Consider the following 57,127-nt stretch of genomic DNA (forward strand, 5'->3'; position numbering starts at 1 on the left):
TTGGTATGATTTTGAATGAAAAACTCGGTTGGAGAGAATATTCAAAAGTTGGTACTATAGTATTTTTATTACTTTTAACTGTTTTTGTAATAGAAATTATAAGTGAACATTTTAGAGGAAGGTTGGAGTAATGGAAATGATGAATTCAAAAGTAGAAGAAAAATTAAAAAAAGAGCCAAAATCTTATACTTATATCATAGCTGTTATTGTTATAGTTTTAGGACTTTTAGTTTGGTCATCAATGTCTATTAAAAAAGGTGATGATGTAAAAGACTCAATGACAATTGCTAAAAATATTATAAATGGTATATTACATCCTGATTTGGAATTCCTTTTTAGATTCGATAGTAAAGGTGTAATTTATTTGCTTTTTGAAACAATGTGTATTGCATTTTTAGGTACAATAATTGGAGCAATTATTTCTATTCCTTTTGCATTTATTTCTGCAAAGAAAATTGTTTCAAAATATGTGGCTGTAATTGGAAGATTTTTTACAATGTGTGTTAGAACTGTTCCGGCTTTTATTTATGGACTTATGTTTATAGGTGTTACAGGCCCTGGAGCGTTGGCTGGTGTATTTACAATGTCAGTTGTTTCAATAGGAATGGTTACTAAATTATATATAGATGTTATAGAAGATTTAGATTTTGGTATTATCGAATCTCTTTCAGCGATTGGTTGTACAAAAATTGAGCAAATAAGATATGGAATTTTACCACAAATTTATTCAAAATTAATTTCTATTGTTATTTATAGATTTGATATGAATTTAAGAGATGCATCTGTTCTTGGACTTGTAGGAGCAGGCGGAATCGGAGCACCACTTATTTTTGCAATGAACAATTATCGTTGGAATGAAGTTGGCTCAATTTTAGTTGGAATAATTATTTTAGTTTTAATTATAGAGGTATTTTCAAACAATGTAAGAAGAAAATTAGCGAGGGGATATTAATGGCTTTTAAAATTTTATCTACCACTGATGTTCATGGTAATTTACTAGCATATAATTTTGTAAACTCTGATATAGCAAATAAAGGACTTTCAAGATTTTCCACTTTTTTAAAAGAAGAAAGAAAAAACGGGAAAGTAATTTATGTTGATAATGGAGATATAAATCAAGGAACACCTTTGGTGACTTATGCTAATGCTAATTTAAAAGAAAATATAGTTGCTAAAGCTCTTAATCATTTACATTGTGATTATATAAATATAGGAAATCACGATTTTAACTATGGTAGTGAGTTTTTATATAATTATGTTAAAGAAACCAATGCAAAATGTATTACCGGTAATGTAAAGTATAAAAATAAAAAACTTGGAAGTACAGATATTATTGACATAGATAATAAAAAAGTTGCACTAATCGGAGTTGTAACTGACTATATTGACCATTGGGAAAATCCTAAAAATTTAGAAAATTTGGAAATATTAAGTGTTTTTGAAACTGTTAAAAATTCAGTTGAAGCTGTTAGAGATAAGGTTGATTATGTAGTAGTTTTTTATCATGGCGGTTTTGAAAGGGATTTGGAAAGTGGAAATCCTACAGAAAACTTGACAGGAGAAAATGTAGGGTATGAGATTTGTGATAAAATTTCTGGAATAGATGTTTTAGTTACAGGGCATCAACATAGAACTTTAACAGGAAAGATAAAAGACACTCTTGTAATACAATGTGCCGATGGCTGTGCAACTTGTATGGAAATTTTATTTGATGAAGATATCTCAGTTAATCTTAAAGATATTTCAGAATATGAAATTGATTTTGAAATGGAAGAAAAATTTAAAGAAGTTTTAAATGAAACGGAAAAATGGTTGGATATTGAAATTGGTAGTTGTAATAAAGAAATGTATATTTCTGATACAAAGACTGCTCAATTGGCAAAACATTCAATTACAAGTTTTATAAACAAAATTCAAAAAGAAACAATGGGAGCGGATATTTCTTCTTGTTGTCTTTTTGAAGTTATGCCCGGTTTTGGTAAAAAGTTAAGATATAGAGATATAATTTTAAATTATCCATTTCCAAATACATTAGTTTTAAAAGAAATGAGTGGGCAAAATATTTTAGATTATTTAACACAGCTTTCAACTTATTGGATAGTTAAGGATAATAAAATTGACATTAATCCAAAGTTTTTGTATCCAAAAAGAGAGATGTATAATTATGATATGCTTGATGGAATAGAATATACAATGAACATTTCAAAAAGTGGTAAAAATTATATAACAGATGTAAAAGTTGATGGAGAAGAGTTGATTTTAGATAAAAAATATAAACTTGTATTAAATAATTATAGAGCGACTGGTGGAGGAAATTTTTCAGTTTTCCCAGAACTTAAAACTCTTAAAGAAGATACGAGAGATATTGCTGAAGTTTTAATTGATTATGTAAAAGAAAATAATTATATTGAAATCGAGGATAAAAACAATATAAAATTAAAAATCGTAGAGTAGAATTAAAGACTATTGCAATTGATGTAATAGTCTTTTTATGTTAAAAATAGGCATAAAAAAGATACATTTAAATAAAAATATATCTTTTAAAAGTAAGCTATTTTATTTCCAAATAAACAGGGCAGTGGTCGCTTCCTAAAATACTTTGATGAATTTGTGCATCAACAAGTCTATCGTCCATATCTTTTGAAGTTAAGAAATAGTCAATTCTCCAACCTGTATTTCTTTCTCTTGATTTTCCAAAATAACTCCACCAACTATATTCATTTTCTTTATCAGGGTAGAAATATCTAAAAGTGTCTGTAAAACCGCTATCTAAAAGAATGGACATCTTTTCTCTTTCTTCATCCGTAAATCCTGCATTTTTTCTATTTGTCTTCGGATTTTTTAAGTCAATTTCTTTATGAGCAACATTTAAGTCGCCACAAACTATTACTGATTTTGTTTTATTTAAATCAAGTAAGTAATTTCTAAAAGCATCTTCCCAAACCATTCTATAGTCAAGTCTTAAAAGTTCTTGTTTTGAGTTTGGTGTATAACAAGTTACTAAGAAGAAATCGTCATATTCTAAAGTTATAAGTCTTCCTTCGTTGTCATGTTCTTCCATTCCCATTCCATATTTTACACTCAAAGGTTTAAATTTTGTAAAAATAGCAGTTCCGCTATATCCCTTTCTTTGTGCATAATTATAAAAAGTTTCATAGCCTTCAAGTTCTAAATCAAGTTGACCTTCACTCATCTTAATTTCTTGTAAACAGAAAAAATCTGCATTAATTTCATTAAAATAATCTAAAAATCCTTTTTTGATACAAGCTCTAAGTCCGTTTACATTCCAAGAAATAAATCTCATTTAATCACCTCATATTATTTTTTAATCATACTAATTAATTATACCATAATTTTTAAGTTACAAACATCTATTTTAAATTTTGCTTTAGTTTGAAACTGTTGAAATAAAATACCTTTTGATGTAAAATATAGTAGAATATATATTTAGGAGGACTTTATGATAGATTATAAAAAAGTTTATGAAGAATGGTTAAATAATGAGTTTTTTGATGAAAATACAAGAAAAGATTTACTTTCAATAAAAGATAATGAAGAAGAAATTAAAGATAGATTTTATAAAGTTTTAGAATTTGGTACAGCAGGGCTTCGTGGAAAACTAGGTGCCGGAACAAATAGAATGAATAAATATATGGTTTCAAAGGCTGCACAAGCTCTTGCAAATACTATTATTGATCATGGACAAGAAGCTATTGAAAGAGGAGTTGCCTTAAGTTATGATGTAAGATATGGCTCTAAAGAATTTGCAGAACTTACTTGTTCAATAATGGCTGGAAATGGAATTAAATCATATATATATAAGGGAATTAGACCTACTCCAATGTGTTCTTATGCGATTAGAAAATTAAATTGTATAGCGGGAGTAATGGTTACTGCTAGTCATAATCCACAAGCATATAATGGATATAAAGCGTATTGGAAAGAGGGATCACAAATTCTTGATGATATAGCAAATCAAATTTCAGCTCATATGGATAAAATTGAAAAGTTTGAAGATGTTAAATTAATTCCTTTTGAAGATGCTATAAAGAGTGGAATTGCTAAATATATTGATGATTCAGTAGATGAAGATTACAAAAAAGAAGTTTTAAATTTAACTATAAATGATGAAAATATAGATAAAGATATTAAAGTGGTTTATACGCCTCTAAATGGTGTTGGAAATTTACCTGTTAGAGAAGTTTTAAAAAGAAGAGGATTTGAAAATATTTTTGTTGTAAAAGAACAAGAATTGCCTGATCCTGAATTTACAACTGTTGGATATCCTAATCCTGAAGTTCCTAAAGCCTTTCTTTATTCTGAAAAATTAGGTAAAGAAGTTGGAGCTGATATTTTAATTGCAACAGATCCTGATTGTGATAGAGTTGCTCTTGAAGTAAAAGATAAAAATGGAGAATATGTATTTTTAAATGGTAACAGAATAGGAGCGTTATTATCATATTACATTTTCTCACAAAGATATGCACTTAATAATTTACCTGAAAATCCTGTTTTAGTAAAATCTATTGTAACAGGAGATTTATCCAGAGCAATAGCTAAAAAATATGGAATAGAAACAGTTGAAACATTAACAGGTTTTAAAAATATTTGTGGTAAGACAAATGAATATGATGTAACTAAAGAAAAAAATTATGTTTTCGGATATGAAGAAAGTATTGGTTTTTGCTATGGTACATTTATAAGAGATAAAGATGCTGTCGGAGCTTCAATGATGGTTGTAGAAATGGCTGCATACTATAAAAAACAAGGAAAGAGTCTATTAGAAGTTTTAAATGATATCTATGAAGAATTTGGATATTATAATGAAAGACAAATTTCTCTTGAACTTGAAGGAATTGAAGGACAACAAAGAATTGGAAGAATGATGGAAGACTTTAGAGAAAATCCTATTGAAGAAATGGGAGATATTTCTTTAAAAGAAATCATTGATTTTAAAGATGGATATTTGGATTTTCCAAAACAAAATTGTCTAAAATATTACTTGAATGATGGCTCTTGGTATGCTTTAAGACCGTCAGGAACAGAACCTAAGATTAAATTATATATTTATACAATAGGAAAAACTGAACAAGAGAGTGTTGATAAATTAGATTTAATTGAAAAAGTATGTAGAGAAAAAATGAATAATGTAAAATAAAGAAAAAGGTATGTTAATTCATACCTTTTTTGCAATAAGAACCCCACCCTTCCACGATGCTTCGCATCGGGTGGGTTCCCGGGAACCTTGTTGTTTCACAATAAAAAAAACTAACAAAAGTTAGTTTTTGAAATGGTGCCGGCAGTGGGACTCGAACCCACACACCCTTGTGGATAACAGATTTTGAGTCTGTCTCGTCTGCCAGTTCCGACACGCCGGCAAATTTAATTACTGAAATAGTATAACATAAAAATAAAAACATTTCAATATTTTTAATAAAAATTTTTGTGTAAAAATATTAAAAATATTTTATCAATATAATTAACAGACTTTACTAATTTAAAAAAATTTTGTATAATAGTAAAAATTAAGTTAATATAATAAAAGTTTTTGCATAATTGTAGGAGGTAATAATATGTCAAAATTAACAGTATTCGATCATCCGGTAATTTCACATAAGTTGGGATATTTAAGAGATAAAAATACCGGTGGGAAAGATTTTAGAGCTTTGGTAAATGAAATTTCTATGCTTATGGCTTATGAAGTTACAAGAGATTTAAAAACTGATGAAGTAGAAATTGAAACACCTTTACAAAAGACAAAGGTTAAGAGATTATCAGGTAAAAAGTTGGGAGTAGTTCCTATCCTAAGAGCGGGACTTGGAATGGTTGAAGGAATGTTAAATATTCTTCCTGCTGCAAAAGTTGGACATATTGGATTATATCGTGATCCGGAAACTTTACAACCTGTTGAATATTATTGTAAACTACCTGTAGATGCAGAAGAAAGAGACTTTTTAGTTCTTGACCCAATGCTTGCTACTGGTGGTTCAGCATCTGATGCAATTAAACTTTTAAAACAAAAGGGTTGTAAAAATATTAAATTGGTTTGTATAATTGCGGCTCCTGAAGGGGTTAAGGCTGTTCAAAAAAATCATCCTGATGTAGATATTTTTGTAGCTGCATTAGATGAAAAATTAAATGAACATAGCTATATTATTCCAGGACTTGGAGATGCAGGAGACAGATTGTTTGGAACAAAATAGTTTATAGAATTTAAATAGTTGGAGTTTTTTCCGATTTTTTATTGTGAAACAACAAGGTTCCCGGGAACCCATCCGATGCGAAGCATCGTGGAAGGGTGGGGTTCTTATTCTAGTTAAAACTTTTAATAGAATTTATTAAAATGTGTATTGGAATAATAGAAATATTTTTGGGGTGTTATATAATGTTTAAAAATAAAAAATTTTTTGTAATGGTATTATTATTTATATTATTTTCTTTTACAGCTTGTTCAGATGAAAAAGATGTTGGTGATATATTTGAAAAAATAAAAGAAGCAAATAATACTATTCAGTCATATATATTGGTTAATGAAATAAATAGTGAAAATAGGGGAACTGTAATGATTCAAACTATGAAGGCTGAATTGATTAATGATAAAAGTACTAAGGAAATCACTAAAGGTAAGGCATCTATCAGATATAGTGGAAATTCAAATTATGAACAAAATAATTATGATGCCGAATTTGTTGGTGATGAAAACAAAACAATGATTATAACAAAAAAAGTAAATGGTGAGGAAAATAGAAAAGAAGAAAATAACGTCAATTATAATATATATCCAAACTATTTTAAATTGTTAGATGGTATTTATTCTATTGAAGAAAAAGATTTAAAATTGGAAGAAATGGATACTGAATACCATTTAAAATTAAAAAATGACAATAAAAGTTTAAAAGTTTTTAATTTGTTAAAATCAGAATATAAATTAGCTCTTCATAATGTTTCAGAAAAAGAAGTTGATATGACATTTGAAGCAGTATTTGATAAAAATACATTTTATTTAAAAAATATAATTTGGAAAATAGAGTATAGTGGATATAAAGGTCAATTTAAAACTAAAAACACTACAACATATTCAGATTGGAACAAGGTGAATTTAGACTAAAAAATAGAATATAGTTTTTTTATGTTACTCTATAATGAGTAGCATTTTTTTTTGAAGGATTATAACACTTTGTGGGTATAAATTCTTTGAATATGTATTAAATCTATTGAAATATATGTTTTTTTATGTTATAATTTTTGGGTATGTAAATAGAAAATAATATAATTTTTATAGAGCGATTAGGAGGAAATTAAATGAATACTAAATTAGTATCAAGAGATGAAAAGAAAATAGTTTTTACATCAGAAATTAGTTCAGAGGCTTTTGAAGCTTCAATTAATAAAGTTTATAACAAAATGAAATCAAGATTTAACATTCCAGGATTCAGAAAGGGTAAAGCTCCAAGAAAAATCATAGAATTAAATTATGGAGAAGGAATTTTCTTTGAAGATGCAGTAAATGATTTGTTACCTGACCTATTCGAAGAATCTGTAAAAGAATTAGAAATTGGTAAAGATATCTGTGGAATGCCAAAAATAGATATTGAAGAGTTTGATAAAAACAAAGCTATAGTTATTAAGTTTGAACAAGAATTAAAACCTGTTCCTGAATTAGGTGATTATAAAAATTTAGTAGCTGATGATGTTAAGTTTGAAGTAACTGATGAAATGGTTGATGAAAGAGTAAATAAAGAACGTGAAAATAATGCAAGAATAGTTTCAATTGAAGATAGACCTGTAAAGGATATGGATACTGTAAATATTGACTTTGAAGGAAGTGTTGAAGGTGTTTCATTTGAAGGAGGTAAATCTGAAAATTATGATTTAGTAGTAGGTTCACATACTTTTATTCCAGGTTTTGAAGAACAATTAATCGGAAAGAATATTGGAGATAATGTTGATGTCAATGTTATTTTCCCTGAAGAATATCATTCAGAAGAATTAAAAGGAAAAGAAGCACTTTTCAAAGTTAAAATAAATTCTATTAAAGAAAAACAACTTCCTGAATTAGATGACGAGTTTGCCCAAGATGTTTCAGAATTTGATACATTGGAAGAATACAGAGCAGACATTAAAAAGAATCTTATTGAATCAGCAGAAAGAAATGCATTAGTTCAAAAACAAAATAATGCAATTGATGCTCTTATTGAAAGTTCAAATGTAGAAGCTCCGGAATCTATGGTAAATGAAGAAGTTGATAAAGCTTTTAGAGATTTTGCCGGTAGAATTAGACAATACAATATGGAATTAGATAACTATTTCAAAATGTTAAATACTACTGAAGAAGCAGTTAGAGAACAATTAAAACCTGAAGCTACTAAGAGAGCTAATGCAGAACTTGTTATTGACGCTTTTGCAAAATTAGAAAATATTGAAGTATCTGAAGAAGAAATTGATAAAGAAATTGATGAATTTGGAAAGAATATGAAAGTAAAAGATTTTGAAGGATTTAAGAAGGAATTAAAATCAGGAGAAGGTCTAGAAGGAATTACTGCAAGTTTAATTAGAAGAAAAGCGGTTGATCATTTGGTAAGTCTTGTTAAATTCCAAGAACCTAAAAAAGAAACTGTTGAAGAATAATTAGTTAAAATATAGCTTGCATTATGTTAAGCTATATTTTTTATTAGGAGGTAATTATGGCACTTATACCAATGGTAGTTGAACAAACTAATAGAGGAGAAAGGTCTTATGATATATATTCAAGACTTTTAAAAGAGAGAATTATATTTTTAAGTGGAGAAGTTAATGATCAAATGGCTGATTTGATTGTTGCACAACTTTTGTTTTTAGAATCAGAAGATCCCAAAAAAGATATTCAAATTTATATAAATAGTCCAGGAGGATCAGTTAGTGCAGGACTTGCAATTTATGATACAATGCAATATATTAAACCTGATGTAAGTACTATTTGTATTGGTCGTGCTGCAAGTATGGGAGCATTTTTATTGACATCAGGTGCAAAGGGAAAGAGATTTGCACTGCCTAATGCTGATATTATGATTCACCAACCATTAGGAGGAGCACAAGGGCAAGCTGAAGATATTAGAATTCAAGCTCAAAAGATTTTACAAGTTAGAGCTACTCTAAATGAAATTTTGGCAAAGAGAACGGGACAATCACTTAAAAAAATTGAAAAAGATACAGATAGAGATTTCTATATGACTGCTCATGAAGCAAAAGAATATGGAATAATTGATGAAGTAATTGAAAATTAAGGAGTAAATTTTGGAAAAAAAGATTACTAGATGTTCTTTTTGTGGAAAAGAGGTTGAAGAAGTAGATCAAATAGTAAGCGGAATTAATGCCAATATATGCAATGAATGTATTGAAATTTGCCATTCTATGCTTGAATACCAAGAAAGAACAAAGAAAAAAGAAAGTTTAGAAAAATTACCAACTCCGGTAGAAATCAAGAAAATTTTAGACGAATATATTATACAACAGGACAATGCAAAAAAAGCATTGAGTGTTGCTGTATATAATCACTATAAGAGAATTAATAGAGATGTTGAGAGTGAAGTAGAAATTCAAAAGTCCAATATCTTACTTGTTGGACCTACAGGAAGCGGTAAGACTCTTTTGGCTCAAACTCTTGCAAAAGTTTTAGATGTTCCATTTGCAATTGCAGATGCGACAACTTTAACAGAAGCTGGATATGTAGGAGAAGATGTTGAGAATATAATTTTGAAATTAGTTCAGGCAGCAGATTATGATATAGAAAGAGCCGAAAAAGGAATAATATATATTGATGAAATTGATAAAATTACTAGGAAAAGTGAAAATCCTTCAATAACCAGAGATGTTAGTGGAGAGGGTGTTCAACAATCACTTTTAAAAATTATAGAAGGAACAGTTGCAAATGTTCCTCCTAAAGGAGGAAGAAAACATCCTGATCAACAATATATTCAAGTTGATACTACAAATATTTTATTTATTGTAGGAGGAGCTTTTCAAGGTATTGATTCAATTTTAAAAGCCAGACTTGAGAAAAAATCAATGGGATTTGGCGCAGATGTTAAAACGGATAAACTTGATGATTTTTCTGAAATAATTAAGAATTTAAGACCTGAAGATTTACTAAAATATGGTTTGATACCTGAATTTGTTGGTAGAATTCCAATGATTGTAACTTTAGAAAGTTTAAATGAAAATTCTTTAATTAGAATTTTAGAAGAACCAAAAAATGCTTTAATTAAACAATATAAAGAACTTTTATCTATGGATAATATTGAACTTGAGTTTGAAAAAGATGCAATTAAAGAAATAGCAAAGATAGCTCTTGAAAGAAAAACAGGAGCAAGAGGTTTACGTGCTGTTATAGAAAGCGCTCTTTTAGATACTATGTTTACATTACCTTCTGAAAAAAATGTTGAAAAATGTATTGTTACAAAAGATGTTGTTTTAGGAAAGGCAAATCCCGTTTTAACTTATAAAGAAAGTAAAAAATAGAGGAAAATATTTATGAGCAATATAAATTTTAATGTTGAAGAAAAATTAAATAGACCTGTAATCGCACTTAGAGGACTTTGGATTTATCCTTATTCTGTTGTTCATTTTGATGCAGGAAGAAAAAAGTCAATAGATGCAATAGAGTCTGCATTAAAAAAGGATTCAATTTTAGTTGCTTTTACTCAAAAAGATATTAGGACAGAAGATCCTAAATCTGAAGATTTGTATGAAATGGGAACTGTCGTTATCGTTAAACAAATTTTAAAGATGAATAATGGAATTACAAGAGTTTTAGCTGAAGGAATTTGTAGATGTAGAGCAAAGAAGATTTATGATGATGGAAAATTTTTAACGGCAGATGTTGAAGAATTTTATTATGATGAGGTCGGAGAAGAAGTAGATTCTGAATTGGCAACTCTAAGAAATATGGTTGAAGTTGCATTTGAAGAATATACTGCAAAGAAAAGACATTTAGATGTTGATACTGAAATAAGTGTTCAAAATTCTTCAAATATGGATAAATTTACAAATAATGTAGCAAGTTATATAATGCGATTATCTGATGATGAACATTATGAAAACTTTAAAATTTTTGATATGAGAGAAAGACTTGAAAAGCTTTATGAAATTTTACAAAATTCCATAGAGTTATCATTTTTGGAAGAAAGTTTATCCAGAAAAGTTTCATCAAGATTAAATAAAAATCAAAGAGAATACTATCTAAGAGAACAACTGAATGTAATAAAAGAAGAACTTGGAGAAGGAGAAGATATAAGCTCCGAATTGGATGAGTATGCCAATACTATAATGAGTTTTGGATTTGATGAAAATATTGAAGAAATGCTATTTAAGGAAATTAGAAAACTTTCAGAAATACCTTCAGGTTCTCCGGAAGGAAATGTAATTAGAAGTTATCTCGATAAAATAGTCGCATTGCCTTGGAAAAAATCTAAAAAAGAAAAATTAGATGTAGCTTATACAAGAAAGATTTTAGATAAAGACCATTTCGGACTTAAGGATGTTAAAGATAGAATTATTGAATCTATTGCTTTAAGAAAAATTTCTAATAATCAAAAAGGCTCAATAATTTGCTTAGTTGGACCTCCGGGAGTTGGTAAAACTTCTATTGCAAAATCTATCGCAAAATCTTTAAATAGAGAATTTGTTTCCATGCGTTTAGGTGGGCTTCATGATGAAAGTGAAATAAGAGGGCATAGAAGAACTTATGTAGGGGCAATGCCGGGTAAAATTTTAACTCTATTAGAACAATGTAAAGTTAACAATCCTGTAATGCTACTTGATGAGATTGATAAGGTTTCAAATGACTTTAGAGGTGACCCTTCAAGTGCCTTGCTTGAAGTTTTAGATCCTGAACAAAACAATAAGTTTACAGATAATTATATAAATATTCCTTTTGATCTTTCAAAAGTTATGTTTATAACTACTGCGAATACAACTTCTACAATTCCATCTCCATTACTTGATAGAATGGAAATTATTCCGGTTTCTAGTTATACTTATGATGAAAAAGAAAAAATTGCCATTAATCATTTGATTCCAAAGGCATTTAAAAACTTTTCAATGACTAAGAAAATGCTTGATATAAAAGCTGATGCAGTAAGGGATATCATTCGATATTATACTAGAGAATCCGGTGTAAGAAATTTGGAAAGAATGATTGAGAAAATAATTAGAAAAGCAGCTGTGATTTTAGTTTCAAAAGAAAGTAAAAAAGTTACAGTTAATTCAAAAAATCTTGTTGATTTCTTAGGGAAGAAAAAATTCCATGATGATATTTTGGAAAAAGAAGATAAGGTTGGACTTGTAAACGGATTAGCTTGGACAGAAGTAGGAGGAGAACTTTTAACAATAGAAACTGATATTGTCAACGGAACAGGAAAAATTCAACTTACTGGACAACTTGGTGATGTTATGAAGGAATCTGCAATGACTGCAATTTCATTTGTTAGAAGTAAAGCTGATAAATTTAATATTAAAGAAGATTTTTATAAGGAAAAAGATATACACATTCACGTTCCTGAAGGAGCAGTACCAAAAGACGGTCCATCTGCTGGTATAACAATGACAATAGCAATTGTCAGTGCTCTTACAAATAGGAAAGTCAATAGACAATTTGCAATGACTGGGGAAGTAACTTTAAGAGGAAGAGTTTTAGCAATAGGAGGACTTAAAGAAAAAATCCTTGCAGCAAATAGATATGGAATAAAAAATATAATTATTCCAAAAGAAAATGAAGTTGATATTGATGAAATTCCTGAAGAAATTAGAGAAACATTAAAAATTTATACAGTTTCCGATGTTTGTGAAGTATTAGATTTAGTTTTAGAAAAAGAGGTGTAATGTGAAAATAATCTCAAGTGAATTAGAACAAATAGCTGCGATTATTTCACAGTATCCTGATTCTAATTTAAAAGAAGTTGCCTTTGCCGGCAGGAGTAATGTTGGGAAATCAAGTTTTATAAATGCTTTCATAAACAGGAAAAATTTAGCTAGAACCAGTTCCAAACCCGGGAAAACAAGAACTGTAAATTTCTATAAAATAAATGATTCATTTAGGTTAGTGGATTTACCCGGGTATGGATATGCACAAGTTTCTAAAAGCGAAAAGGAAAAATGGGGAGTAATTATTGAAACCTACCTTTCAAACAGAGAAAATTTGTGTGAAGTTATTCTTATTGTAGATATTAGACATGCTCCTAGTAAGGAAGATGTTATGATGTATAACTGGCTTTTAGAATATGGATTTAGTGGTTATGTTATAGCAACTAAAGCTGATAAAATTTCTAAAGGACAATGGAATAAACATTTAAAAGCTGTTAGAGAAACTTTAGGAATAAAGGATATGAATTTAGTTATTCCATTTAGTTCAGATTCAAAAGCGAATTTAGAGGCAGTTCATAATAAAATAGAAGAAATATTAAGCTGTGAGTAATCACAGCTTTTTAGTTGTTTATATTTTCGTCAACAGGAATACATAATAATACAATAAAAATTAAAACTGAAATTAAAGCTATAACAAAAGGTGCTTTTTCAATTATAGGTATTGTTCCTACCATTCCTCTATATTTAACCTTAATTCGAACAATATCAAATAGACATACCCCTAAAGTAATAAGATTTAATAAAATGCTTAAATATTTAAAATATTTACATGAGCTTTTTTTGATAAGTGAAAATACAGTTAAACAAAAAAGAATTACAAGTGGAATTAAACTGTATAATCCAATTTTTTCATATCCGTAGTATAATGTATCGGGAATATTTCCAGGGGGAATACTAGCCATATACAATCTTGACCATGGTAATAATATTGATGATAGTATTCCTGCTAATGATAGAATAATTATATATATTTGTAAGTTTTTTGATTTTTTCATTTCATCCCTCCTTATATAACAAATTTATTTAGTTAAATTATAACATTGCAGTTTTATTAATTCAATAATTTCTGTTAATAAATTAGATTAAATAATGTTGACTTTTTTATGTATTTTTCATAAAATAAAAATGGTATTAGAACAATATTTTTTAAAAGGAACTTTTTATATTGAAGAACTTATGAGTTTTGATTCATACTTTAAGAAGTTATATACAATTTCTGAAGTTGAGAATAATTAATTATTTAATTTGAAAGGAAATAATTTATTCATGATAAAAATTGAAAATTTATTTTATAGTTATAATTCTTTTGAAAAAGATAGTGGTTTTTTAGGCTCTTTAAAGGATTTTTTCAAAAGAAGAGAAATAAAAAAATCAGCTATTGAAGATTTTAATTTAGAAGTTGAAACAGGAGAAATAATAGGAATTTTAGGACCAAATGGTTCAGGAAAAACTACATTGATAAAATTGCTTACCGGAATATTAAATCCGGAAAGTGGAAATATTGAGTGTGATGGATATATTCCTTTTAAGAAGGAAAGAGCTTATCTTAAATCAATAGGTGTGGTTATAGGACAAAAGAGTCAATTAATTTGGGATTTACCTGCTGTAGAAACTCTTGAGATGTTAAGATGTATTTACAAGATAGATAAAGTAAGTTATAGAAATAAATTGAATAATATGGTTAAATTATTAAATTTAGAGGATAAGCTAAGAATTCCTGTTAGAAAATTATCGCTTGGAGAGAGAATTAAGTTTGAGATAATCTGTGCTTTAATTCATAGTCCTAAGATTTTATTTTTAGATGAACCTACGATAGGCTTGGATATAACAAGTCAAAGGTCTATTCATGAGTTTTTACTTGATATAAATAAAAAAGACAATGTGACTATATTTTTAACTTCTCACTATATGAAAGACATTGAAACATTGTGTGATAGGGTTATAATTTTGTTAAATGGGAAAAAGGTGGAAGATTCAAATATAAATGAAATTATAAATAAATTCTCTGCTAAAGATGAATACATAATAGAATTTAAAGATTTTATACCTGATGAATTTAATTGTTTTAAACTTTTGGATAAGAAAAAATTACAGGTAAATTTTGATGAAGCAAATTTTATATTAAAAAATGTAGACTTTTTACTTATAAAAAATATATCCTGTGAAAATAAAAGTTTTGAAGATGTAGTTTTTGATATATTCAGCGAAGGCAAAAAGGAGGATTAAAATGAGTAAATATTTACCAACTTTTTTTAATCAGCTGAATATACAATTAAGCTATAAGTTTAACTTTATTTCCAATATATTTGTTAATTTACTAGGTATTGTAATTTCTATATTTACTTGGAATGGTATTTTTGAAAGCACTTCAGTTGAAACCATTGGGGGTTTTACTAAAACTCAAATGATTTATTATATAATTATTTCAAATATTGGGATGATTTTATTTTCAAGTGAAAGTGTAGTTAATATGGGTCATCTTGTTAGGACCGGAAAACTTACTTCTATGTTGGTTAGACCATATTCTATATTAGTGAATTCTTTTTTTGGATTTTTAGGAAAAAAGTTTATATTTATTATTGGTTATGTATTTATGTTCATTTTAGCTTTTTTCGTTAATGCAAATATAGGATATTTTTTTCTAGTATTTTTGTTGTTTATAATAAATTTTTGTATGTTTTTTATGCTAGTTTCTCTTGTGGGAAATCTTGGATTTTATTTGATAAATATGTGGACATTAAGACCTTTAATAAATTCGATTTACTTACTGCTTGGAGGACTGCTTTTTCCTTTGAACTTGTTTGGAAATAAAATTTACAAAATAGTTGATAAAAATCCATTTGCAATAGTAGGATTTAATTTTACAAGAGCTATGCAAGGAAAATTAACAATTGAAGAATTAATTTTTTATATAATTCTTTCTTTTTCTTGGCTTATTCTGTTTTTTGTTCTTTATAAAATTACTTATTATTTTGGACTGAAGAGATATGAGGGAATGGGAGCGTAAATATGAATTTTAGATTGTATAAAAAATTTTTATCACATAGTTTTCAAGAGTTTTTAATTTACAGAACTACTGCAATTGTAACAATAGTTTTCGGTTTGATATTTTTTCTAGCTGAGTTTATTGCGGGGATAATTTATTTTGAGTATACTGAAACAATATATGGTTGGGTAAAAAATGACTATTTACTTTTGATATCAGTAGCTTCTGTAATAAGTTATGGTTATCAGTTTTTATTTACTGTTGCTCATGAAAATCTATATGAATTTATTTTATCTGGAGAATTGGATTATATTTTGATTAGACCTGTAAATTCTTTTTTGTTTTACTCATTTTATAGGGTGGATTTTCCGAGTTTGATTAATCTATTTATAGCTTTGTGTTTTCAAATCTTTATGTTGACAAAATATAGTTTAAACTTAGTTTTAATAATTGAATTTATTATTTCTATTTTTTTATCAATATACTTAGTATTTTTGTTAAATCAGATTGTAATAACTATTTCATTTTGGAAAGAACATTCAAGTGCCATAATGGGAATACCTGAATACCTAATTGATTTTTCAAGCAGACCTAAGTCTATTTATCCAAAATCAATACAGTTTGCATTAATTTATATAGTTCCTATTTTGCTGTCAATTAATCTACCTGTACTTATAGTTAAAGGGGAAGCTTCTGTTTTAAGTATATTATATATATTCTTATTCGATTTATTGGGAACTATTTTTGCGATATTTCTTTGGAAAAAAGGCTTGAAGAAATATGTATCAGCTAATTAGTTGCTATTAAAAAATAAATATTGAAATTAACTAAATCTTAATTAATAAAGTATATTTTATTTCATTAGGGTTTATCTATTATGTTGGATAGAATTATATGGTGAAAAAATAATTTTTAAAAATAAAATTGATAAAAAATATCAATTATATCTAAAAATCTATTGAAATATTTTTTTTGTTGTGCTATTATGAGTATGTTGAAAATAAAAAAATGGAGGGAATAAATTATGGTAACAAATGAAATGATGAAAAATTTTAAAGAACGTTTTGAAAGCGATTTATCAAGCAAAGTAATTTCAAATGCAATTGCAAAAAATGGTATTCAAGATAGTTCAATTAATAATGATGCTTTAAGATTTCATAATTTTAAGTTTTCAGACAGCGTAAAGAAAGCTGAAATTACAAATCAAAAGAAATCAGGACGTTGTTGGATGTTTTCAGGACTTAATGTTTTGAGATTAAAAGTTATGGAAAGACTTAATTTAAAAACTTTTGAATTTTCACAAGTTTATCTTTTCTTTATGGATAAAATGGAAAAATCAAATAATTTCCTAGAACTTATGATTGAACATATAGATGAGCCATTAGGATCAAGACTTATGGATAGTTTATTAGATTTAGGCGCTGATGATGGAAACTTTTTTGAATGTTTTGATGATTTGATTTCAAAACATGGTATTGTTCCTAAGTCAGTTATGCCGGAAACTTTCAGTTCATCTGATTCTGGTGCTTTTGTTGAACAAATCAATGTAAGATTGAAGAGAACTGCAATGAATATGAGAAAAGCACATTCAAATGGAGCTTCAGTTCAAGAATTAAAGAAATTAAAAGAAGAAACTCTTTATGAAGTTTATAATATTTGTACAAAAGTTTTAGGAAAATTACCAGAAACTTTTGATTTTGAATATACAGATAAAGACGATAAATTCCAAAAGATTACAAATTTAACTCCAAAAAAATTCTATGAAGAATATGTTGGAAATTACTTTGAAAATAAAGTTGATTTAATTGAAGATCCAAGAGGTAAGTATCCATTTGGTAAAAGAATAGAATTAAAATATTTTAAATCTGTTAGAGAAGGAAATCCTGTTGCTTCTTTAAATGTTCCTCAAGAAGACATTAAAAAAGCAATAATCGCATCTATAAAAGCTGGAGAAGCTGTGTGGTTTGCTTGTGATGTTATGAAGAACTGTGATAGAAAATTAGGTATAATGGATAAAGATTTATTTAATTATGATGAAACTTTAACAGAACTTGGAGAATTTTCTAAAGCTGACAGAATTGACTATAGATATACAGATTTAACTCATGCTATGACATTTGTAGGAGTTGATTTGGATAAAAATGGAAATCCAATTAAGTGGCAAGTTGAAAACTCTTGGGGAGATGAAGTTGGAGAAAAGGGAATATTCTCAATGAGCGACTCTTGGTTTACAAATGAAAACATTTCAGCAATAGTAGATAAAAAATTCGTTGATGAAAAATGGTTAAAAGGTTTAGAAGAAGAATCTATAAAGATTGAACCTTGGGAACCATATGCAATGATGTTAAAAAGATAGTTTTTAAGGAATTACTACGGTAATTCCTTTTTTTGGATTTTTAAATCTTTATAAGACTATTTTTTATTGTCAAATTATGTTAAAATAGTTTTGAAATATTAATTAAATAGGAGGTATTTATGACTAAAGATAATTTAGATTTAAAGTTTGGAGACTATAAATATATTCGTCCAGATTTTGAAAAACTTAGAACTGATATTAGAACTTTGACTCAAAGACTTGTAAATGCTAAAACGGTTGAAGAAGCTATTGAAACTTACAATGAACTTGATGAATTAAATTCAAATGCTGACAGTATGGTTGCTTTGGCTCATGTAAAAAATTCAATAGATACTAAAGATGAATTTTATGATAAAGAAATGCAATTTATTCAAGAAAATTCTCCGAAAATTGAAGAAGTTTTAGTTGAATATATTAGAGAATTTGTAAACAGTAAATTTAGAAAAGAGCTTGAAGAAAAGTTTGGAGTTTATTTATTCCAAAAATATGAAAATTATTTATTGACTTTTAATCCTTCAATTATGGATGATTTAGTTGAAGAAGCAAAGGTTGTTATGGAATATCAAAAACTTTTATCTTCTTGTTCAAAAGAATGGAATGGGGAACAATTAAATCTTACTCAGCTTGCTAAATACTCTCAAGATTCAGATGCAGATATCAGAAGAAAAGCTACAAATCTTATTTCAGAAGTTTATGAAGAACAAACTGAAAAATTAGATGAAATTTATGATAAGGTTGTTAAGATAAGAGATAGAATGGCTAAAAAGTTAGGATATAAAAACTTTATTGAGCTTGGTTATAAAAAAATGGGTAGAGTTGACTACAATGCAAAAGATGTTGAATCTTATAGAAAACAAATTGTAGAAACTATCGTTCCTATTTGTAATAAGTTAAGAGAAGAGCAAAGGAAGAGAATTGGTTTAGATAAACTTACTTTCTATGATGAACCTATTTTCTTTAAATCAGGGAACCCTGCACCTCATGGAGAAAAAGACTGGATGCTTGAAAGAGCTGAAAAGATGTATAGTGAGTTATCTCCTGAAACAAAAGAATTTTTTAACTTTATGAAAACAAAAGATTTATTTGACTTGGATGCTAAGAGTACAAAAGCTGCAGGTGGATATTGTACTTATTTAAGAAATTGGAGAAGCCCTTTTATATTTGCCAATTTTAATGGAACAACTCATGATGTTGAGGTTTTAACTCATGAAGCGGGTCATGCTTTTCAAGTTTTCTCATCAAGAGATTATATTCCTGAATATACTTGGCCAGGAATGGAATCAGCAGAAATTCATTCAATGAGTATGGAATTTTTCACTTGGCCTTGGATGGATTTATTCTTTGAAGAAGAAGCTGATAAATTTAGATATAAACATATTACTCACGCCTTGTTATTTTTACCTTATGGGGCATTAATTGATGAGTTCCAACATGTTGTATATGAAAATCCTGAACTAACTCCAAAACAAAGACGTGAAAAATATAGAGAATTAGAAAAGAAATATTTGCCATATAGAGATTATGATGGAATAAAGGTTCTTGAAGATGGTGGATTCTGGTTTAGACAAAGACATGTTTATCAAATGCCTTTCTATTATATAGATTATACTTTGGCTCAAGTATGTGCTTTCCAATTCTGGAATAAAGATAGAAAAGATCATAAAACTGCTTTTGCAGATTATTTAAGATTATGTAAAACAGGGGGAACAAAACCTTTCTTACAACTTCTTGAAGTAGCAAAATTAGAAAATCCATTTATAAATGGAACTATTAAAAAAGCTGTTGAACCGATAGAAGAATACTTAAATTCTGTTGACGCAAGTAAATTTTAAGTAAAATGTTAACTAAAAAACGCTCCGTTTGGAGCGTTTTTTAAACTTCTACTTCTTTTATATTTTCAATCATATTTTTATTTTCTTCTAAAATAGGATTAACTTCATTTTCTATAAATTCATCAACTTGAGAAGGACATCTTCCTATATATTTCATCGGATTAAGAACTTCATTAAGTTCATCTTTGCTTATGTCAAAGAAATCATCTTTTTCAATTAATTCTAATAGATTATTTTCTAGGCCTTTTTCTTTTACGTTTTTTCCTGCGATTTGAGAAAGTTCTCTGATTCTTTCGTGAAGTTCCTGTCTGTCTCCACCTTTTTTTACTTGGTTCATCATTATATTTTCACTAGCCATAAAAGGTAATTCAGCCATTAAATGTTTTTCAATTACTTTTTCATAAACTACCATACCATCAACTACATTTGCATAAAGCTCTAATATACCATCTACTGCCAAAAATCCTTGGGAAATTGAAAGTCTTTTATTCGCACTGTCATCTAAAGTTCTTTCAAACCATTGTGTTGCAAAAGTTATTGAAGGATTCATAACATTTGAAATAACAAAATTTGATAAGGCTCCAATTCTTTCTGATTTCATAGGATTTCTCTTATAAGGCATGGCAGAGGAACCTATTTGACTTTTTCCGAAAGGCTCTTCAATTTCTTTAAGATGTTGTAAAAGCCTTAAATCGTTTGAAAATTTATGAGCGGATTGTGCTATATTTGATAGTAAAAATAAAACCTTACTGTCAATTTTTCTTGTATAAGTTTGTCCAGTGATTGCAAAAACTCCTTTGAAGTTCATTTCTTTAGCTATGAAATCGTCAAGTTGTTTTACTTTTTCTTCATCATTATCAAAAAGCTCCATAAATGATGCTTGGCTTCCTGTTGTTCCTTTTGCTCCACGAAGTTTTAAGTTTTCCAATATGAAATTTAATTCTTCAAGGTCTATAAGTAAATCTTGCATATAGAGTGTTAATCTTTTTCCAACAGTTGTGGGTTGAGCGGCTTGAAAATGCGTATATGCCAAAGTTGGAATATTTTTATATTTTAGAGCATTTTTCTTTAATAAATTCAAAACATTTATAATTTTTTTCTTTATGATTAAAAGGGCTTCTTTCATAACTATAAGTTCAGTATTATCACCAACATAGCAACTTGTAGCTCCCAAATGAATAATCCCTTTTGCATTAGGACACTGAACTCCATAGGCATAAACATGACTCATTACATCGTGTTTTACAATTTTTTCTCTTTCTAAAGCAACATCAAAGTTAATATCATCCTTAAAATTTTCTAGTTCTTTAATTTGCTCATCAGTTATATTTAAACCTAAATTTTTTTCTCCTTTTGCAAGAGTTATCCATAGTTTTCTCCAGGTTTTAAATTTAAAATCGTCAGAAAATATATAGCTCATTTCTTTACTTGAATATCTCTTTGTAAGTGGATTTGAATAAATGTCTTTCATAAAAAACTCCTCAATAATATTTTTTAATATTGTAAATCAATTTTATTCAAAATTATTTTTAACAGATAAGTTAAAAAAATAATGGATAAAGATATACAACTATATTATATCATATCATAATTTTATTTTTATAACTATATTATTAAAAATAAAATTAAAAAATATATTCTTTTTTGATAATTATATCATATATTTTATTTATTTTAGATATATTAAGAGTTAATAAAAAAATAGTTGAAATAACCGATATTTGAGTTTACAATATATTTATAAATATGTTATAATAAATGAAGCTTTATGCTATTAATTAATAGGGGATACAAATTATTAATATATCAAAAAATTGTAAATTAATAATAATTTTGAATTAGGAGGTAATTTTAATGATAGATAATGAAGAAAAAATAAAAATTGCGAAAAAGAAAAGAAAGAAAAGAAAAAGAAGAAAAGAAAATTTTGTCATAATAACTGCTGTTTTCTTGGCACTTTTTGTCTTTTTAGGTGGTAAGTATGCCTTAAATATTATTTACCAAAACAAGAATCAAACACAAAACAAAACAAATCAAACTGGACAAAATGAGTCGTCTGAAAATAATGCAAATGAAAAACAAACTGAAACTGAAAAAGAGACTGAACAAAATAACACTAACGGAATAGATTTTTCAGAATCAGGAAGCCATATAAAATCTGCGGATTCCTATGCTTATGATACTGCTGAAATTAGGGATTATATCATGAGTAAAAAAGAATATTCAGGAAAAAAAATGGTATTCTTGACTTTTGATGACGGAGTTACTCCGGGTATTACAGATAAAGTTTTAGATGTGCTTAAAGAAAAACAAGTTCCTGCTACTTTTTTCATAGTTGGTAAAACTTTAAATGATCAAGCAAAGCCATATTTGGAAAGAGAATTAAAAGAAGGACATGGAATAGCTATTCACAGTTTTTCTCATGATTATAATAAATTGTATCCAAAGAGAGTTCCTAACACTGCTGTTATTAAGGAAGAAGCTGAAAAGACAATGTCCAGATTAAAAGAACTTTTAGGAGAAAATTTTAATACTGGAGTTTGGAGATATCCAGGTGGACATATGTCTTGGAAAGGACTTGATAGTCCCGGAAACGGAGATGAAACTCTAAAAAGTTTAGGTCTTGAATGGATTGATTGGAATAGTTTATCAGGAGATGCTGAACCACAAAAAGTTAGACCTACAAATAAAGAAGAAATGTTAAAATATGTAAAGACATCTTTAAGTTATTGGAAACAACAAAATGTAGTAGTTGTTTTAATGCATGATTCTCAAGGAAAGAATTTAACTGTTGAAACTTTACCAAGCATAATTGATTATTTCAAATCTAATGGTTATGAATTTGGTATTTTAAAATAGGTGAATTATGAATTATTTATTAATTGGAATTTTGATTATATTAGTTGTAATAGTAATTGTTTTGGTTTTGAAACTTTTAAAAAAATCAAATGATGAAATTATAACAGATGAAGATATTTTAAAATTAAAACTTAGTTTTTCAGATGAATTTAACAGACTAAGTGAAAAATTAAATGGAAATAACGAAAAAATTTCTAATCAACTGCTTGAATTTAAAAATTCCACTAATGATAATATTATAAAAGCTGGGAAAGAAAATATTGATTCTATTTTTAACTTCAATGATAAGTTGAAATCAGAGTTAAAAAATGACTTCTTAAATCTTACTGTTGTTGTAGAGGGAAGACTTGATAAAATAAATGAGAGTGTAGAAGTTAAGTTAGAAAAAAGTTTTGAAGATACTAAAAAGACATTTAGTAATGTAATGCAAAGTTTAGGAAGACTTGACGAAGCTCAAAAAAAGATGGAGTTTTTATCGAATAATGTTCAAAATTTAAATAATGTTTTGACTGATAAAAAAACTCGTGGAATTTTTGGAGAAGTACAATTGTATCAAGTTCTATCTTCGGCGTTCGGAGATAATAATGAAATTTACCAAAAGCAATATAAGCTTTCAAACGGAACGATGGTAGACGCAGTTTTATTTGCACCTGAGCCTGTTGGAACTATCTGTATAGACAGTAAATTTCCATTAGAAAATTATAGAAGAATTTTTGAAGATATATCTGATAATAAGCAAGAAAATGAAAAAAATTTTGAACAAAATATAAAGAAGCACATTGATGATATTTCTTCAAAATATATAATAAAAAATGAAACAACAGATCAAGCGATTTTGTTTTTGCCCGCGGAAGCTATATTTGCATATCTTAATGCTTATATGCCTAAAATTATTGAGTATGCCTATTCAAGGCGAGTTTGGATTACATCTCCAACTACGATGATGGCAATACTTACAACAATACAAGCAGTATCTCAAAATTTAAAACAATCTCAATATGCATTAGAAATTCAAAAAGAATTGAACTCACTTTCTGATGAGTTTGAAAGATATGCTAAGAGATGGGAAACTTTAGAAAAAGATATAAACAAAGTAAGTAAAGATGTAAAAGATATTTTTACAACTTCTACAAAAATTACAAGACGATTTGATAATATAAAAAATGTTGAGGTCTTTGAAAAAGAAGATGTAGGAGAAGTTTTAAAAATTTCAGAATAAATTTTAAGAATGGGAGTATGTCAGGACAATCAGTTTTCTGTATACTGCCATTTTTTTGTGTTTTTTTATGAAAATAATTTTAAATTTCAAAAAAGTTATATTTTTTGTTTAGACAAAATTTTAGAGGGTAGAAAATAATGGAGTTAGCTTTTCCTAGATGAATTTTTTTAATTTAATTAATACGATAAATACTCGTTTATTAATTTGGAAGAGAGTGATTTATATTTTAATTAAACTTATCTAGATTAAATAACTCTAAAATTTTTAAATATTTTCATAAATTTTAATTATGAAATATTTTTTGGGGGTAAAAAATGAAGAAAAAAAGAATTGTTTCAGCAGTATGTTTAGCAACTATGATTTCTACAACAAGTGTATACTCAACTACTGCTGCAGAAAAATCAACAGTCCCGATGGATTCTCGGGCTACAAATGTATCAAAGGCATCAGATAACGATGATCAAAAAGCTTTAAAAGCAAAAGAAGAGGCAAAAAAAGAATTAACTGTTTATGCAAATAGTATTATAGATAAAGTTAATTCAGACAGTTCTCTTACAACAGAAGAAAAGAAAGTAGCTGTTGACAAATTGAAAAAAGCCTTAGAAAGAGCTATAAACCAAGTTAATATCTTACATACTCATAAGTATGTTGATTTAATAAAAAGAGAGATGAAACAAAAGATTGATGAGGCTTCAATTGTTAAAAACAAAATCAAAGATGAATCTAAAAAAACTATTGATGAAGAGTTAAAAAAACGAATCAAAATCATAAATGAAGTTGATGAATCAACAAATGAAGAAAAAGGTATAGCGATTGAAAAAGCTAAAAAAGAAGCAGAAAAAGCTAAAATAAATATTGATAATGCTAAGACAAATGCGGAAGTTCAAAAGGCGAAGAATGACGGAGTTGCTGAAATTCATCATTCAAATCCTGAATCAAAAATAAAAGAAAATGCCAGAAAAGCTATTGACGCTGTTGCTAAGTCAAAAATAGAAAATTTTACTGCTGACACAAACGCAACGGAAGATGAAAGACAAAAAGCCATAAGGAATGTTGATGAAGAAGTTAGAATAGCTAAAGTTGCTATTGAAAATGCAAGAACAAAAAAAGAAGTTGAAGATATAAAAAATAAATTTATCGAAAAAATTAAAAATATAAATATTAACCAAAAATCAGTAAAAGAAGATGCTAAAAAAGAATTAACGGATTATGCTGAAAAATCCAAATCTAAAATTAATTCAGATTCAACTCTTATAGATGAAGAAAAGAAAGTTGCAGTTGAAAAAGTTGAAGATATTTTGAAAAAAGCATTGAATCAAATTGATAATATAGCACAGGATAATTTTATTGATACTGTTAAACAAAAAGTAAAAGAAGATATTGATAAAGCTGGTATAATTGAAAACAAAGCTAAAGATGTAGCTAAAAACTCCATCGATAAAGCAATACAAAAACAAATTGAAAAAATAAATTCCGAAAAAGATTCAACTAAAGAGGAAAAAGATGAGTCTATAAACAAATTAAATGCTAGAGTTATGAAAGCAAAAATGACTATTGATAATGCAACAACAGCTAAAGCTGTTGAAAACGCAAAAAATGATGGCATTAAGAATATTGAACTTATAAAGGCGGAAACAAAAATCAAAAAACTTCTTAAAAAAGCTGTTGAAGATAAAGATGAAACAATAAAAATGGATGCTTTTAAAAATGCAAATAAGGAAAAACAGGATGCTTATCTTAAAGCTATAGAAGAAGGACAAAAGATTCTTGACGAACCTATGGCAACTAAAAAAGATGTTGAAGATGCCAATAAATCCATTGAGATTGCAAAGAAATCTTTAGACGGTAAAGCTATGGGGCAAGATAAAGGCAAAGACAAAGACAAGGCTAAGGATAAAGATAATGGCAAAATAAAAGATAAGAGTAAAGATAACGGCAATTCAAAAGATAAGGCTAAAGATAATGGTAGTACTAAAGATAAGGACAAAGCTAAAGAACAAAATAGACCTAATGATTCTAATAAATCAAAAGGTTCAAAAGTTTCTAATACACAAAAGAAATCTAAAAGCAAATTACCGAAAACTTCTTATTCAAACGGAATTGTTGCCTACGGAATTTCAATTTTAGCAAGTGCATTTGGAGCTTTTTCAATTAGAAAAAAGAAGAAAGAAGATTAACGGATTTAATAAAATAGTTAATTACTATATTACAAATATTTTAAATGTAAAGGTAGTGTATCAAGACTAAAAAGATTGATATACTACCAATTTTTTTGTGTTTTTATAATGCTTTTATAAGTCTGAAAAAAAGTAAAAAAAATTTCAAAAAAATTATAAAAAAGTATTGCAATAATAGAAATGATGTAGTATAATATATGGGTGCTTATATGCACACAATAGGCGTTGACGAAATAGGTTGCTCAAATTAATGGCTATTTTCCAGCCTTTGAGGTAATTATTTCTGAGTATGTCGAACTAGATTTCGGCGACAGGTCGCCGTATTTTTTAGAAGTGAAAATGGAACACACGGATGAGTTGATACGGAAGACCTAGTTGCATGATGCCAAAACATGCGAAATAAGGAGGTAAAAAAATTGGCAAACAAACAAAAAATCAGAATTAGATTAAGAGCTTACGATCATGAATTAATCGATAGCTCAGCACAACAAATAGTGGAATCTGCAAAGAGAACTGGTGCAGAAGTGTCAGGACCTATTCCACTACCAACAGAAAAGGAAATCATTACAATCTTAAGAGCTGTTCACAAATACAAAGATAGTAGAGAACAATTCGAACAAAGAACACATAAAAGACTTATTGATATCCTAAATCCTAACCAAAAAACTTTGGAAAGTTTAAAGAAATTAAATCTTCCAAGTGGTGTAGATATCGAAATTAAGTTATAAATCTTAGAATGATTGTAAAATCAATCCGCTGTAAGTAATAGGAGGTGTACTCAATGAAGAGTATTTTAGGTAAGAAAATTGGAATGACTCAAATATTTGCTGAAGATGGTTCAGTTATTCCGGTAACAGTTGTTGAAGCGGGCCCTATGTTCGTTACACAAGTTAAAACTGTTGAAAATGATGGCTATAATGCAATCCAATGTGGATATGTAGACAAAAAAGAAAAGAAGGTTACAAAACCTCTTAAAGGACATTTCGATAAAGTAAGTGTTGGATATAAGAGATTTGTAAGAGAATTCAGATTAAACGAAGGCGAAACTTTTGAAACTGGACAAGAAATTAAAGTTGACTTATTTGCTGAGGGAGATAAAGTTGATGTTATCGGAACTTCAAAAGGTAAAGGTACTCAAGGTGCTATTAAGAGATGGAATTACGGAAGAGGTCCTGAAGGACATGGTTCTAAATCTCACAGAGTAGCCGGGGCTAGAAGTGCTGGTACTTATCCAGGCAGAGTACTTAAAGGTAGAAAAGCAAGTGGAAAAACAGGAAATGAAAAGAGTACTGTTCAAAATCTTGTTGTTGTAAAAGTTGACGTTGAAAAGAACCTAATTCTTGTAAAAGGTGCTATTCCAGGACCTAAAGGTGGTTTAGTAACAGTTAGAGAAGCGGTTAAAAGATAGTTTAAGGAGGATAAATAATGCCTAAGGTTAATGTTTATAACCAACTTGGAGAAGTTGTTGGTGATATAGAATTAAACGAAGCTATTTTTGGTATTGAAGTTAATGAACATGTTGTTTATGAAGTAGTAAAGAACCATTTAGCTAATAGAAGACAAGGCACTCAATCTGCTAAGACTCGTGCAGAAGTACGTGGAGGCGGAAGAAAACCTTGGAGACAAAAAGGTACTGGTCGTGCTAGACAAGGTAGTATAAGAGCTCCTCAATGGAAAGGTGGCGGAGTGGTATTCGCACCAAAACCAAGAAGCTACAGATACTCAGTTCCTAAGAAAGTAAGAAGACTTGCTATGAAATCAGTTCTTACTTCAAAAGTTCTTGAAGGAGAATTAAGAATTTTAGATGCTTTAACAGTTGATGCATTTAGTACTAAGAAAGCAAAAGAAATTTTGAAAAATTTAAGTTTAGAAACAAAAACTATGATAGTTTTACCGGAAGGAAATGACATGATTGTTAAATCATTCGCAAACCTTCCAAAAGTTGAAACTGTTGTTGTAGATTATATGAATGTTTACGATTTAATGAGATTTGATAATCTTGTAATTGTAAAAGATGCCTTATCAAAAATTGAGGAGGTGTATGCATAATGACAGCATATGATATTATTATTAAACCAGTTGTAACTGAACGTTCAATGGAAAATATGGAATCAAAAAGATACACTTTCAAAGTTGATACTAGGGCTAATAAATCAGAAATAAAAAAAGCCGTAGAAACAATTTTTGGTGTAAAAGTTAAACAAGTAAATACAATGAATATTACTGGTAAGAAAAAAAGAATGGGAGCTAATGTTGGCAAAAGACCTGATTGGAAAAAAGCCATTGTTACTCTTACAGAAGATTCAAAAGAAATTGAATTTTTTGAAAGTATTTAATATAGGAGGTAATATTAATGGCTATTAGAAAGTATAAACCAACTTCTGCTGGTGTACGTGGAATGAGCGTTTTAACTTTTGATGAAATAACTAAGACTAAACCTGAAAAGTCATTATTAGTTTCTTTATCAAAATCAGGCGGAAGAAATTCATTAGGTAGAGTTACCGTTAGACATAGAGGTGGCGGTGCTAAAAGAAAATATAGAATAATAGATTTTAAAAGAAATAAAGATGGAGTACCTGGAAAAGTTGCTTCTATCGAATACGATCCAAACAGAACTGCTAATATAGCATTAATCCACTATTTAGATGGAGAAAAGAGATATATCTTAGCTCCAGAAGGATTAAAAGTTGGAGATAAAATTGAATCAGGAGAAAATGCAGATATCGTAATCGGTAATGCATTAAAATTAAAAGACATTCCTGTTGGTACAAATGTTCATAATGTTGAGTTAAAACCTGGAAAAGGTGGACAACTTGTAAGAAGTGCTGGATCTGAAGCTCAATTAATGGGTAAAGAAGGAAAATTTGCACAATTAAGATTACCTTCAGGTGAATTTAGATTAGTTCATTTAGAATGTAGAGCTACTGTTGGACAAGTTGGTAATTTAAGTCATGAACTTATAACTATTGGTAAAGCGGGAAGATCAAGACATATGGGTAAGAGACCTCATGTTAGAGGATCTGCAATGAACCCAGTGGATCACCCTCACGGTGGTGGGGAAGGTAGAACTCCTGTTGGACGTCCAGCACCTTCAACTCCTTGGGGTAAACCAGCTTTAGGACTTAAGACTAGAAAGAAAAATAAAAAGTCTAATAAGTTCATAGTAAGAAGAAGAACTAAAAACTAATTAAGGAGGAAAACAAATGGGTAGATCTCTTAAAAAAGGACCATTTTGTGATGATCATCTTTTAAAGAAAATAGATGCATTAAATAGTGCAGATGAAAAAAAAGTTGTAAAAACTTGGTCAAGAAGAAGTACAATTTTTCCACAATTTGTTGGACATACTATAGCTGTTCATGACGGAAGAAAGCACTTACCAATATATATTACTGACGATATGGTAGGACATAAACTTGGAGAGTTCGTTTTAACTAGAACTTACAAGGGTCATGTTGGCAAAAACGAAAAAAATAGTAAAGTAAGATAATAGATAAGGAGGAGATAACATGCAAGCTAAAGCAATTGCAAAATATCAAAGAATTTCACCTCTTAAAGTAAACTTTATTTGTAGAGAAATAAGAGGAAAGCATGTAGATGAAGCTTTATCTATTCTAAGATTCACTCCTAAAGCGGGTGCTAGATTATTAGAAAAGGTATTAAAATCAGCTGTTGCTAATGCAGAAAATAATCATAATTTAGATAGAAAAGACCTTTATGTATTAGAAGCTTATGCAAATGATGCTCCAGTTATGAAAAGATGGAGACCAAAGGCTAAAGGTTCAGCTTACCCAATTTTGAAAAGATCAAGTCATATTGGTGTAACGGTAGCAGAAAGATAGTATAAGGAGGATAAAAAATGGGTCAAAAAGTTAATCCTCATGGGTTAAGAGTTGGAATAATAAAAGATTGGGACTCAAGATGGTTTGCCGATAAAAAAGAATTTGGTAATTTATTAGTAGAAGACCACAATATTCGTAAACTTGTTAAAAAAGAGGTAGCTCTTTCAGGAGTACCGAAAGTTGAAATAGAAAGATCAGCAAATAGAGTAAAGGTAACAGTTTTTACTGCTAAACCTGGAATGGTAATTGGAAAATCAGGTGCTGGTGTTGAAGAATTAAGAGTTAAGATTGAAAAATTAACTGGTAAAAAAGTAATTGTTAATGTTGAAGAAGTTAAGAGACCTGATTTAAGCGCTCAATTAGTTGCTGAAAACATTGCTGGACAATTAGAAAGACGTGTATCTTTTAGACGTGCTATGAAACAAGCTATGCAAAGATCATTAAAATCAGGAGCAAAAGGAATTAAAACTGCTGTTTCTGGAAGACTTGGTGGAGCTGATATGGCTAGAACTGAAGGATATTCTGAAGGAACAATTCCTCTACAAACTTTAAGAGCAGACATTGAATATGGATTTGCTGAAGCTGATACAACTTATGGAAAATTAGGCGTAAAAGTTTGGTTATACAAAGGAGAAGTTCTTCCTGGAATGAAAGCTGCAGTTATTGAAGAAAAACCTGCAAAAAAAGATAGAAGAAACAAGAAAGACAATAAGAAAAGATTTAATAAAACTGGTGCTAAGAAAGAAGCTTAGTTGCCGGAAGGAGGAAAGAGTCTATGTTAATGCCTAAGAGAGTAAAATATCGTAGAGTTCATAGAGGCAGAATGACTGGTAAAGCTCTAAGGGGAAATACAATTTCTTATGGAGAATTTGCAATTCAAGCATTAGAACCTTGCTGGATGACTGCAAACCAAATTGAATCTGCAAGACGTGCGATGACAAGATATATAAAAAGAGGCGGTAAGATCTGGATTAAAGTATTCCCTGATAAGCCTGTTACTAAAAAGCCTGCTGAAGTAAGAATGGGTTCTGGTAAAGGAGCTCCTGAATACTGGGTAGCAGTTGTTAAGCCAGGTAGAGTATTATTTGAAATGAGTGGAGTTCCAGTTGAAGTAGCTAGAGAAGCTATGAGACTTGCTGCACATAAACTACCTGTAAAGACTAAATTTATAACTCGTGAGATGAAGGAAGGTGAAGCTAATGAAAATTAAAGAAATTCGCCAAATGAATGATAGTGATTTACAAGCAAAATTAAAAGATTTAAAAGTAGAATTATTTAATTTACGTTTTCAATTAGCCACTGGACAATTAGAAAATCCTATGAGAATTGGTGGCATTAGAAAAGATATAGCTCGTGTTAAGACTATTATCAGAGAACGTGAGCTTAATGCTGGAAAGGAGGCTTAATACTATATGGAAAGAAATAGTAGAAAAGTCATAATAGGAAATGTAGTTTCTAATAAAATGGATAAGACTATTGTTGTAGAAGTTGCAACTTTTGTATCTCACCCACTTTATAAAAAACAAATGAAAAAGACTACAAAATTTAAAGCACATGATGAAAATAACGAATGTTTAATTGGTGATAGAGTTAAAATTATGGAAACAAGACCTCTTTCAAGAGAAAAGAGATGGAGACTTGTTGAGATACTTGAAAGAGTAAAATAATTTTCATCTGGAAAGGAGTATCGTATGATTCAAACAGAAAGTCGTTTAAAAGTTGCTGACAACTCTGGCGCTAAAGAACTTCTTGTTATCAGAGTACTTGGTGGTACTAATAAGAAATATGCAAAAGTTGGCGATATAGTAGTTTGTACTGTTAAAAGTGCTACACCAGGTGGAGTTGTTAAGAAAAGTGACGTTGTAAAAGCGGTAATTGTTAGAACAACAAATAGTATAAAGAGAAATGATGGAAGCTACATTAGATTTGATGATAATGCAGCGGTAATTATAAAAGATGATAAGAACCCAGTTGGTACAAGAATTTTCGGTTCAGTTACAAGAGAGCTTAGAGCTGGTAACTTTATGAAAATTATATCTCTTGCACCTGAAGTATTATAATAGGAGGTGTTAGAATGAAAATTAAATCTGGAGATACTGTTATTGTAATTGCAGGAAAAGATAAAGGAAAAACTGGAAAAGTACTTAAAACTTTAGTTAAAGAAAATAGAGTAATAGTTCAAGGAGTAAACATTCAAACTAAACACAAGAAAGCTAAGAGTCCTAAAGATGAAGCTGGCTTATTAAAAATTGAAGGAAGTATTGATGTTTCAAATGTAATGTACTTTGACACTAAAGTAAATAAACCTTCTAGAATTGGTTATTCTCTTGAAGGAGATAAAAAAGTTAGAATCAGTAAAAAAAGTGGTTCAAAAATAGATAAATAGTTGAAAGGAGGAATCTTAAGTGACTTCCAGAATGCAAGTTAAATATAAAGAAGAAATAGTTTCTGCTTTAATGGAACGTTTTAAATATAAAAATATTATGGAGGTTCCTAAACTTAATAAGATAGTTATCAACATTGGTTTAGGTTCAGCTAAAGATAATCCAAAAGTTTTAGAAAGCGCTTTAAGAGATTTGGAAATTATTTCAGGTCAAAAGCCTGTAATAACTACTGCTAAAAAATCAATTGCAAATTTCAAATTAAGAGAAGGTATGAAAATTGGTACTAAAGTAACTCTTAGAGGAGAAAAAATGTATGATTTTCTAGATAGATTAGTTAATATTGCTCTTCCACGTGTAAGAGACTTTAGAGGTGTTAGCGCATCAAGCTTTGATGGAAGAGGAAATTACGCATTAGGTATAAAAGAACAATTAATATTCCCAGAAATCGTATATGATATGATTGATCAAATAAGAGGAATGGATATTATAATAGTTACTACTGCTAAGACTGATGAAGAGTCTAAAGCACTTTTAGAGCTATTAGGAATGCCTTTTAAAAAGTAGTAGGGGGAGAAATTTAATGGCTAAAAAATCAATGGTACAACGTGAATTAAAACGTCAAAAGTTAGTTGAAAAATATGCTGCAAAACGTGCAGAATTAAAAGCCAAAGGGGACTATGTTGGATTAAGCAAATTACCAAGAAATGCTTCACCAACTCGTTTACACAATCGTTGTAAAATAACTGGACGTCCTCATGGATACATTGGAAAATATGGAATCAGCCGTATTGTGTTCCGTGAATTAGCTTACAAGGGAGAAATTCCTGGCGTTAAAAAGGCTAGTTGGTAATATTAAATAAAGGAGGAAGCTTATATGATGACTGATCCTATAGCAGATATGCTTACAAGAATTAGAAATGGTAATAACGCAAGACATTCATCTGTTGAAATACCTGCATCAAAAATGAAAAAGAATCTTGTACAGATTTTATTAGATGAAGGTTTTATTGAAGGATATAATGTAATTGAAGATGACAAACAAGGAATCATCACAGTTGACTTAAAATATGGAAAAAACAACGAAAAAGTTATTTCAGGACTTAAGAGAATTTCAAAACCGGGTTTAAGAGTTTATGCTAGAAGCCATGAAATTCCTAAAGTTTTAGGAGGACTTGGAATTGCAATTATCTCAACATCAAAGGGAGTTGTAACTGATAAAGTTGCTAGAAAAGAAGGTATTGGTGGAGAGGTTCTTTGTTACGTTTGGTAACATGTTTAAGGATTAAAACTAAGGAGGTAAACCAATGTCAAGAATTGGATTAAAACCAATTGTTGTTCCTGCTGGAGTTGAGGTAATCTTAGGTGAAGAAAACTTTGTTGAAGTAAAAGGACCTAAAGGAAAATTAGCTCAACAATTATGCAGTGAAATGAACATTAAGATAGAAGGAGATACAATAAATATAGAACGTCCTTCTGAAATAAAAAGACATAAATCACTTCATGGTTTAACAAGAACTCTTCTTGCTAACATGATTGAAGGTGTTTCAAAGGGATTTACTAAAACTTTGATTATAGAAGGAACTGGATATAGAGCAGCTAAGGCTGGAAACAAATTAACTTTAAACTTAGGATATTCTCATCCAATTGAAATATTAGATCCAGAAGGAATTACTGTAGAAGTTCCTGAACCTACTAAGATAGTGATTAATGGTATAGATAAACAAAAACTTGGAAACTTTGCAGCTAATATTCGTGCTCATAGAAGACCTGAGCCATACAAAGGTAAAGGTGTAAGATATGAAGGAGAATACATCAGACGTAAAGTTGGTAAGACTGGTAAATAGAAAGGAGTGAAATTTAATGTTAAAGCAAATTAACAAAAATGAAAATAGAAAAGCAAGACATGCTAGAGTAAGAAAAAAAGTTTCTGGAACTCCTGAAAAACCAAGATTAAATTTATATAGAAGTAATACTAATATATATGCTCAAATTATAGACGATACTAAAGGTGTAACTTTAGTTTCAGCTTCAACTTTAGATAAAGAATTCGCTTCATTAGAATCAAAATCAAATAAAGAAGCTGCTAAGGCTGTAGGTCTTGCAATTGGCAAAAAAGCAGTTGAAAAAGGCATTACAGAAGTAGTTTTTGATAGAAGTGGATATTTATATCACGGAAAAGTTAAAGAGTTAGCTGAAGGTGCCAGAGAAGCTGGACTTAAATTTTAGTATCAGGAGGGTAATTAATGGAACTTTTAATTAAAGAAGTAGAAGGATTAGAATTAGAAGAAAGAGTAGTTGCCATCAACCGTGTTACTAAAGTAGTAAAAGGTGGTAGAAACTTTAGATTTAGTGCTCTTGTAGTAGTAGGAGATGGAAACGGACATGTTGGTGTTGGTGTTGGTAAAGCACTTGAAGTTCCTGAAGCTATTAGAAAAGGTGTACAAGATGCTAAGAAACATGTAATTAGAGTACCTCTTGTAAACACTACAATTCCTCATGAAATTGTTGGAGTTTTTGGAGCTGGTAGAGTTTTATTAAAACCTGCTGGAGCCGGTACTGGAGTTATCGCTGGTGGTCCTGTTCGTGCGGTTTGTGAACTTGCAGGAATTAAAGATGTAAGAAGTAAGTCTTTAGGAACTACTAATGCTAGAAATATAGTTAATGCAACTATGGAAGGGTTAAAGAATCTTAAGAGAGCTGAAGATATAGCTAGATTAAGAGGAAAATCCGTAGAAGAAATATTAGGTTAAGGGGGGCTTTTAAAATGGCAAAGCTCAAAATAACACTTAAAAAGAGTAAAATTGGTAGAATAGAAAAACATATTAAAAATGTTGAAGCTTTAGGTTTAAAAAAAGTTGGTCAAACAGTTGTTAAGGAAGATACTCCATCAATTAGAGGTATGATCAATAAAATAAGTTTTATGCTTGAAGTTGAAGAAATTTAAGGAGGTATAAAGCGTGAAGTTACATGATTTAAGACCTGCTGAAGGTGGAGGCTCAAAAGCAAAAAAGAGACTTGGTAGAGGTTACGGTTCTGGACTTGGTAAATACGGCGGTAAAGGACGTGACGGTCAAAATTCAAGATCAGGTGGTGGAGTAAGACCTGGATTTGAAGGTGGACAAATGCCACTATTTAGAAGACTTCCAAAAAGAGGTTTTACAAATATTTTTGCTAAAGAATATGCAGAAGTAAATGTAGAACAATTAAATATTTTTGAAGATGGTACAGAAGTTACTGAAGAATTAATATTTGAAGTTAATTTAGCTAAAAAAGCTAAGGCAAAAGATGGTGTTAAGATTTTAGGTAATGGAGAATTAACTAAAAAATTGACTGTATCTTGCAGTAAATTTACAAAGAGTGCTATCGAAAAAATTGAGAGCACTGGAGGAAAGGTAGAGGTGATCTAATATGTTCAAGACTCTATCAAATGCGTGGAGAATAAAAGAAATCAGAAGTAAAATGATTTTTACACTATTGATGATTGTTGTTTATAGACTTGGTAATATTATTCCAATTCCTTTTATGGACAAAACAGTTGTTAATAAACTTATGAGCAGTAATGCAGGCGGTTTAGTAAATTTATTAGATTTACTTGCCGGAGGTAGTTTAAAACAAATGAGCGTATTTGCTCTTAGTATTTATCCATATATTACAGCATCAATAGTTGTTCAACTTCTTACTATTGCATTCCCAAGACTTGGTGAAATTGCAAGAGATGGGGAAATGGGTAGAAAAAAAGTTGCAAAATATACTAAAATAGGCGCAGTAATACTTGGAATATTTGAAGCTATGGCAATAGCAAATGGACTTTTTGCAAAAGCAATAGTTGCTAAAGGATATATTCAATCAGCATTGATTATTACATCTTTATTAGCAGGTTCTATGTTCTTAGTTTGGTTAGGTGAAATGATTACTGAAAAAGGAATAGGTAATGGTATTTCAATTATTATCTTCCTTGGTATTGTTTCTAACTTACCAACACAAATTGGAACATTTATTTATGGAATTGCGACTGGAACAGTTGGAATTTTAACAATAATAGGTGTTATACTTGCGGCTATAGCAATAGTTGTAATTGTTGTACTTATAAATGAAGGTGAAAGAAAAATTACAGTTCAATATGCTAAGAAAGTTGTTGGAAGGAAGATGTATGGTGGACAAGCTACTCACATTCCTGTAAAAGTTAATATGAGTGGTGTAATGCCGGTAATCTTTGCGTCATCTTTATTAGCTATGCCACAAACTCTTTCATTATTATTTTCTGGTGGAACTCCAAATTGGATTAGTTCATACTTAACAGTTGAAGGTTCAGTTGGTGTGTATGTATATTCAATATTGAATTTTATGTTGATTATATTGTTTGGATTCTTTTATTCATCAATTCAATTTAATACTGTTGAATACGCAAAAAATTTACAACAATATGGTGGATTTATTCCAGGAATTAGACCTGGTAAACCTACCGGAGAATATTTACAAAAAATATCAAATAGAATTACTTTCTCAGGTTCTATTATATTAGCTTTAATTGCTTCAGCACCAATAGTTATTTCACGTTTGAGTGGAATGAAAATAAATTTTGGTGGAACATCAGTTATAATTATAGTTGGTGTAGTAATAGAAACAATGAAGCAAATAGAATCTATGATGTTAATGAGACACTATAAAGGTTTTTTGAATAAATAGTTTATAGGAGATAAAATATGAGACTAATTTTGTTAGGACCCCCGGGAGCAGGAAAGGGAACTCAAGCGTCAAGTATCGTTGCGGAATATGGAATAACTCATATTTCAACAGGAGATATTTTTAGACATAATATTAAAAATGAAACAGAACTTGGAAAAAAAGTAAAGTCTTATTTAGACAATGGTCAATTAGTACCGGATGAACTTACTATTGATTTAGTTTGGGATAGACTTTCTAAAGAAGACTGTAAAAATGGTTTTTTACTAGATGGTTTTCCAAGAACTATTAATCAAGCGAAAGCTTTACAAAAAGGCTTAGAAGAGAGAGGTCTTAAGCTAGATAGAGTTATAAACATTGATGTTGATAAGAATATTTTAGTAAAAAGACTTTCAGGAAGAAGAGTTTGTAAAAATTGTGGTGAAACATATCATGTAGATAACAAACCATCTGAAAAAGAAGGAGTTTGTGATAAATGTTCCGGAGAAGTTATTCAAAGAGCAGATGATAATGAAAAGACTGTATTAGATCGTATAGAAGTTTATGAAAGTCAGACTTTTCCACTAATTGATTTTTACAAGAATTTAGGATTGATTTTAACTGTTGATGGTACTTTGTCTATTGAGGATGTCTTTTCACAAATTAAGGAGTCTCTTTCTTAAAATGTCTAACATTTTGGAGAGTATACTATGGATCTAAATTTTGATTTTAAAGTAGGTCAGGTTGTAAAATCACTTAAGGGCCGGGACAAGGGCGAAGTAATGATCATAGTTGAGGTAATAAGTTCATCATTAGTAAAAGTTGCTAATGGTAGTAACAGACCTCTTTCTAAACCTAAACTTAAAAAGTCAAAGCATTTGCAAATTTATAATGACGTGCTTAAAGATTTTAGTTTGAATCCATTATCATTTAATGATTCTAATTTGAGAAAATTATTAAAATCATATATACAGGATAATGTAGAAAAATAGGAGGTTCTTTAAATGTCCAAAAAGGATGTTATAGAAGTTGAAGGAACTGTTATTGATGCTATGCCGAATACTATATTCAAGGTTAAACTTGCAAATGGTCATGAAATAACAGCTCATATATCAGGAAAATTAAGAATGAATTATATAAGAATTCTTCCGGGTGATAAGGTATTAGTTGAACTTTCACCTTATGATCTGACAAAAGGGAGAATAACTTGGCGAAACAAGTAGCATAGGAGGGACTTAAATGAAAGTAAGACCATCAGTAAAAAAAATGTGCGAAAAATGTAAAATCATCAGAAGAAAAGGTAGAGTAATGGTGATTTGTGAAAATCCAAAGCACAAACAAAAACAAGGTTAATGAAGATGGAGGTGTAGGTAACAGTGGCAAGAATTGTAGGTGTCGACTTACCAAGAGAAAAAAGGGTAGAAATAGGTTTGACTTATATCTATGGTATAGGTAGAAAGACTTCAAACGATATTCTTAGAAATGCTGGAATCAACCCAGATACAAGAGTTAAAGATTTAACTGAAGCTGAAGTTGCTTTAATAAGAGCTGAAATAGATAAATATCTTGTTGAAGGTGATTTACGTAGAGAAATCGCTATGAATATTAAGAGATTAAGAGAAATTAACTGTTACAGAGGAATCAGACATAGAAGAGGTTTACCTGTAAGAGGACAAAATACTAAAAATAATGCCAGAACTAGAAAAGGTCCAAAGAAAATTTCTGGTACAAAAAAAGGTAAATAAGGAGGGGATTTAATTGGCAATTAAGAAACAAAAAGCTCGTGTTAAAAGAAGAGAGCGTAAAAACATTGAAAAAGGACAAGCTCATATCGTTTCTTCATTTAATAACACTATGGTGACTCTTAGTGACTTAAACGGTAATGTAATTTCTTGGGCAAGTGCTGGACAATTAGGTTTTAGAGGATCAAGAAAATCTACTCCATTTGCTGCACAACAAGCTGCTGAAGAAGCTGCAAAAAAAGCTATGGAACATGGACTAAAAGTTGTAGAAGTTTATGTTAAAGGACCTGGATCAGGTAGAGAAGCTGCTATCAGATCATTACAAGCTACTGGACTTGAAGTTAGTTTAATTAAGGATGTTACTCCAATTCCACATAATGGTTGTAGACCACCAAAGAGAAGAAGAGTGTAATTGCAAACTTTTAAAAGTATTTAAAAGTTTCAATATGAATTAGACTAAGGAGGATAAAGTCTATGACAGAAGATTTAAATACAAATATTGAAGTTTTAGATATAGATCTTGAAAAAAACTATGGTAAATTTGCTATAATGCCTCTTGATAGAGGATATGGCACTACATTAGGAAATTCCATGAGAAGAGTTCTTTTAGGTTCTCTTCCCGGATCTGCCATAGCAACTGTTAAAATTGATGGAGTTGGACATGAGTTTACAACTATTAAGGGGTCAATAGCTGATGTTCCAGAAATTTTAATTAATATTAAAGGTATTGCATTAAAGAAATTTAATGATGAGCCAGTAATTTTAGAATTAAATGTAAAAGGACCAAAAGTTGTAACAGCTGGAGATATTTCTGAAAATCAAAATGTTGAAATAGCTAATAAAGATCATTATATAACAACTCTTAATGAAGAGGGAGAAATCAGAATGGATTTATTAGTCTTAAATGGTAAAGGCTATAGAGTTAGCGATTTGAATAAAGAATATTGCGATATTAATTCAATAGCAGTTGATTCTTCTTTTTCTCCTGTAAAGAAAGTAAACTTTATGGTAGGAAATACTAGAGTTGGACAAAGTATAGATTTTGACAAGCTTGAAATTGAAGTTTGGACAAATGGAACTATTACTCCACAAGAAGCTCTTTCAACAGGTGCTGGAATTTTTATAGATTACTTAAGTCTATTTAGATCACTACCAGACATTAATCTTGATAATTCAAGTATAAAAGATGGTAAAAATTTAGACACTAATAGTGTTTTATCAAAGAGTGTTGAAGAATTAGATTTATCCCTTAGAAGTTTTAACTGCTTGAAAAGAGCAAATCTTGATACAGTTAAAGATATTATTTCACAAGATATAGAACAACTAAAGAAAATTAAAAACTTTGGTAAAAAATCTGTAGAAGAAGTAGTAGATAAAATGCATGAATTAGGTTTAAAATTTTTAGATGAAGAATAAAAAGAGGAGGTAGTACTTTGGCTAATTTAAGAAAACTTGGACGTAGAGCTGATCACAGAGATGCGATGCTTAGAAATCAAGTTCAATCTCTTTTTGAAAACGGAAAGATTGAAACTACGTTAACAAGAGCGAAGGAAACTAGAAGAGTAGCTGAAAAAATGATAACTCTTGGTAAAAAAGGCGATCTTCACGCAAGAAGACAAGCTTTAGCTTATATTTACAAGACTGAAACAGTTCATAAGCTATTCGAAGAAATTGCTCCACTTTATAAAGAAAGAAATGGTGGATATACAAGAATATTAAAGCTAGGACCTAGACAAGGGGACGCAGCTGAAATGGCGATTTTAGAATTAGTAAAATAATTTGCTTAAAAGCTAATATTAGATTTTAATATAAAATTAAAAAAGGCACTGATTTTTCAGTGTCTTTTTTGTGTATAAATAAGAATTTCTTAAGAATAAAATCTTTTCAAAGTTTGTAAAATAGATTTTTAGTATTAAATGAATTATTTTTTATATTTAATTAAATTTAGAAATTGATAAATGATTGTAAAAAAATTAGAGAAATTTTATTTTTTAACAACATAATATTTTAAGACTTTTTATTATGTTTTCTTGTAATTTATAGGATTTTGGAGTATAATTATGTTGATATATTTTTTAAATAATGGAGTTTTATGTATATGAATAATATTATATATTTTGATAATTTTGCAACTACAAGCTTAAATGAAGAAATTTTTAATGAAATGAAAGAGTTTTTAGTTTATAATTATTCTAATCCTTCATCAATTTATGAATTTGCACAAAAATCTAGAGTTGCTATTGAAAAGTCAAGAGAAAATATTGCTAATTACATAAATGCAGAAAAAAATGAATTATTTTTTACATCAGGTGGAACTGAAGCGGATAATTGGGCAATTTTTGGTACTACAATGTTTAAAGGAAAAAAAAGTGGTCATATAATATTAACTGCATTTGAACATTCAGCTATTATTGAGAGTGCAAAACTTTTAGAAAAAATAGGATTTGATGTTAGTTTTGTATTTCCTAATAAAGATGGCTTTATTGATGCAAGTGATGTTCTAGATGTAATAAGAGATGATACGATTTTAGTTTCTATTATGTATGTTAATAATGAAGTAGGAACTATTCAAGATATAAAGAAAATTTGTTGTCTTGTTAAGGAAAAAAATCCTAATATAATATTTCATACTGATGCAGTTCAAGCACTTTCTGAAATAGTAATTGATGTAAAAGATTTGAATATAGATTTGCTTTCTATTTCAGGACATAAGGTACATGCACCAAAAGGTATAGGTGCATTATATATAAAATCAGGAACTGAAATAGAAAATTTTATATTTGGTGGTAGTCAAGAACGCTCAAGACGCGCAGGAACGGAGAATGTTGCAGGGATTGTTGCCTTTTCAAAAGCTATAGATATTTTGAAAGAGTCAAGAGAGAAAAATGTTTATAAAAGATTTGAATTAAGGGAATATTTTTTAAGAAAACTTAAAGAAAATTCCATTAGTTTTGATATAAATGGAGCACTCGAAAATAGATATTCTGGAAATATAAATATTTCGTTTAAAGGCGTAGATAAGGAAATGTTTATTATGAGTATGGATTTTAAAGGGATATGTATTTCAGGAGGTTCTGCTTGTAGTAGTGGTGCTGTTGAAAATTCACATGTTTTAACTGCTATGGGGATTGATGAAGAATTAAAGAGTAGTGCGGTTAGGATTAGTTTTGGAGAAAATAATACATTTAAAGAAATAGATGAATTTATTATAGCTTTAAAAGAAATAATTAATTAGATGGAGGTTTTATGCCGGTTTTTGATTTGATTTTAAATATTAGTATAAAGATATTAGTTGCAATTTTATTGATTGTTGGAATTTATGTTTTTATACAATTTTCAAATAAAAATTTAGAAAAAAATGAACAAATAAGATTAAATAAGCTAAAGATTTTAAGGATAATTATTTATATTTTATCAGTATTAGGAATAAGTTATTTGTTTAAGAATTATCCAATTTTAAGGATAACTTTATTTACATTTATAGCATCTGTTATTATTGCTTATATTTTAAATCCTTTTATGAAGTTTTTGGAGAGAAAAAATATAAAAAGATTATATGCTATAATTATTATTTATATTACAATTGCATTAGCAATATTCATTTTAGCTATAGGAATATTTCCAAGTACATTTAAACAATTTAAGAATTTATTATTTAATTTGCCGGATATGGTTAGAAATTTTGTAGATTATAGTGATAGTATTAGAAAAAATTTATTTACTGATGTTCCGTTTGTTAGTCAAATGATTACTAGTATAAATGGACAACTTGTAAAGATGGCGAATACAATTTTATCTGCTTCAGGAACATGGATAACAGGAATGGTTGCGGGGATTACAAGTTTTATAGGAATAGTTATTCAATTGATTTTAATTCCGGTTATAACATTTTATTTGTTACTTGAAAAGGATAAAATTTTAGATGTAATAAGTAGAAGTGTTCCTGATAGATATGAAACTTTTTTAGTAAAAACTTGGAGAGAAATTGATGAATCCTTATCTATGTTTGTAAGAGGAAGAATTATAATGGCAATTTTTGTTGGAGTTGCAACTATGATTTATTTAATGGCTTTTGGAATAGAATTCTCTTTCGTAATAGGTGTTATAACATGTGTAGCAGATATTATTCCTTATATTGGTCCATTTTTAGGCTTTGTACCAGCAGTTTTACTTGCCTTGTTTAAAGGTCCTTTTACTGCTTTATGGGTTGCAGCTCTATTCTGTTTTGTTCAATGGCTTGAAAATAATATTTTAGGGCCAAAGATACTTGGAGACAGTACAGGAATGCATCCGCTTATAGTTTTAATACTATTGATTTTAGGTGGAGGAATGTTTGGGGTTTTAGGTATGATTTTCTCTGTACCTGTCGCTGCTGTGATTAAAATTATATACAAAAATACAAAACCATATGTAAAAAAATATTTATTTAAAGATAAATTTGAAAAGTAAGAGGGATATATGAGAAGATTAGGTTTAAATGAAATTAGAGAAGAATATTTAGAGTTTTTTGAGAGTAAGGGACATTTGCGTTTAAAGAGTTATCCTTTAATTCCAAATAATGATAAAAGTTTATTACTTATAAATGCTGGAATGGCACCTTTAAAAGACTATTTTACCGGTGTTAAAAAGATGAGTAAAAATAGAGCAACTTCTAGTCAAAAATGTATTAGAACAGCTGATATTGACAATGTAGGAAAAACTCAAAGACATGGCACTTTTTTTGAAATGTTAGGTAATTTCTCTTTTGGAGATTATTTTAAGAGAGAAGCTATAACTTGGGCTTGGGAATTTTTGACAGAAAAGTTAGAAATGGATAAGAATTTATTATCCGTTACAGTTTATGAAGAAGATGATGAAGCTTATGATATTTGGAGAAATGAAGTTGGACTACCAGCAGAAAAAATTCAAAGACTTGGTAAAGAAGATAATTTCTGGGAATTAGAAGTTGGTCCTTGTGGTCCATGTTCTGAAATCATGTATGATAGAGGAGAAAAATATACAAATCCTGATGATAGATTTATGGAAATTTGGAATTTGGTTTTTACTCAATTTAATAAGGACAAAGATGGAAATTATCATAGATTGGAACATCCAAATATTGATACCGGAATGGGACTCGAAAGACTTACTTTAGTTTTAGAAGAAAAGGACAATATATTTGAGATAGGCTTAGTTGATACTATAATAAAGAAAATTGAAGAAATTTCAGGGGTTAAATATAAATCAAATGAAATTTCTGATATTTCTATTAGGGTAATTGCAGATCACGCCAGAGCTATGACGTTTTTAATATATGATGGTGTAATTCCAAGTAATGAACAAAGAGGATATGTTCTAAGAAGACTTATAAGACGTGCTGCAAGACATGGTAAATTATTGGGGATTAAGGATAATTTTTTAGTTGATGTTTCAAAAGTTGTTATGGAAGCTTATAATATGGAATATCCAGAATTGTTGGAGGATAGAGAAAGAATATTCAAGATTTTAAATGCAGAAGAGTCTAAATTTCAAGAAACTATTGAACAAGGACTAGGTATACTAAATTCATATATTGAAGAAGAAAAATCAAAAAATTCTAAAATTTTACCGGGAGATAAGGCATTTAAGTTGTATGATACTTATGGATTCCCGTTGGATTTAACAAAGGAAATTTTAGAAGAAGAAAAAATGACAGTTGATGAAGAAGCTTTTAACAAAAATATGCAGGATCAAAAGATTAGAGCAAGAGAAGGAAGAAATGTTTCATCAGCTGGGTGGAGTGAAAAAAATACTGATTATTTAAAAGCATTAGAAACAACAGAATTTTTGGGTTATACTGAAAATGAATGTCTAGGAAAAGTAATAAAATTATTTAAAGATGAAGCAGAAGTTTCAACTTTAAGTCAAGGAGATAAAGCTCTTTTAGTTTCTGATAAAACTGTTTTTTATGGAGAAGGTGGAGGACAAGTTGGAGATATCGGAATTATTGTTGGCGAAAACTGTAAGATTAAGGTTTTAGATACTAAGAAAAATAAAAACAATGGAATATTCCATAGTGTAGAAGTAATTAGTGGGAATGTTAAGCTAACTGATGAATTAACATTTAAAATTGATGTTAATAATAGACGTGATATTATGAAAAATCACTCTGCTACACATCTATTACATCAAGCATTAATTGAAGTGTTAGGAAATCATATTAATCAAGCAGGTTCATTAGTAGATGCAAATAAATTAAGATTTGATATTACACATTTTGAGGCTGTAAGTCAAGAAGATTTAAAAAGAGTTGAACAAATAGTTAATGATAAAATTGCTTTAAATCTTGATACAACTATAAAGGAAATGACTTTAGAAGAATCCTCAAAAATGGGAGCCATTGGACTTTTTGAAGACAAATATAAAGATGTTGTAAGAGTTGTATCATTTGGTGGTTGGTCAATAGAACTTTGTGGTGGAACTCATGTAAAAAATGTTAGTGAAATTCAAATGTTCAAAATAATCTCAGAATCAAGTGTTGCAGCAGGAGTTAGAAGAATTGAGGCTATTACAGGTAGAAATGTTTATGAATATTTAAAGAAAACTGAAAATCAAATTGAAGAAGTTTCAAATGTCTTAAAATGTAAAAAGTCAGAATTGATTTCTAAAGTAGTCTCATTAACTGAAGATATTAAGTCATTGGAAAAAGAATTAAAAGAAATAAAATCACAAATGGCTTTAAGCAGTTTAGATTCATTTATAGCTGAAAAGAAAGAAATAGAGGGTATTTCTTTTATAGCAAAAAAAGTAGAATTTGAAAATCAAAATGATTTAAGAGATTTAATTGATAAATTAAGAGATAAACTGGGTACAAGTGTAATAGTGTTTGCTAATGTTTATCAAGAAAAACTTACTTTTACTGTAGGAGTAAGTAAAGATTTGAATGCAAGAAAAATTAATGCTGGAAATATTGTTAAAGAGGTTGCGAAACTTGTTGGCGGTAATGGTGGTGGAAGACCGGACATTGCATCCGCCGGAGGTAAGGACTTAAGTAAAGTTGATTTTGCATTAGAAAAGTCAGAAGAGATTTTAAAAGCTCAATTTTAAAAAATAGGAGGGGTTATATGTCAAACGAATTTAATGAAACTATGAGAATAGAAATACCAAGTGATAAGAAAAGTGTTAAAGAAATAATAAAAATTGTGTATTCAGCACTTGAAAATAAGGGATATAATCCTAAAAATCAAATTATAGGATATATTCTTTCAGGTGATCCTACTTACATCACTAGCTATAATAATGCTAGAGGGTTAATTAGACAAGTTAGTAGAGATGAAATACTTGAAGAATTTTTAGAAAATTATATAAAAGATTAATTTTTTCCCGGCAAAATTCTTTGCCGGGGCTTTTGCATAACACAATAAAAGGGGTATTTATGAATAGATATATGGCTTTAGATGTAGGTGATAGAACTATAGGAGTTGCTATTAGTGATCCTTTGTTCATCATGGCAGAAGGGCATAGTACAATTTTTAGAGAAAGTCTTGAAAAAGACCTTGATTCTCTAAAAGATATAATTATTAAAGAAGATATAATTAAAATTGTTGTTGGGCTTCCAAAGAATATGAATAATACTATTGGTCCACAAGGTGAAAAAGTTTTGTCTTTTGTTGAAGAATTGAAAAATTTTTTAAAGGAAAATAATTTTGATATAGAAATAGTTATGCAAGATGAAAGACTTACAACTGTCAGTGCCGAAAGAATTTTAATTGAGGGAAATATGAGCAGAAAGAAAAGAAAAAAAGTAATAGATAAAGTTGCTGCTACATATATTTTACAAGGGTATTTGGATAGAAAATAGGAGTGATATTTTGGAGCGTTTTGAAGCTTTTGATGAAAATGGAAAGAAAGTTATCTTTGAATTAGTAGAAACTTTTGGTATGAATGATAGTGAATACGCAGTTTTGAATTCTAAAGATGACCTTAATACATATATTTTAAAAATTGTATATGATAAGGATGGTAATATTAATCTGGAAGGTATTGATGATGAAGAACTTTCCGATGCGATTGAGGTTTATGAAGAATTAAAGTCAGAAAAAGAAGAAAATTAGAAAAGGAGATTCATTATGGAAGTAAAAGAAATGAAAAAGTTGTTGGTAGAAAACAACTATAAGATTACTAAACAAAGAGAAATCGTGTTTAATGTTTTGAATGAAAACAAAGGTAATCATTTAAGTCCAGAAGAACTACATGAAATAGCCAGTAAATATGATAAAGATTTAGGAATTGCTACTGTTTATCGTACACTTGTTATTTTTGATAAGATGAATATAGTTCATAAATTGGATTTTGATGATAAAAGATATAGATATGAAATTATAAGAGATGATGATAAACATCAACATCATCACCTAATTTGTAAAGATTGTGGAAAAATAATTGAAGTTGAAGAAGATTATTTGGAAACTTTAGAACAAATTATTGAAGAAAAATATAAATTTGAAATTATGAATCACGATTTAAAATTCTATGGAAAGTGTTCAGATTGTTTAAATCTTGAAAAGAAATAGAGGATATCGTGGTGCAAAAAAATAAAAAGAAAACTTTAAAGATGATACCCTTAGGAGGAGTCGGTGAAATAGGTAAAAATATGTCTATTTTGGAATACGATGATGAAATTATCATTTTGGATTGTGGAATGACTTTTCCGGATGATGATATGCCCGGAATAGATATTGTAATTCCTGATATTACCTATTTGATGAAAAATATTGATAGGGTAAAAGCTCTTTTTTTGACGCATGGACACGAAGATCACATCGGAGCCGTCCCATATATACTAAAAAAAATAAATGTACCGGTTTATGGAACTAAATTGACTTTAGGGCTTGTTGAAAGTAAACTGCAGGAACATAATATCGGTAAAGAAAATTTACATTTGGTAAATGCAGGTGAAACTATAAAAACTAAACATTTTTCTGTTGAGTTTATAAGAGCATGTCATAGTATACCGGACAGTGTAAGTTTTGGAATAAAGACTCCTGTTGGAAATATAATTTTTACTGGAGATTTCAAAATTGATTACACACCTATTGATGGAGATAAAATGGATTTACATCGTATTGCTCAATGGGGAATGGACGGAGTTATGCTCTTATGTGCAGATAGTACTAATGTTGAAAGACCGGGATATACAATGAGTGAAAGTTCTGTAGGAGATACTTTTATTGAACTTTTTAGTAAAGCACAAGGAAGGATTATTGTTGCAACATTTGCTTCTAATTTACATCGTGTACAACAAATAATAAAAGCAGCGGAAAAATTTAAGCGAAAAGTTGCGGTTTCAGGTCGTTCTATGGTTAATGTTATTAAAGTTGCTACTGAACTAAATAAGTTGGAAATAGAAAAAGATACTCTTATTGATTTAAAGAATATTAATAGATATGATGAATCTAAAATTGTACTTTTGATGACAGGAAGTCAAGGGGAACCTATGAGTGCACTAAATAGAATGGCTTATGGAGAACACAAAAAACTTGTATTGACTGAAAATGATACTGTAATTATTTCTGCATCACCAATACCGGGAAATGAAAAAATCTTTTTTGGACTTGTAAATCGTCTTGTTGAAATGGGGGTTAAAGTAATTCATTCTTCACTTGCAGAGGTTCACGTATCAGGACATGCTTGTCAGGAAGAATTAAAATTAATTCACACTTTAGCAAAACCTAAATATTTTATTCCTGTTCATGGAGAATCAAGACATTTAAAAAGACATGCGAAATTAGCAGTTGAAATGGGAATGCCGAAAGAAAATATATTTATAGGAAGAAATGGGACTGTTTTTGAATTTAACTATAAACAGGAAGGATTTATATCCGGAACTGTTGAATCCGGAAATATCTTAGTTGACGGTCTTGGAGTTGGAGATGTTGGAAGTGAAGTTCTTAGAGATAGAAAGCATCTATCAGAAGATGGTATTATAATCGTTATGGTAGTTCTTGAAAAATCCAGTAAAGAAATTATTTCAGGTCCTGAAATTGTTTCAAGAGGATTTATCTATGTAAGAGAAAATTGGAATCTTGTTTCCGATATGAGAAGAGTTGTCGAAAATACTTTAAACATTTGCAAAGAAGATTCTATAACAGATATAGGAACTATGAGATACAATATAAGAAAAGATTTGAATTCTTATATCTACCATGAAATAAAAAGAGGTCCAATGATTATTCCAATAATTACTGAACTTTAGGAGGAACTATGAATATTTATAATAGTATTTTAACTTTTTCAAATGATTTTAAAAATTGTGATGAAGTTAAGGAATTTAAACGTTTAAAGAAAAAAATAGATGAAAATGATGAAAACAAGAAAATTATAGATGATTTTCATAAGAAGTTATATGATTATCAAATTGCTAAACAAAACGGGGAAGATGTTGCTGATAGAGAAAAACAACTTAATGATTTGAATGCAATTTTGATGAGTAATTCTGAAATATCAGAATTTATGGCTGCTGAAGTTAGAATTTCAACTATAATGAATGATATTGTAAAAATGTTGGAAGAAACACTTGCAGAATAATGGAAATAGTTGCAAATTATGTTTCTGAATATATCAGAAGTTTAGAACAAAGTAAAGAACCTATTTTAATAGAAATGGAAGAGTATGCTTTTGAAAACAAAGTTCCAATTATAGAGGTAGAAGTTGCAAGATTTTTAGAATTTTTGGTAATGCTAAAGAAACCAAAAAGAATTTTGGAAATTGGAACAGCGATAGGTTATTCATCTATAATTATGAATAGGGCTTATCCATATTCTACTATTACAACTATTGAAATAGATGAAAAAATTTTTTTAAAAGCTAAAGAATTTATAAAAAAAGCTGGCTGTGATAAAAATATTGATCTTATATATGCAGATGCAAATGACGCTCTAGATTTTATTACAGATAAATATGATATGATTTTTATGGATGCGGCAAAGGGACAGTATATGAGTTTTTTTGAAAAGTCTATAGAAAGATTAAATCATGGTGGAATATTGGTTTCTGATAATATTTTATTTAGAGGTCTTGTTGCAAAAGAGAAAAATAATATAAGAAGAAAAAATACTATAGTAAGAAGATTAAAAGAATTTTTAAAAATTATAACAAATAGTGAAGAATTTTCAACTACCATTATACCTATAGATGACGGTATGGCTATATGTTATAAAAAATAGATTAAATATAAATGGGAATCCAGCTTTTTTGGATTCCTATTTAATAGTTGAAGGAGAAATTTTATATGAAAGATGTTGAATTATTAGCCCCCGCAGGGGATATAGAAAAATTAAAAATGGCAATCATCTATGGAGCTGATGCAGTTTATCTAGCCGGTGAATCTTTTGGATTACGAAAAGCATCAAAAAATTTTACAGTTGAACAGTTAAAAGAAGCTACGAATTTTGTTCATGAAAGAGGTAAAAAGATATATATTACAATGAATATAATCCCTCATAATGATGATTTAATAGGACTTGAAGAATATGTAAAAGTTCTAGTGGATATAGGTGTTGATGCTTTAATCGTTGCAGATGCAGGAATATACACTTCTGTTCGTTCAGTAAGTAAGGATATTGAAGTACATATGAGTACACAAGCGAGTGTTACAAATTATAGAACAGTAAAATTCTGGTATGATTTAGGAATTAAAAGAATTGTTATGGCAAGAGAATTATCTTTAGAAGAAATAAATTTAATTCATAAAGAGGTTCCTGAAGTTGATATTGAAGCATTCGTTCATGGGGCTATGTGTATTTCATATTCAGGAAGATGCTTATTGAGCAACTATATGTGTGGTAGAGATGCAAATAAGGGAGATTGTGCTCACGCTTGTAGATGGAAATATAATTTGGTTGAAGAAAGAAGACCAGGAGAATATTATCCAATAGAAGAAACAGAACAAGGAACTTTTATATATAATAGTAAAGATTTATGTATGTTGGATTCTCTTGAAGATGTAATTAAAGCAGGAGTTCATAGTTTGAAAATCGAGGGAAGAGTTAAGACTCAATATTATGTTGCTACTGTTATAAGAAGTTATAGACTAGCACTTGATGCAATTAAAAATGGTACTTATATAAAAGAAATGGCAGAAAGACTTCTTCTTGAGATTAAAAAAGCTAGTCATAGAGATTTCACAAAGGGGTTCTACTATAAAAAGCCGGATGAAAATGACCAACTTTACAATTCAAGCTCATATATAAGAACTTATGATTTTGTTGGACTTGTCTTGGATTACAACAAGGAAACAAAAATTGCAACAATAGAGCAAAGAAATAGAATTTTTGTTGGAGATGAAGTTGAAATTTTCGGACCAAGAGATGGTTTTGAAACTTTTAAAATAGAAAAAATGTATGATGATAAAGGCGAAGAAATTGATGTTGCTCCAAGAGCAAAACAAATTATAAAAATGCCTTTACCATTTGAAGTAAAGCCTTGGGATATAATGAGAAAAAAATTATCTGATGAATAAATTCAGGAGAAACTTATGATTGAACTAAAAAGAATTCAAAGAGATGACTTAAGACGATTATATGATATAGAATATTCAAGTAAAATACCTAAATGGAAAGAATATGATGCTCCATATTTCGACGATTTTGAATTTAAAACTTATGATGAATTTATTCTATCAAGCGAAATAGAATTCTTTTTGGGAGAAAGAGTAAAAGGAATTTATTTTAACGATATTCTATTAGGAATAGTTTCAAAATATTGGGAAAACGAAAAAACTAGATGGCTTGAAATAGGAATTGTAATTTTTGATGATAATTTCTGGAGTAAAGGAATCGGCTCGAAGGCACTTTCGTTATGGATAGATGAAATTTTTAATACTGAAGATAATTTAGAACATATCGGTCTAACAACTTGGAGCGGAAATATCGGAATGATGAAGTGTAGCTTAAAAATCGGTATGATACTTGAAGGAAGAATTAGAAAAGTTAGATACCATAATAATATATTTTATGATTCAATGAAGTATGGAATTTTAAAAGAAGAGTGGATGAAGCAGTTAAAGAAGTAAGAATTATAGTTTCAATAAATTTTTATAATTTATCATAAAAAATTGATGATAACAGGTAAAATTTTTTAAAAATAGTTTACTTTTGTTGTGTTTTATGTTATACTTATCAAGTACTGTTGCTATGTTTATGGAAACTCCGACCTTTACATTGCTACGGTGAATTATATTTTAGGAGGTAGTTACAATGATAACTAAAGAAGACAAATTAAGAATTATCGACGAATTTAAAAGAAGTGAAGGAGATACAGGTTCTCCTGAGGTTCAAATTGCATTATTAAGTTTCAGAATTAAATACTTAACTGAACACTTAAAAGAACATAAAAAAGACCATGCTACAAGAAGAGGTTTATTCAAATTAATCGGACAAAGAAAAGGTCTTTTAAAATATCTTAGTAATGTTGATATCGAAAGATACCGTGAATTAACTAGTAAATTACAAATAAGAGGATAATTATTAAAGGGCGATTTTATTCGCTCTTTATTTTTAGAAGACCATAGGAGGATTAAATGGTTAGAGAATTTATATATGACTTAAGCGGAAGAGAACTTAAAGTTACGATAGGAAAGGTAGCAGAACAAGCGAATGGATCTTGTCTTGTACAATGTGGAGAAACTGTTGTTTTAGTTAATGCTTGTGCTTCTAAAGAACCTAGAGAAGGAGTTGACTTTTTTCCTTTAAGTTGTGATTTTGAAGAAAAACTTTATTCAGTAGGAAAAATCCCTGGTGGATTTATTAAAAGAGAAGGACGTCCAAGTGAAAAATCAATATTGACATCAAGACTTATAGATAGACCGCTACGTCCACTATTTCCGGAAGGATATAGAAATGATGTTCAAGTTATTGCTACTGCATTATCTGTTGAGCAAGATAATCAACCAGATATACTTGCAATGATTGGATCATCTATAGCACTTACAATTTCAGACATTCCTTTTAACGGACCTACAGGATCTGTTAATGTGGGATATGTTGATGGGGAATATATTATAAATCCAACAATTGCACAAAGAGAAAAATCAAGACTTAATATTACAGTATCAGGAACAAAAGATGCTATTATGATGGTTGAAGCCGGAGCTGATATTTTAAGCGAAGAAGAAGTTTTAAATGCAATTCTTTTTGCACATGAAGAAATTAAATCAATTTGTAATTTTATCGAAACAATAAGAGAAGAAATTGGTAAAGAAAAATCTGAAGTTATTATAAAACAAAGAGATGAAGATTTATTCAATGCAATTATTGAATTTGGTAAAGAACAAATTATTTCTGCTCTTAGAACTCCGAATAAAATGGAAAGAGAAGAAAATTTAGATAAAATTACAAAAGAAATTCTAGAAAAGTTTTTACCTGATTATGAAGATAAAAAAGGTGAAATTAATGCAGCTATTGAATCTGTAATTGTTGATGAAGTTAGAAGATTAATAATAGAAGACGGCATTAGACCGGATGATAGAGAACTTGACGAAGTTAGAAAGATTTCTTGTGAAAGAGGACTTTTACCAAGAACTCACGGATCAGGTTTATTTACTAGAGGACAAACTCAAGTTTTAACTTTAACAACTTTAGGAGCTCCCGGAGAAGTTCAAGTTTTAGATGGAGTTATTGATGAAGACGATAAGAGATATATGCATCAATATAATTTTCCACCATTTAGCGTTGGAGATGTTAGACCATTAAGAAGTCCGGGAAGACGTGAAATCGGACATGGTGCATTAGCTGAAAGAGCTTTAATTCCTGTTTTACCAAGTGAAGATGAATTCCCATATACAATGAGATTGGTTTCAGAAGTTTTATCTTCAAACGGATCAAGTTCACAAGCAAGTATTTGTGGTTCAACACTTTCATTATTAGATGCAGGTGTTCCTATTAAAGATTCAGTTGCAGGTATTGCTATGGGACTTATAAAGGATGAAAAAACTAATAAAATTGCTATTTTAACAGATATTCAAGGCTTAGAAGACCATTTTGGAGATATGGACTTTAAAGTTGCAGGTACTAAAGATGGTATTACAGCTTTACAAATGGATATTAAAATTGACGGTATTAGTAGAGAAATTTTGACAACAGCTTTGGAAAAAGCAAAAAGAGCAAGACTTCATATTTTATCCATAATGAATGACTGTATTGCAACTCCAAGTGAAGAAATGTCAAAATATGCACCAAAGATATTCACAATGCAAATTTTACCAGAAAAGATAAGAGAAGTAATTGGACCGGGCGGAAAAGTTATTAACAAGATTATTGATGAAACCGGTGTTAAAATTGATACTTTTGATGATGGACGTATTGCAATTACTGCTGATTCAAGAGAAAATGGTGAAAGAGCAAAAGAAATGATTAACGAAATAGTTAAAGAAATTGAGGTTGGGGAAATTTACAGCGGTGTAATTACAACAATCACGAGTTTTGGAGCATTCGTTGAATTAATCAAAGGAAAAGAAGGCTTACTTCACATTTCAAATATGACTCATGAAAGACTTGATAAAGTGGAAAACTTATTTAAAGTTGGAGATGTAGTTGAAGTTAAAGTAATAGAAATTGACAATCAAGGTAAAATTAAATTGTCAAGAAAGGCATTGCTTGAAAAGCCTAAAAAAGAAAAAGAAGAAAAATAAATAACAAAAATAGGTCAATATTCTAATTAATTTAGAAATGACCTTTTTTATTAATATTTATAAAAGGAGGATTTTAATATGGGAAAAATAGTTTACAGTGCATTACAGCCTTCAGGTCAGCTTACAATAGGAAATTATTTAGGTTCAATAAAAAACTTCAAAAGTTTACAAGACCAATATGATTGTTTTTTTAATGTTGCTGATTTACATTCTATAACAGTACCACAAGAACCGAAGTTACTAAGAGAAAGAACATTAGATTTAATGGCTATATTTTTAGCATCAGGATTAGAACCTGATAAATCAACTCTTTTTGTTCAATCACATGTTCCACAACATGCAGAATTATCTTGGGTTTTAAGTTGTATGAGTTATATGGGACAACTTAGCAGAATGACTCAGTTTAAAGAAAAATCTCAAAAATCGGAAGAAAATCTAAATGCAGGTTTGTTTACTTATCCCGTATTAATGGCTGCAGATATTTTACTGTATCAAACAGATTTAGTTCCTGTTGGGATTGATCAAAAACAACATTTAGAACTTGCAAGAGATTTGGCAGAAAGATTTAATAATAAATATTCCGAAACTTTTGTAGTTCCAGAAGGAATAATCGGAAAAGAAACAGGGAAAATTATGAGCCTTAAAAATCCGGAAAAGAAGATGAGTAAGTCTGATGAAGATGTAAATTCTTTTATTTTACTTCTTGATGATGAGGAAAGTATAAAGAGAAAAATTAGAAAATCTGTAACTGACAGTCTTGGAAATTTTGATTATAATGATGAACAAAAAGGTCTAAAAAATCTTATAAATATTTATATTGCCTTTAGTGGAAAAACAAGTGATGAAATTGTAGCAAAGTATAAAAATGAAAATTATTCAGTATTTAAAGAAGATTTGGGACAATTAATATCTGATAATTTAAAACCAATAAGAGAAAAACATAAAGAATTTATTTCAGATAAGGCATATCTTGAAAAAGTTATGAAAGAAGGAGCAGAAAAAGCATCCTACTTTGCAAATAAAACACTTAGAAAGGTTTATAAAAAAGTTGGATTTTTACCAAGATAAAAAACAAGACAGAAAATTTTATATTTTCTGTCTTTTTCTTTTAATTATTTATAGTCTTCAACAATCATTTTTGCAAGTTCATGAGGATTACCACAACCTGTAGTAATGATAGTATCTTTGTCTTTAAAAGTTTCAAAGATATAATCTCTTGCTTCTTCAAAAGTTTTTAAATAAATTGCATTAACTCCATTTTTATTTAGCTTTTCAACTAAGTCAATGGAATGAATTGTAGGATCGAATTTTTCTCTCGCAGCATATATTTCAGTAACAATAACTTCATCACAATCATCAAAACATTTTGCGAAGTCGTTTAGTAATGTTTTTGTTCTTGAATAGGTATGCGGTTGGAAAATACATACAAGTCTTCCTTCTTTATGTTCTGCAATTGAACTCAAACAGCTCTTTATTTCTTTTGGATGATGACCGTAATCAGTAAGGATAGTAGCTTTTTTATCGTTACCGATTACTCCATAAATTTCCATTCTTCTATGCAAATTTTTATATTTTGAAATAGCATCTCTGATATATTCTACATCTATACCTGTTTCGTAAGTCGCTATAATTGCAGCTGCTGCATTATAAATATTATGTCTGCCTATTATATTTAAGCAGAAATGATGTTTACCAAACTTTTCATTTTCAATATCAAAACAAGGATGACCAACTTTATCAAAACTTATATTTGTAATTTTATAAGTAGCATTTTCATTATTAATACCAAATGTAATAGTTTCTCCTTTGATATGTTCTAGTAGTGGAAGACAGTTAGGATCATCAATATTAATAATAGCTTTTGAATTTTCATCTAAATTTTTCATATATCCTATAAAAGTATCTACAATATGATCCAAGTTTTTATAGAAATCTAAATGATCTTCATCTATATTCAAAATAATAGCCATACTTGGATAATAATGTAGTATATTTGCTTTAAATTCACAAGCTTCAGTTACAAGATAATCCTCGTTCCCACATAAGACATTTCCGTCAATTTCATCCAAATTTCCACCAATTAAAATTGAAGGTTCAAATGGGGAATTAATTAAAATTTTTGAAATCATACTAGTAGTTGAGCTCTTTCCGTGAGATCCTGAAATTGCTATTGAATGAGTGTAATTTCTCATCAATGCTCCTAAAAATTGTCCTCTTGTTACACAAGGAACTCCTAATGATTTTGCTTTAATTAATTCTTCATTATCCGGTAAAATTGCATCTGTATATACAATCAAATCAGGATTTTCAATATTTTCCTTTTTTTGACCTATAAAAATTTTTGCTCCATTTTGTTCCAATATTTGAATTTCTTTAGAAGTATTTCTGTCACTTCCGGAAATATTATATCCTTTTTTCAAAAGTAGCTTTGCTATTCCACTCATGCTTATTCCACCAATTCCGATGAAATGTATATTTTTGTATTTTTTATCATTAAAATCAAACTTAAACATATTAACTCCAT

Annotated in this window: 68 protein-coding genes and 1 tRNA gene (1 of these 69 only partly in view); 64 read left to right on the forward strand and 5 right to left on the reverse strand. The window is 29.1% G+C overall.

Features of this window, described 5'->3' with window-relative positions; genetic code table 11:
* The 3 genes in view from phnE (ACMX2D_RS01185) to ACMX2D_RS01195 are tightly spaced (at most 5 nt apart) and all read left to right on the forward strand, a layout consistent with a single transcriptional unit that may run on beyond the window.
* Positions 1 to 131 carry the 3' end of a phosphonate ABC transporter, permease protein PhnE gene (gene phnE / locus ACMX2D_RS01185; protein ID WP_009448304.1) on the forward strand. The gene continues 691 nt to the left of window position 1, outside the view, so 131 of the gene's 822 nt are visible here — the last part of the coding sequence; its start codon lies off the left edge, out of view; its stop codon occupies positions 129 to 131.
* A gap of 5 nt (positions 132 to 136) precedes the next feature.
* The gene (phnE, locus tag ACMX2D_RS01190; RefSeq protein ID WP_414972422.1) at positions 137 to 952 is read left to right on the forward strand and encodes a phosphonate ABC transporter, permease protein PhnE; all 816 of its coding nucleotides are present in this window, start codon (positions 137 to 139) and stop codon (positions 950 to 952) included.
* Positions 952 to 2,454 carry a bifunctional metallophosphatase/5'-nucleotidase gene (locus ACMX2D_RS01195; RefSeq protein WP_414972424.1) on the forward strand — a complete coding sequence of 501 codons (1,503 nt, stop codon included), beginning with the start codon at positions 952 to 954 and terminating at the stop codon, positions 2,452 to 2,454. Before phnE (ACMX2D_RS01190) ends, ACMX2D_RS01195 begins: the two co-directional genes overlap by 1 nt.
* Positions 2,455 to 2,551: 97 nt before the next feature.
* Here ACMX2D_RS01195 and ACMX2D_RS01200 read toward each other — a convergent pair whose 3' ends face one another.
* Positions 2,552 to 3,304 carry an exodeoxyribonuclease III gene (locus ACMX2D_RS01200; RefSeq protein ID WP_004833166.1) on the reverse strand — a complete coding sequence of 251 codons (753 nt, stop codon included), beginning with the start codon at positions 3,302 to 3,304 and terminating at the stop codon, positions 2,552 to 2,554.
* Between the two features lie 159 nt (positions 3,305 to 3,463).
* On the opposite strand from ACMX2D_RS01200, the gene ACMX2D_RS01205 reads away from it, so the two are divergent.
* The gene (locus ACMX2D_RS01205) at positions 3,464 to 5,158 is read left to right on the forward strand and encodes a phospho-sugar mutase (RefSeq protein ID WP_414972702.1); all 1,695 of its coding nucleotides are present in this window, start codon (positions 3,464 to 3,466) and stop codon (positions 5,156 to 5,158) included.
* Positions 5,159 to 5,291: 133 nt separating this feature from the next.
* Here ACMX2D_RS01205 and ACMX2D_RS01210 read toward each other — a convergent pair.
* Positions 5,292 to 5,378: transfer RNA gene (locus ACMX2D_RS01210), tRNA-Leu, on the reverse strand.
* A gap of 195 nt (positions 5,379 to 5,573) precedes the next feature.
* Here ACMX2D_RS01210 and upp point away from each other — a divergent pair.
* The 7 genes from upp to yihA all read left to right on the forward strand — a co-directional run bounded on the left by upp (position 5,574) and on the right by yihA (position 13,450).
* Positions 5,574 to 6,203: a uracil phosphoribosyltransferase gene (upp, locus tag ACMX2D_RS01215; protein WP_041954234.1), complete on the forward strand. Its 630-nt coding sequence runs from the start codon at positions 5,574 to 5,576 to the stop codon at positions 6,201 to 6,203.
* Between the two features lie 182 nt (positions 6,204 to 6,385).
* Entirely contained in the window at positions 6,386 to 7,108 is a 723-nt protein-coding gene (locus ACMX2D_RS01220) for a hypothetical protein (RefSeq protein WP_414972425.1), read from the forward strand.
* A gap of 194 nt (positions 7,109 to 7,302) precedes the next feature.
* Complete coding sequence (gene tig / locus ACMX2D_RS01225) at positions 7,303 to 8,628, forward strand: trigger factor (protein ID WP_414972426.1); 1,326 nt, start codon at positions 7,303 to 7,305, stop codon at positions 8,626 to 8,628.
* 56 nt (positions 8,629 to 8,684) lie between these two features.
* Positions 8,685 to 9,263 (forward strand): ATP-dependent Clp endopeptidase proteolytic subunit ClpP, encoded by a 579-nt coding sequence (gene clpP, locus ACMX2D_RS01230; protein WP_009448417.1) that lies wholly within the window; start codon positions 8,685 to 8,687, stop codon positions 9,261 to 9,263.
* A 10-nt stretch (positions 9,264 to 9,273) separates the two neighbouring features.
* The gene (gene clpX, locus ACMX2D_RS01235; protein ID WP_009447711.1) at positions 9,274 to 10,497 is read left to right on the forward strand and encodes an ATP-dependent Clp protease ATP-binding subunit ClpX; all 1,224 of its coding nucleotides are present in this window, start codon (positions 9,274 to 9,276) and stop codon (positions 10,495 to 10,497) included.
* A gap of 12 nt (positions 10,498 to 10,509) precedes the next feature.
* Positions 10,510 to 12,858, forward strand: coding sequence for an endopeptidase La (gene lon / locus ACMX2D_RS01240; protein ID WP_414972428.1), 2,349 nt, complete (start codon positions 10,510 to 10,512; stop codon positions 12,856 to 12,858).
* Between the two features lies 1 nt (position 12,859).
* Positions 12,860 to 13,450: a ribosome biogenesis GTP-binding protein YihA/YsxC gene (yihA, locus tag ACMX2D_RS01245; RefSeq protein ID WP_414972430.1), complete on the forward strand. Its 591-nt coding sequence runs from the start codon at positions 12,860 to 12,862 to the stop codon at positions 13,448 to 13,450.
* A 10-nt stretch (positions 13,451 to 13,460) separates the two neighbouring features.
* On the opposite strand, the gene ACMX2D_RS01250 is transcribed toward yihA, so the two are convergent.
* Positions 13,461 to 13,895 (reverse strand): hypothetical protein, encoded by a 435-nt coding sequence (locus ACMX2D_RS01250; RefSeq protein WP_414972431.1) that lies wholly within the window; start codon positions 13,893 to 13,895, stop codon positions 13,461 to 13,463.
* 271 nt (positions 13,896 to 14,166) lie between these two features.
* Here ACMX2D_RS01250 and ACMX2D_RS01255 point away from each other — a divergent pair, with 271 nt between their 5' ends.
* The 5 genes from ACMX2D_RS01255 (at position 14,167) to ACMX2D_RS01275 (ending at position 20,074) form a co-directional block, all read left to right on the forward strand.
* Positions 14,167 to 15,126, forward strand: coding sequence for an ABC transporter ATP-binding protein (locus ACMX2D_RS01255; protein ID WP_414972433.1), 960 nt, complete (start codon positions 14,167 to 14,169; stop codon positions 15,124 to 15,126).
* Between the two features lies 1 nt (position 15,127).
* The gene (locus ACMX2D_RS01260) at positions 15,128 to 15,907 is read left to right on the forward strand and encodes an ABC-2 family transporter protein (RefSeq protein WP_004833639.1); all 780 of its coding nucleotides are present in this window, start codon (positions 15,128 to 15,130) and stop codon (positions 15,905 to 15,907) included.
* A 2-nt stretch (positions 15,908 to 15,909) separates the two neighbouring features.
* Positions 15,910 to 16,683, forward strand: a complete 774-nt coding sequence (locus ACMX2D_RS01265) for an ABC transporter permease (protein WP_414972434.1) — start codon at positions 15,910 to 15,912, stop codon at positions 16,681 to 16,683.
* Positions 16,684 to 16,910: 227 nt separating this feature from the next.
* On the forward strand, positions 16,911 to 18,242 hold the full coding sequence (locus ACMX2D_RS01270) for a C1 family peptidase (RefSeq protein WP_414972435.1): 1,332 nt from the start codon (positions 16,911 to 16,913) through the stop codon (positions 18,240 to 18,242).
* Positions 18,243 to 18,361: 119 nt separating this feature from the next.
* Entirely contained in the window at positions 18,362 to 20,074 is a 1,713-nt protein-coding gene (locus ACMX2D_RS01275) for a M3 family oligoendopeptidase (protein WP_009448384.1), read from the forward strand.
* 40 nt (positions 20,075 to 20,114) lie between these two features.
* On the opposite strand, the gene purB is transcribed toward ACMX2D_RS01275, so the two are convergent.
* The gene (gene purB, locus ACMX2D_RS01280; protein ID WP_414972436.1) at positions 20,115 to 21,545 is read right to left on the reverse strand and encodes an adenylosuccinate lyase; all 1,431 of its coding nucleotides are present in this window, start codon (positions 21,543 to 21,545) and stop codon (positions 20,115 to 20,117) included.
* A 383-nt stretch (positions 21,546 to 21,928) separates the two neighbouring features.
* Between purB and ACMX2D_RS01285 the strand changes: the two genes are divergently transcribed.
* From ACMX2D_RS01285 to trpS, 48 genes are all read left to right on the forward strand, one after another.
* Positions 21,929 to 22,933, forward strand: a complete 1,005-nt coding sequence (locus ACMX2D_RS01285; protein ID WP_414972437.1) for a polysaccharide deacetylase family protein — start codon at positions 21,929 to 21,931, stop codon at positions 22,931 to 22,933.
* Between the two features lie 7 nt (positions 22,934 to 22,940).
* Entirely contained in the window at positions 22,941 to 24,152 is a 1,212-nt protein-coding gene (locus tag ACMX2D_RS01290) for a DNA recombination protein RmuC (RefSeq protein WP_414972438.1), read from the forward strand.
* Positions 24,153 to 24,466: 314 nt separating this feature from the next.
* A complete protein-coding gene (locus ACMX2D_RS01295; RefSeq protein ID WP_414972439.1) occupies positions 24,467 to 26,329 on the forward strand; it encodes a DUF1542 domain-containing protein in 1,863 nt (620 codons plus the stop codon).
* 416 nt (positions 26,330 to 26,745) lie between these two features.
* Entirely contained in the window at positions 26,746 to 27,057 is a 312-nt protein-coding gene (gene rpsJ / locus ACMX2D_RS01300; protein ID WP_009354283.1) for a 30S ribosomal protein S10, read from the forward strand.
* Between the two features lie 53 nt (positions 27,058 to 27,110).
* The gene (gene rplC, locus ACMX2D_RS01305; protein ID WP_009448353.1) at positions 27,111 to 27,737 is read left to right on the forward strand and encodes a 50S ribosomal protein L3; all 627 of its coding nucleotides are present in this window, start codon (positions 27,111 to 27,113) and stop codon (positions 27,735 to 27,737) included.
* Positions 27,738 to 27,754: 17 nt separating this feature from the next.
* Positions 27,755 to 28,378: a 50S ribosomal protein L4 gene (rplD, locus tag ACMX2D_RS01310; protein WP_009448361.1), complete on the forward strand. Its 624-nt coding sequence runs from the start codon at positions 27,755 to 27,757 to the stop codon at positions 28,376 to 28,378.
* The gene (gene rplW, locus ACMX2D_RS01315; protein WP_172965474.1) at positions 28,375 to 28,665 is read left to right on the forward strand and encodes a 50S ribosomal protein L23; all 291 of its coding nucleotides are present in this window, start codon (positions 28,375 to 28,377) and stop codon (positions 28,663 to 28,665) included. Before rplD ends, rplW begins: the two co-directional genes overlap by 4 nt.
* A 17-nt stretch (positions 28,666 to 28,682) precedes the next feature.
* Complete coding sequence (rplB, locus tag ACMX2D_RS01320) at positions 28,683 to 29,516, forward strand: 50S ribosomal protein L2 (protein ID WP_009448235.1); 834 nt, start codon at positions 28,683 to 28,685, stop codon at positions 29,514 to 29,516.
* 16 nt (positions 29,517 to 29,532) lie between these two features.
* Positions 29,533 to 29,817, forward strand: coding sequence for a 30S ribosomal protein S19 (rpsS, locus tag ACMX2D_RS01325; RefSeq protein ID WP_009372520.1), 285 nt, complete (start codon positions 29,533 to 29,535; stop codon positions 29,815 to 29,817).
* Positions 29,818 to 29,836: 19 nt separating this feature from the next.
* Positions 29,837 to 30,169 carry a 50S ribosomal protein L22 gene (rplV, locus tag ACMX2D_RS01330; protein WP_004833617.1) on the forward strand — a complete coding sequence of 111 codons (333 nt, stop codon included), beginning with the start codon at positions 29,837 to 29,839 and terminating at the stop codon, positions 30,167 to 30,169.
* A gap of 17 nt (positions 30,170 to 30,186) precedes the next feature.
* A complete protein-coding gene (gene rpsC / locus ACMX2D_RS01335) occupies positions 30,187 to 30,921 on the forward strand; it encodes a 30S ribosomal protein S3 (protein ID WP_009447956.1) in 735 nt (244 codons plus the stop codon).
* A gap of 23 nt (positions 30,922 to 30,944) precedes the next feature.
* Complete coding sequence (gene rplP, locus ACMX2D_RS01340) at positions 30,945 to 31,379, forward strand: 50S ribosomal protein L16 (protein WP_009447853.1); 435 nt, start codon at positions 30,945 to 30,947, stop codon at positions 31,377 to 31,379.
* Positions 31,369 to 31,575: a 50S ribosomal protein L29 gene (gene rpmC / locus ACMX2D_RS01345; RefSeq protein ID WP_009448199.1), complete on the forward strand. Its 207-nt coding sequence runs from the start codon at positions 31,369 to 31,371 to the stop codon at positions 31,573 to 31,575. Before rplP ends, rpmC begins: the two co-directional genes overlap by 11 nt.
* 6 nt (positions 31,576 to 31,581) lie before the next feature.
* Entirely contained in the window at positions 31,582 to 31,836 is a 255-nt protein-coding gene (gene rpsQ / locus ACMX2D_RS01350) for a 30S ribosomal protein S17 (protein ID WP_004833613.1), read from the forward strand.
* 24 nt (positions 31,837 to 31,860) lie between these two features.
* Positions 31,861 to 32,229 carry a 50S ribosomal protein L14 gene (rplN, locus tag ACMX2D_RS01355; protein ID WP_009372516.1) on the forward strand — a complete coding sequence of 123 codons (369 nt, stop codon included), beginning with the start codon at positions 31,861 to 31,863 and terminating at the stop codon, positions 32,227 to 32,229.
* A 14-nt stretch (positions 32,230 to 32,243) separates the two neighbouring features.
* The gene (gene rplX, locus ACMX2D_RS01360; protein ID WP_009448209.1) at positions 32,244 to 32,555 is read left to right on the forward strand and encodes a 50S ribosomal protein L24; all 312 of its coding nucleotides are present in this window, start codon (positions 32,244 to 32,246) and stop codon (positions 32,553 to 32,555) included.
* Between the two features lie 19 nt (positions 32,556 to 32,574).
* Positions 32,575 to 33,117: a 50S ribosomal protein L5 gene (rplE, locus tag ACMX2D_RS01365; protein WP_009372736.1), complete on the forward strand. Its 543-nt coding sequence runs from the start codon at positions 32,575 to 32,577 to the stop codon at positions 33,115 to 33,117.
* Between the two features lie 16 nt (positions 33,118 to 33,133).
* The gene (gene rpsN / locus ACMX2D_RS01370) at positions 33,134 to 33,403 is read left to right on the forward strand and encodes a 30S ribosomal protein S14 (RefSeq protein WP_004833609.1); all 270 of its coding nucleotides are present in this window, start codon (positions 33,134 to 33,136) and stop codon (positions 33,401 to 33,403) included.
* Positions 33,404 to 33,427: 24 nt separating this feature from the next.
* On the forward strand, positions 33,428 to 33,823 hold the full coding sequence (gene rpsH, locus ACMX2D_RS01375; RefSeq protein WP_004833608.1) for a 30S ribosomal protein S8: 396 nt from the start codon (positions 33,428 to 33,430) through the stop codon (positions 33,821 to 33,823).
* A 34-nt stretch (positions 33,824 to 33,857) separates the two neighbouring features.
* Positions 33,858 to 34,397, forward strand: a complete 540-nt coding sequence (gene rplF / locus ACMX2D_RS01380) for a 50S ribosomal protein L6 (RefSeq protein WP_009448074.1) — start codon at positions 33,858 to 33,860, stop codon at positions 34,395 to 34,397.
* A gap of 16 nt (positions 34,398 to 34,413) precedes the next feature.
* Positions 34,414 to 34,779, forward strand: coding sequence for a 50S ribosomal protein L18 (gene rplR / locus ACMX2D_RS01385; RefSeq protein WP_009447719.1), 366 nt, complete (start codon positions 34,414 to 34,416; stop codon positions 34,777 to 34,779).
* 17 nt (positions 34,780 to 34,796) lie between these two features.
* The gene (gene rpsE, locus ACMX2D_RS01390) at positions 34,797 to 35,303 is read left to right on the forward strand and encodes a 30S ribosomal protein S5 (RefSeq protein ID WP_009448001.1); all 507 of its coding nucleotides are present in this window, start codon (positions 34,797 to 34,799) and stop codon (positions 35,301 to 35,303) included.
* A 14-nt stretch (positions 35,304 to 35,317) separates the two neighbouring features.
* Positions 35,318 to 35,497: a 50S ribosomal protein L30 gene (gene rpmD, locus ACMX2D_RS01395; protein WP_009448452.1), complete on the forward strand. Its 180-nt coding sequence runs from the start codon at positions 35,318 to 35,320 to the stop codon at positions 35,495 to 35,497.
* A gap of 13 nt (positions 35,498 to 35,510) precedes the next feature.
* Entirely contained in the window at positions 35,511 to 35,960 is a 450-nt protein-coding gene (rplO, locus tag ACMX2D_RS01400; RefSeq protein WP_009447828.1) for a 50S ribosomal protein L15, read from the forward strand.
* A gap of 1 nt (position 35,961) precedes the next feature.
* Positions 35,962 to 37,239 (forward strand): preprotein translocase subunit SecY, encoded by a 1,278-nt coding sequence (gene secY / locus ACMX2D_RS01405; protein ID WP_009448189.1) that lies wholly within the window; start codon positions 35,962 to 35,964, stop codon positions 37,237 to 37,239.
* Between the two features lie 17 nt (positions 37,240 to 37,256).
* Positions 37,257 to 37,898, forward strand: coding sequence for an adenylate kinase (locus tag ACMX2D_RS01410; RefSeq protein WP_414972441.1), 642 nt, complete (start codon positions 37,257 to 37,259; stop codon positions 37,896 to 37,898).
* 27 nt (positions 37,899 to 37,925) lie between these two features.
* Positions 37,926 to 38,207, forward strand: coding sequence for a KOW domain-containing RNA-binding protein (locus ACMX2D_RS01415; protein ID WP_009372611.1), 282 nt, complete (start codon positions 37,926 to 37,928; stop codon positions 38,205 to 38,207).
* A 12-nt stretch (positions 38,208 to 38,219) separates the two neighbouring features.
* Positions 38,220 to 38,438, forward strand: coding sequence for a translation initiation factor IF-1 (infA, locus tag ACMX2D_RS01420; RefSeq protein ID WP_004833593.1), 219 nt, complete (start codon positions 38,220 to 38,222; stop codon positions 38,436 to 38,438).
* Positions 38,439 to 38,454: 16 nt separating this feature from the next.
* The gene (gene rpmJ / locus ACMX2D_RS01425) at positions 38,455 to 38,568 is read left to right on the forward strand and encodes a 50S ribosomal protein L36 (RefSeq protein WP_004833592.1); all 114 of its coding nucleotides are present in this window, start codon (positions 38,455 to 38,457) and stop codon (positions 38,566 to 38,568) included.
* Between the two features lie 23 nt (positions 38,569 to 38,591).
* Positions 38,592 to 38,960, forward strand: a complete 369-nt coding sequence (rpsM, locus tag ACMX2D_RS01430) for a 30S ribosomal protein S13 (RefSeq protein WP_414970875.1) — start codon at positions 38,592 to 38,594, stop codon at positions 38,958 to 38,960.
* Between the two features lie 13 nt (positions 38,961 to 38,973).
* Entirely contained in the window at positions 38,974 to 39,369 is a 396-nt protein-coding gene (rpsK, locus tag ACMX2D_RS01435; RefSeq protein ID WP_004833590.1) for a 30S ribosomal protein S11, read from the forward strand.
* 62 nt (positions 39,370 to 39,431) lie between these two features.
* Positions 39,432 to 40,373 (forward strand): DNA-directed RNA polymerase subunit alpha, encoded by a 942-nt coding sequence (locus ACMX2D_RS01440; protein ID WP_009447911.1) that lies wholly within the window; start codon positions 39,432 to 39,434, stop codon positions 40,371 to 40,373.
* Between the two features lie 17 nt (positions 40,374 to 40,390).
* Positions 40,391 to 40,735: a 50S ribosomal protein L17 gene (rplQ, locus tag ACMX2D_RS01445; RefSeq protein ID WP_009448039.1), complete on the forward strand. Its 345-nt coding sequence runs from the start codon at positions 40,391 to 40,393 to the stop codon at positions 40,733 to 40,735.
* Positions 40,736 to 41,055: 320 nt separating this feature from the next.
* Positions 41,056 to 42,192 (forward strand): cysteine desulfurase family protein, encoded by a 1,137-nt coding sequence (locus ACMX2D_RS01450; protein ID WP_414972443.1) that lies wholly within the window; start codon positions 41,056 to 41,058, stop codon positions 42,190 to 42,192.
* A gap of 11 nt (positions 42,193 to 42,203) precedes the next feature.
* Positions 42,204 to 43,406 (forward strand): AI-2E family transporter, encoded by a 1,203-nt coding sequence (locus ACMX2D_RS01455; RefSeq protein ID WP_414970873.1) that lies wholly within the window; start codon positions 42,204 to 42,206, stop codon positions 43,404 to 43,406.
* Positions 43,407 to 43,415: 9 nt separating this feature from the next.
* Positions 43,416 to 46,022: an alanine--tRNA ligase gene (gene alaS, locus ACMX2D_RS01460; protein ID WP_414972444.1), complete on the forward strand. Its 2,607-nt coding sequence runs from the start codon at positions 43,416 to 43,418 to the stop codon at positions 46,020 to 46,022.
* Positions 46,023 to 46,039: 17 nt separating this feature from the next.
* Positions 46,040 to 46,291: an IreB family regulatory phosphoprotein gene (locus ACMX2D_RS01465; RefSeq protein ID WP_009448249.1), complete on the forward strand. Its 252-nt coding sequence runs from the start codon at positions 46,040 to 46,042 to the stop codon at positions 46,289 to 46,291.
* A 59-nt stretch (positions 46,292 to 46,350) separates the two neighbouring features.
* Entirely contained in the window at positions 46,351 to 46,776 is a 426-nt protein-coding gene (gene ruvX / locus ACMX2D_RS01470) for a Holliday junction resolvase RuvX (protein ID WP_009448366.1), read from the forward strand.
* Positions 46,777 to 46,786: 10 nt separating this feature from the next.
* Complete coding sequence (locus tag ACMX2D_RS01475) at positions 46,787 to 47,029, forward strand: DUF1292 domain-containing protein (protein WP_009448283.1); 243 nt, start codon at positions 46,787 to 46,789, stop codon at positions 47,027 to 47,029.
* A 15-nt stretch (positions 47,030 to 47,044) separates the two neighbouring features.
* Positions 47,045 to 47,488 (forward strand): Fur family transcriptional regulator, encoded by a 444-nt coding sequence (locus ACMX2D_RS01480; protein WP_009448195.1) that lies wholly within the window; start codon positions 47,045 to 47,047, stop codon positions 47,486 to 47,488.
* 8 nt (positions 47,489 to 47,496) lie between these two features.
* Positions 47,497 to 49,170, forward strand: a complete 1,674-nt coding sequence (locus ACMX2D_RS01485; RefSeq protein WP_414972445.1) for a ribonuclease J — start codon at positions 47,497 to 47,499, stop codon at positions 49,168 to 49,170.
* An 8-nt stretch (positions 49,171 to 49,178) separates the two neighbouring features.
* Complete coding sequence (locus ACMX2D_RS01490; RefSeq protein ID WP_414970869.1) at positions 49,179 to 49,502, forward strand: YlbF/YmcA family competence regulator; 324 nt, start codon at positions 49,179 to 49,181, stop codon at positions 49,500 to 49,502.
* Entirely contained in the window at positions 49,502 to 50,140 is a 639-nt protein-coding gene (locus ACMX2D_RS01495; RefSeq protein ID WP_414972446.1) for an O-methyltransferase, read from the forward strand. Before ACMX2D_RS01490 ends, ACMX2D_RS01495 begins: the two co-directional genes overlap by 1 nt.
* Before the next feature lie 65 nt (positions 50,141 to 50,205).
* Positions 50,206 to 51,435: a peptidase U32 family protein gene (locus ACMX2D_RS01500; RefSeq protein WP_414972447.1), complete on the forward strand. Its 1,230-nt coding sequence runs from the start codon at positions 50,206 to 50,208 to the stop codon at positions 51,433 to 51,435.
* Between the two features lie 15 nt (positions 51,436 to 51,450).
* Positions 51,451 to 51,987, forward strand: a complete 537-nt coding sequence (locus tag ACMX2D_RS01505) for a GNAT family N-acetyltransferase (protein WP_414972448.1) — start codon at positions 51,451 to 51,453, stop codon at positions 51,985 to 51,987.
* Positions 51,988 to 52,171: 184 nt separating this feature from the next.
* The gene (rpsO, locus tag ACMX2D_RS01510; protein WP_004833566.1) at positions 52,172 to 52,438 is read left to right on the forward strand and encodes a 30S ribosomal protein S15; all 267 of its coding nucleotides are present in this window, start codon (positions 52,172 to 52,174) and stop codon (positions 52,436 to 52,438) included.
* Between the two features lie 56 nt (positions 52,439 to 52,494).
* Positions 52,495 to 54,603, forward strand: coding sequence for a polyribonucleotide nucleotidyltransferase (locus ACMX2D_RS01515; protein WP_414972449.1), 2,109 nt, complete (start codon positions 52,495 to 52,497; stop codon positions 54,601 to 54,603).
* 78 nt (positions 54,604 to 54,681) lie between these two features.
* Complete coding sequence (trpS, locus tag ACMX2D_RS01520) at positions 54,682 to 55,671, forward strand: tryptophan--tRNA ligase (protein ID WP_414972450.1); 990 nt, start codon at positions 54,682 to 54,684, stop codon at positions 55,669 to 55,671.
* Between the two features lie 44 nt (positions 55,672 to 55,715).
* Here trpS and murC read toward each other — a convergent pair whose 3' ends face one another.
* A complete protein-coding gene (gene murC, locus ACMX2D_RS01525) occupies positions 55,716 to 57,116 on the reverse strand; it encodes a UDP-N-acetylmuramate--L-alanine ligase (RefSeq protein ID WP_414972451.1) in 1,401 nt (466 codons plus the stop codon).
* Positions 57,117 to 57,127 lie beyond the last annotated feature (11 nt).

Origin of the sequence: Parvimonas oralis, from assembly GCF_047608425.1 — a bacterium.
In the GTDB taxonomy this organism is placed as follows: Bacteria; Bacillota; Clostridia; order Tissierellales; family Peptoniphilaceae; genus Parvimonas.

Coding starts and splice junctions, on each gene's coding strand:
- ACMX2D_RS01285 (WP_414972437.1), top strand. CDS start 21,929: ATGATAGATAATGAAGAAAAAATAAAAATTGCGAAAAAGAAAAGAAAG.
- rpsN (WP_004833609.1), top strand. CDS start 33,134: ATGGCTAAAAAATCAATGGTACAACGTGAATTAAAACGTCAAAAGTTA.
- ACMX2D_RS01220 (WP_414972425.1), top strand. CDS start 6,386: ATGTTTAAAAATAAAAAATTTTTTGTAATGGTATTATTATTTATATTA.
- rplP (WP_009447853.1), top strand. CDS start 30,945: ATGTTAATGCCTAAGAGAGTAAAATATCGTAGAGTTCATAGAGGCAGA.
- ACMX2D_RS01515 (WP_414972449.1), top strand. CDS start 52,495: ATGGTTAGAGAATTTATATATGACTTAAGCGGAAGAGAACTTAAAGTT.
- rpsQ (WP_004833613.1), top strand. CDS start 31,582: ATGGAAAGAAATAGTAGAAAAGTCATAATAGGAAATGTAGTTTCTAAT.
- clpP (WP_009448417.1), top strand. CDS start 8,685: ATGGCACTTATACCAATGGTAGTTGAACAAACTAATAGAGGAGAAAGG.
- ACMX2D_RS01195 (WP_414972424.1), top strand. CDS start 952: ATGGCTTTTAAAATTTTATCTACCACTGATGTTCATGGTAATTTACTA.
- ACMX2D_RS01410 (WP_414972441.1), top strand. CDS start 37,257: ATGAGACTAATTTTGTTAGGACCCCCGGGAGCAGGAAAGGGAACTCAA.
- tig (WP_414972426.1), top strand. CDS start 7,303: ATGAATACTAAATTAGTATCAAGAGATGAAAAGAAAATAGTTTTTACA.
- rplN (WP_009372516.1), top strand. CDS start 31,861: ATGATTCAAACAGAAAGTCGTTTAAAAGTTGCTGACAACTCTGGCGCT.
- ACMX2D_RS01415 (WP_009372611.1), top strand. CDS start 37,926: ATGGATCTAAATTTTGATTTTAAAGTAGGTCAGGTTGTAAAATCACTT.
- lon (WP_414972428.1), top strand. CDS start 10,510: ATGAGCAATATAAATTTTAATGTTGAAGAAAAATTAAATAGACCTGTA.
- alaS (WP_414972444.1), top strand. CDS start 43,416: ATGAGAAGATTAGGTTTAAATGAAATTAGAGAAGAATATTTAGAGTTT.
- ACMX2D_RS01260 (WP_004833639.1), top strand. CDS start 15,128: ATGAGTAAATATTTACCAACTTTTTTTAATCAGCTGAATATACAATTA.
- ACMX2D_RS01500 (WP_414972447.1), top strand. CDS start 50,206: ATGAAAGATGTTGAATTATTAGCCCCCGCAGGGGATATAGAAAAATTA.
- infA (WP_004833593.1), top strand. CDS start 38,220: ATGTCCAAAAAGGATGTTATAGAAGTTGAAGGAACTGTTATTGATGCT.
- secY (WP_009448189.1), top strand. CDS start 35,962: ATGTTCAAGACTCTATCAAATGCGTGGAGAATAAAAGAAATCAGAAGT.
- ACMX2D_RS01465 (WP_009448249.1), top strand. CDS start 46,040: ATGTCAAACGAATTTAATGAAACTATGAGAATAGAAATACCAAGTGAT.
- ACMX2D_RS01490 (WP_414970869.1), top strand. CDS start 49,179: ATGAATATTTATAATAGTATTTTAACTTTTTCAAATGATTTTAAAAAT.
- rpsC (WP_009447956.1), top strand. CDS start 30,187: ATGGGTCAAAAAGTTAATCCTCATGGGTTAAGAGTTGGAATAATAAAA.
- ACMX2D_RS01455 (WP_414970873.1), top strand. CDS start 42,204: ATGCCGGTTTTTGATTTGATTTTAAATATTAGTATAAAGATATTAGTT.
- phnE (WP_414972422.1), top strand. CDS start 137: ATGATGAATTCAAAAGTAGAAGAAAAATTAAAAAAAGAGCCAAAATCT.
- upp (WP_041954234.1), top strand. CDS start 5,574: ATGTCAAAATTAACAGTATTCGATCATCCGGTAATTTCACATAAGTTG.
- rplX (WP_009448209.1), top strand. CDS start 32,244: ATGAAAATTAAATCTGGAGATACTGTTATTGTAATTGCAGGAAAAGAT.
- ACMX2D_RS01495 (WP_414972446.1), top strand. CDS start 49,502: ATGGAAATAGTTGCAAATTATGTTTCTGAATATATCAGAAGTTTAGAA.
- rplB (WP_009448235.1), top strand. CDS start 28,683: ATGGCTATTAGAAAGTATAAACCAACTTCTGCTGGTGTACGTGGAATG.
- rplC (WP_009448353.1), top strand. CDS start 27,111: ATGAAGAGTATTTTAGGTAAGAAAATTGGAATGACTCAAATATTTGCT.
- rplV (WP_004833617.1), top strand. CDS start 29,837: ATGCAAGCTAAAGCAATTGCAAAATATCAAAGAATTTCACCTCTTAAA.
- rpsS (WP_009372520.1), top strand. CDS start 29,533: ATGGGTAGATCTCTTAAAAAAGGACCATTTTGTGATGATCATCTTTTA.
- rplF (WP_009448074.1), top strand. CDS start 33,858: ATGTCAAGAATTGGATTAAAACCAATTGTTGTTCCTGCTGGAGTTGAG.
- ACMX2D_RS01440 (WP_009447911.1), top strand. CDS start 39,432: ATGACAGAAGATTTAAATACAAATATTGAAGTTTTAGATATAGATCTT.
- ACMX2D_RS01250 (WP_414972431.1), bottom strand. CDS start 13,895: ATGAAAAAATCAAAAAACTTACAAATATATATAATTATTCTATCATTA.
- rplD (WP_009448361.1), top strand. CDS start 27,755: ATGCCTAAGGTTAATGTTTATAACCAACTTGGAGAAGTTGTTGGTGAT.
- murC (WP_414972451.1), bottom strand. CDS start 57,116: ATGTTTAAGTTTGATTTTAATGATAAAAAATACAAAAATATACATTTC.
- rpmD (WP_009448452.1), top strand. CDS start 35,318: ATGGCAAAGCTCAAAATAACACTTAAAAAGAGTAAAATTGGTAGAATA.
- ACMX2D_RS01480 (WP_009448195.1), top strand. CDS start 47,045: ATGGAAGTAAAAGAAATGAAAAAGTTGTTGGTAGAAAACAACTATAAG.
- trpS (WP_414972450.1), top strand. CDS start 54,682: ATGGGAAAAATAGTTTACAGTGCATTACAGCCTTCAGGTCAGCTTACA.
- ACMX2D_RS01290 (WP_414972438.1), top strand. CDS start 22,941: ATGAATTATTTATTAATTGGAATTTTGATTATATTAGTTGTAATAGTA.
- rpsE (WP_009448001.1), top strand. CDS start 34,797: ATGGAACTTTTAATTAAAGAAGTAGAAGGATTAGAATTAGAAGAAAGA.
- rpsH (WP_004833608.1), top strand. CDS start 33,428: ATGATGACTGATCCTATAGCAGATATGCTTACAAGAATTAGAAATGGT.
- ruvX (WP_009448366.1), top strand. CDS start 46,351: ATGAATAGATATATGGCTTTAGATGTAGGTGATAGAACTATAGGAGTT.
- ACMX2D_RS01265 (WP_414972434.1), top strand. CDS start 15,910: ATGAATTTTAGATTGTATAAAAAATTTTTATCACATAGTTTTCAAGAG.
- rplR (WP_009447719.1), top strand. CDS start 34,414: ATGTTAAAGCAAATTAACAAAAATGAAAATAGAAAAGCAAGACATGCT.
- ACMX2D_RS01295 (WP_414972439.1), top strand. CDS start 24,467: ATGAAGAAAAAAAGAATTGTTTCAGCAGTATGTTTAGCAACTATGATT.
- ACMX2D_RS01255 (WP_414972433.1), top strand. CDS start 14,167: ATGATAAAAATTGAAAATTTATTTTATAGTTATAATTCTTTTGAAAAA.
- rpmC (WP_009448199.1), top strand. CDS start 31,369: ATGAAAATTAAAGAAATTCGCCAAATGAATGATAGTGATTTACAAGCA.
- ACMX2D_RS01275 (WP_009448384.1), top strand. CDS start 18,362: ATGACTAAAGATAATTTAGATTTAAAGTTTGGAGACTATAAATATATT.
- rpmJ (WP_004833592.1), top strand. CDS start 38,455: ATGAAAGTAAGACCATCAGTAAAAAAAATGTGCGAAAAATGTAAAATC.
- purB (WP_414972436.1), bottom strand. CDS start 21,545: ATGAAAGACATTTATTCAAATCCACTTACAAAGAGATATTCAAGTAAA.
- ACMX2D_RS01270 (WP_414972435.1), top strand. CDS start 16,911: ATGGTAACAAATGAAATGATGAAAAATTTTAAAGAACGTTTTGAAAGC.
- ACMX2D_RS01200 (WP_004833166.1), bottom strand. CDS start 3,304: ATGAGATTTATTTCTTGGAATGTAAACGGACTTAGAGCTTGTATCAAA.
- ACMX2D_RS01450 (WP_414972443.1), top strand. CDS start 41,056: ATGAATAATATTATATATTTTGATAATTTTGCAACTACAAGCTTAAAT.
- ACMX2D_RS01505 (WP_414972448.1), top strand. CDS start 51,451: ATGATTGAACTAAAAAGAATTCAAAGAGATGACTTAAGACGATTATAT.
- rpsO (WP_004833566.1), top strand. CDS start 52,172: ATGATAACTAAAGAAGACAAATTAAGAATTATCGACGAATTTAAAAGA.